The organism is Pseudomonas sp. VEM90 (assembly GCF_054611535.1).
Genome location: NZ_JBTRAR010000015.1, coordinates 113568 through 164408, shown reverse-complemented (window position 1 = coordinate 164408; position 50841 = coordinate 113568). Strand labels below are relative to the sequence as shown.

The window sequence follows — 50841 nt, the reverse complement described above, 5'->3', positions numbered from 1 at the left end:
ACCGAAGGCGGCGAGATCACCTACACCATCACGCTGACCAACCAAGATGGTCTGCCAATCAACAACCACAGTGCCTTGACCTTCACGCTGAGCGACGGCAAGACCGTTATCACCGTGCCGGCCAATGGCACCGTGGGCACTGCGACCGTGGCCGCTCCGGACAACGTCTACGTCGGTAGCAATGACCCTGTCGTGATGTCGATCGCTACCGTTGAAGGCGCGGACGTTGGCAAGTTCGAACAGCTGACGCTGGATAAAACCTCGGTCAGCACGACTGTCACCGACGAGCCAGGCACCCCAGGTAATCCGGGCGGCAACAACGAAGGCGACCTGGTCAAGGTCACCATCACGGCCGACCAGACCTCGGTAGCCGAGAACGTCAAACCGACGTTCACCGTGCACATCAATACCGCCCTGGCCCACGACCTGGTCGTGACCCTGAGCAACAACGCTCAGGTCACCATCAAGGCTGGCGACACCAGCGCGCCTTACGAGCACACGGCACAAGGCGATGACGTCTACAACGACGCTGGCCAGATCAGCCTGGGCATCACGTCTGCTGCGGATGTAGACGGTCGCACCTTCGAAAACCTGGAGTTGGGCGGTGCCGCGAAGGTGGATGTCACCGACACCACCGACGAAGTGGTGGCCAAGCTGACCGCGACCCCTTCGGTCACCGAAGGCGGCGAGATCACCTACACCATCACGCTGACCAACCAAGATGGTCTGCCAATCAACAACCACAGTGCCTTGACCTTCACGCTGAGCGACGGCAAGACCGTCATCACCGTGCCGGCCAATGGCACCGTGGGTACTGCCACTGTCACTGCCCCGGATAACGTCTACGTCGGTAGCAACGACCCTGTCGTGATGTCGATCGCTACCGTTGAAGGCGCGGACGTTGGCAAGTTCGAACAGCTGACACTCGACAAGACTTCGGTCAGCACCGCCGTGACCGACGAACCAGGTTCGGGTACTCCGGGCACCGGCAATCAGGGCGACGCCACCACGGTCGGTATTACCGGCACGACTTCGCTGACCGAGGGCGAGACCGGCCAGTACACGCTAGCCCTCAGTAACGCGTCCAAGTCCGAAGTCACTATCACCCTAAGCTACAGCGGTACCGCCAACAACGGTGAGGACTTCACCGGTGTCGCGACCGTGAAGATCCCGGCCAACAGCACAGGCACGACGTTCAACATCGCTACCATCAACGACAAACTGGTCGAAGGTACCGAGAACTTCGTTGTGAAGATCGAAACCGCCACGGGTGGTAGCTTCGAGAACCTGCAGATCGATAGCAGCAAATCGAGCGTGACGACCACCATCCTCGACAACGACCATCTGCCCGTTTCGCCTGGCAGCGCGGTATTTGGCGTGGAGGACACCGATTACGTGTTTGCCTGGGGTGATTTCAAAGTCACTGATGCCGATGGCAACACTAACCTGTCCGTGACCATCACCTCGCTCCCGGCCGCCGGCAACTTGCAGTTCTTCAACGGTACTGCATGGGTGAATGTGGTCGCTGGCCAGGTGGTCAGCCAGGCAGATATCACCGCCAAGAACCTGAAGTTCGTTCCGGCCCTGAACCAGTCGGGTGCGGACAACTACGGTGGTAATGGTGTGGGTAACCAGAAGGCTGACTACGCCCAGTTCAAGTTCAAGCCGAACGATGGCACCAACCTGGGCAGTGAAGTGACCATGAAGGTCGATATCAGCCCGATTGCCGACAAACCGACCCTGAGTTTCGGCAGCGCCGATATCGAGTCCAAAGGGCTGACGAAGGAGGTCTGGACCAGCCTCCAAGGCCTGGGTACAGGCGGTAACGGCATTACCGGCGAGGATCTGAAGACGGTCTTCGCCAACTCCGGCAGTTCCAATTTCAGCAGCACCACTACCAACGTACAATCCGATGGTAGCGTCACCGCTGGCACCGGTTCGAAAACGTCGGGCCTGATCTACCTGGAAGCCGGCAAGGTCTATACCTTCAGCGGTTCGGCCGACGACAGCTTCGTGGTCACCATCGGTGGCAAGACTGTAGTCACGGCCACCTGGGGAGCCGGTGGCGGGGTGTCGGGGACCTTTACCCCGAATACCAGCGGCTACTACCCGATCGAGGTCTACCATGCCAACCAGTCCGGCCCAGGCAGCTATGACCTGAACATCCAGGTAGGCTCCGGTGCCGTTACCGACCTGAGCAGCTCGAACGTCAAGATGTACCAGAACGTTACCGAGATGGCCAACGCCGGCCTGGGCGTGTCCGATCTGCACACTGTGAACGGTCAAAGCTACTACGACGGCTACAAGCTCAACGAAGGGCCTGAGGGTGGCTCGGTGAAGCTGGTGGGCATTTCCACCGCCCTGACCGACACCGACGGCTCCGAAAGCCTGAACGTGACACTCAGCGGTATCCCGAAAGGTACCGTGTTGAGCGATGGTGCAGGCCACACGGTTACGGTTGGTACTGCCCCGGTCGACGTGACAGGCTGGAAACTCAGTAGCCTGACGCTGACCCCGCCGGCCTATTACAAAGGCTCGTTCGACATCACGGTTACCTCGACTTCCACCGAAAGCCTTGGCGGCTCGGCCATCACCACCGGCAATATCCCGGTGACGGTGTACGCCGCGACCTACAAGGCCAGTGTGGGCACCTCGGGCAATGACACGATGACCGGTAGTGAAGGCAACGACATCATCGTCGCTGACGTATCCGGGCTGAACGTGGTTCAGGGCAAGAACTACAACATCGCCTTCATGGTCGACAGTTCGGGCAGTATGAGCGACAAGTCGATTGCTGACGCCAAGACGCAGTTGGCTTCGGTGTTCAATTCGCTCAAGGCCAGCTTGGGCTCGGACACCTCGGGTACCGTGAACATCTTCCTGGTCGACTTCGATACCCAGGTAAACAAGAACGTAGCAGTGAACCTTGCCGACCCGGACGCTTTGAGCAAGTTGCAAGCGGTATTGAACTCGATGGTAGGCGGCTACTACGGTGGCGGTACCAACTATGAAGACGCGTTCAAGACCACGTCCAACTTCTTCAACAGCACCATGGCCACCAGCAACCAAGGTGCGGAGAACCTGACTTACTTCATTACCGACGGTAAGCCAACCTATTATCAGAGCGGTGAGTCCACCAACCCTAGCCTGTGGAAGAATGGCAAGAGCCTGGACGATGTAGTCAACGTCAACAATTACAAGATGGGTGACACGTTCAGCGCGTGGGCCGACGCGACTCACAAGGTCGAGATCAGCAGCAATGGTGTGGTCAAAGTGCTGACCTATACCGAGAACCGCCGAGGTGAGTTGGTGCTTGACTCCACCAAGACGGTCGGCACCCTTCATGCACAAGGTGATGGTACCTATGAACTCTCCAGCCTGGGCGGTACCGGCTACGCGGATTACTGGAACTACGTCTACTCGGCCGCAGGTTCTACTGAAAGTTTCGCAGTCTTGGGCGGCACCAATGGCTTGAGCAAAGTCCAGGCTATCGGCCTGAACAGCGATGTCACGCTGAACGATCTGAAACCTTATGACAGTGCCGGCAAGCCACAGACCAATATCGACCCGTCCGATTTGGCCAAGGCGATTCTCGGTCACTCCGAAGCAACGGTGCCAGGTGCCGATACCATCGATGGCGGTAACGGCAACGACATCATCTTCGGTGACCTGATCACCCTCAACGGTGTGGTCAGCGAGGGCTACCAGGCCCTGCAGACGTACGTTGCACAGAAGAGTGGTGTTGAAGTCAGCGCTGTCACTACCAGCAATGTTCACCAGTACATCACCGAGCACTACACCGAGTTCGATATCTCCGGTGCCAAAGACGGCATCGACATCCTGTCGGGCGGCAATGGCAATGACATCCTCTTCGGCCAAGGTGGTAACGACACGCTAAGTGGTGGCAAAGGTAACGACATCCTGCTGGGCGGTACTGGCAATGACACCCTGATCGGTGGCCAGGGCGACGATATCCTGATCGGTGGCAGCGGTGCCGACACCTTCGTGTGGAAGGCTGGCGACATCGGTAACGACGTGATCAAGGACTTCAACAAGGCCGAGGGTGACCGTATCGACCTGAAGGATCTGCTCCAGGGCGAGAAGGGCAGCACCATCGATAACTACCTCAAGCTCACCACGGTGGAGGGTACGACCACGTTGCAAGTCAGCAGCGAAGGCAAGCTCAACGCCGAAGGTGGTATCGCCAACGCCGACGTGACCATCAAGCTGGAAGGGGTTAACTGGTCCAACCAGACGATCAACTCGTTGATCAGCGGTGCCGACCCGACCATCATCATCCACAACAAGGACAGCTGATAGACCACCGGGGCCGCATAGCGGCCCCGGCTCTTTCCTGTCACCCGCCAACAGCGCATACTCTGGCGCCGGGCCTGCGCGCCCGGCGATCTTTGCCTATGCTGCTGTCTACCAACAAGGAACCAACGTGACGAGGGACATCGCCATGTTCTACGTGCAACGCAACGCCGCCGGCCAGTTGCTGCGGGTGGAAGCAGCCGCGTTTGATCAGTTCACCGAAATACTCCCTTCAGACCATGCCGATATCCAGGAATGGTTTGCCGATGATGTTGTGGAAAACAGCCTCAACCAGCTCAAGCAAAGCGACCTTGACATGATCCGCGTGCTCGAGGACCTGATCGACGTGCTGACCGCCAAGGGCGTGTTCAAGATCACCGACCTGCCCGCCGGCGCGCAGGCCAAGCTGCTCAACCGTTCCACGGCGCGCAAGGCGCTCAGCAGTCTCAATAACCTGATTGACGAAGAAGAGCAGGGCGGGCTGATCTAACAGCGAGCTGGTTCACGCGACAGTCGCCGCCGGGTTGGTGTTCGGAGCCAGCGAAGAGGCCGGTACAGGCTACAAATTCTGGTACTGAGCCGCCGCATTGCTCAGAATTTTGCCAATCTCTTCCCGCAAGCCGGCAGGCTGCTCTACCACCACCCCGTCCCCATGGCTCAACAGCCACCAGCGTAATGGCCAGCCGTCACTTACCGTGCCGCGTAACCGATGCCCATGCTCCAGTGCCGTCAGCTGCATGTCGCTGCTCAACGGCGCATCCCGCAACTGCCGCGCCAGTGCATCGCTGATTCGCGCAACCAGCTCCACGCCCTCACCCTGCGATGGCTGCAAGGCATCCCCGCGCAGATGCGTCAGCAAGTCGAAATTACCGCGCAATTCGCCCACGGCACTGGCCGACCAGTGCCAACCGAACGGAATGCTCTTGTCATTGCGCTCCAGTGGGAATATCAGAGAAAGCTCGTTGAGGTCACGCTCGACAGTGCGTTTGCTGACCGTGAAGCCCACGTCGCGCAGGCGCCAGACCAGCTCGGCGCTGGTGATGCCTGGGGAACGGCTGGGCAACTGGCGCAGCAGCGCCCACTGTCGGCTGAGGGTGGCGCGAGTGGTGGCGAACGGCAAAAGATAACGTCCTTGTCTAGGCTTGCCGCAATAGGATGGCGGCATGCGAGGGGCATGGCAATTGGCCACAGCCTGCTCAGATCAAGGAAGTCGCATTTGGTTGCCTCGTGCCGAATCGTTCGCGACAGGTTTTGACGTGACGTCGCGCAGAATCACGCCTCATCACAGCCGAAGGTTGGGGTTGTGCGTCGTTCAATGAGGATGAACATGTCTGTTGCCAGCAATATCCATTCGCTACTTGCACGCCTTCTGCCCGAGCGGGTCATCGCCCCACCTGCCCCTGCAGGAAGGCGACAGCGGCTGTTTTCCGGTGTGGGCTTGCCCAGCCAGCGATCGCTGCTGGTCAACCGCCTGGATGAGGCCAACGACTTGCAGGCGGTGTATGTCGACCTGCGCCGCCAGGCATTGCAAGGCAGCGTGTCCGCATTGAACGACCTCGGCTGGATCTGGCTCAACGGCAAGTACTGGCGGGCCGACACCGTGCTGGCCGGGCACCTGTTGCGCATGGCGGCCCTGCAGGGCAATGCTGCTGCCTGGTTCAACCTTGGGCAGCAGCACTACTTCGGCAAAGGCATTGACCCTTCATATGTGCAGGCGGCGGAGTGTTACCGGCAGGCCTTCGACCGGGGCATGCTGCATGCTGCCGCCGCATTGGGTGACCTGTATGAGGAGGAGGTGTGCGACGGTGACCTGAAGTGGCAGGTTGACCTGGTGCAGGCCTATCAGTGGTTCTTGCGTGGAGCCGAACAGGGCGAGGCGCGTTGTCGTTTTGAAGTGGGTTACCGGTTGATGCATGGGCTGCACGTAGAGGCCAACCTCAAGGCAGCGCTGTACTGGCTTGAGCTGGCGGCAGCGGCGGGGGTGGTGCAAGCGGCGGAGGAACTGGCGGTGCATTTCAGCAGCCGTGACGCGCTACGGTATCAGGAGTGGCGGGACCGGGCGGTGCAGATGGGCAGCACATTGGCGCTGACCATGAAGCTGGAAGACCAGATCCAACCCTGAGTATTTCTCTCCAGTGCTGGCTGAAAATGAACAACATTCAACCCAGGCTATTCGTCGCCCCCTGTTGACGACAGGGGGATGTCGGGGCGTATATTGATAGTTAGCAAACTATGAATATATTTGGTTCTCTTCATGTCCCTTGATCTCCTGCGGCTGCAAGTCAGCAGTGGCCTGGTAGTCGCTGCCCGTCACTGGCGGCGCATCTGTCATACCGCCTTGACCGGCTACGGCATTTCCGAGGCCTGCGCTGCGCCGCTGCTGATGATCGTGCGCCTGGGCGACGGCGTGCACCAAGTGGCTGTGGCCCAGGCCGCCGGCCTGGAAAGCCCGTCGCTGGTACGCCTGCTTGACCAACTGTGCAAAGCTGGCCTGGTGTGCCGTAGCGAGGACCCACTGGATCGCCGCGCCAAGGCACTGAGCCTGACTGCCGAAGGCCGTGCCTTGGCCGAAGCCATCGAAGCCGAACTGGTGCGCTTGCGCCGCGATGTGCTCGGCGGTATCGACCAGGCCGACCTGGGCGCTGCCTTGCGTGTGCTTCGTGCCTTCGAGGCTGCCGGCCTGGGCAGCGCAGGCGGGCTGGCATGAACGGCTTCTTCAGCTCCGTTCCTCCGGCCCGTGACTGGTTCTACGGTGTGCGTACCTTCGGCGCCTCCATGATTGCCCTGTACATTGCCCTGCTCATGCAGTTGCCGCGTCCCTACTGGGCCATGGCTACGGTGTACATCGTCTCCAGCCCGTTCGTCGGCCCGACCAGCTCCAAGGCGTTGTACCGTGCCGTGGGCACGTTGCTCGGCGCTGGCGGGGCAATCTTCCTGGTGCCGCCGCTGGTGCAGTCACCGTTGCTGTTGAGCATCGCCATTGCCCTGTGGACCGGCACCTTGCTGTTCCTTTCGCTGAACCTGCGCACGGCCAACAACTATGTGCTGATGCTGGCCGGGTATACCCTGCCGATGATTGCCCTGGCCGTGGTCGACAATCCGCTGGCAGTGTTCGACGTGGCCTCTTCTCGCGCGCAGGAAATCTGTTTGGGGATTGTCTGCGCGGCGGTAGTCGGGGCTATCTTCTGGCCACGCCGACTGGCGCCGGTGGTAGTCGGTGCCACCGGAAACTGGTTCACTGAGGCCATTCGCTACAGCGACACCTACCTGGCCCGAGATGCCAGTGCCGACAAGGTCGGCGGGATGCGCGGTGCGATGGTGACCACCTTCAACTCGTTGGAGCTGATGATTGGTCAACTCGGCCACGAAGGCGCCGGCCCGCATACCCTGAAGAACGCTCGCGAACTGCGCGGGCGGATGATCCATCTGCTGCCGGTGATCGACGCCCTCGACGATGCACTGGTAGCCTTGGAAAGCCGCGCCCCGGCCCAGTTCGCCCAGCTTCAACCCGTGCTTGAAGCCGCTCGTGAATGGCTCAAAGGCACTGCCGAAAGCGCTTCAGTAGCGCACTGGGCCATGTTGCACGAGCAGATCGGCCGCCTGCAGCCCGCCACAGCCGCCCTCGACCAGCGCGCCGAGCTGCTGTTGTCCAACGCCCTGTATCGCCTGACCGAATGGGCCGACCTGTGGCAGGACTGCTGCACCCTGCAGCACGCCCTGCGTACCGATGATGCCAAGCCTTGGCGTGCGGTGTATCGCCATTGGCGCCTGGGCCGCCTGACAGCGTTTTTCGACCGTGGCCTGATGCTCTACTCGGTAGCCTCCACGGTCCTGGCGATCGTGGTCGCCTGCGGCCTATGGATCGGCCTGGGCTGGAACGACGGCGCCAGTGCGGTAATCCTCGCGGCAGTAGCGTGCAGCTTCTTCGCTGCCATGGATGACCCAGCACCGCAGATCTACCGGTTTTTCTTCTGGACGCTGATGTCGGTCATCTTCTCCAGTCTGTACCTGTTCTTGGTACTGCCCAACCTGCACGACTTCCCGATGCTGGTGCTGGCCTTTGCCGTGCCGTTCATCTGCATAGGCACGCTGACCGTGCAGCCGCGCTTCTACCTGGGCACCTTGCTGACCATCGTCAACACGTCGACCTTCATCAGCATCCAGGGTGCCTACGACGCCGATTTCTTCACCTTCCTCAACTCCAACCTGGCCGGTCCCGTGGGCCTTCTGTTCGCCTTTATCTGGACCCTGGTGATGCGCCCGTTCGGCGTGGAGCTGGCGGCCAAGCGCATGACCCGCTTCGCCTGGCGTGACATCGTTGAAATGACCGAGCCTGCGACCTTGGCCGTACACCGTCAGGTTGGCGTACAGATGCTCGACCGCCTGATGCAGCACCTGCCACGTCTGTCGCAAACCGGCCAGGACAGTGGTGTGGCGCTGCGCGACCTGCGCGTGGGGTTGAACCTGCTCGACCTGCTGGCGTACATGCCGCGCGCCGGCCAGCAGGCTCGCGAGCGCCTGAACACTGTGGTCGAGGAAGTCGGCGCGCACTACGCGGCCTGCCTGCGTGCCGGCGAACGCCTGCATGCCCCGGTCGCACTGCTGCGCAACATGGAGCGCGCGCGCCTGGCGCTGAACCTGGACGAGCTGTACGAGCGTGGCGATGCCCGCACCCACTTGCTGCACGCCCTGAGCGGCTTGCGCCTGGCGCTACTGCCGGGGGTGGAGGTGATGCTCGAACCTGCCGAACAACCACAACTGCCCCCTGGGCTCGACGGAGCGCCCTTGTGATTGGTGAACTGGATATCAGCGGGGTGTTTCTGCCCACGCTGCTGGTGATGATGCTTGGCACCTACCTGCTGTTCCTGGGGGTGCACGCGGTGCTGGTGCGCCTGCATTTCTACCGCCTGGTCTGGCACCGGGCGTTATTCAACGTTGCCCTGTATGCCGTGCTGCTCGGCGGGGTGGACCACTTTTGTCGAAACCTGATGCTGCCATGAAAAAACCTATACTGACCCTGGGCCGTGTGGTCCTGACCTTGCTGGTAGTGACCTTCGCCGCCGTGCTCGTGTGGCAGATGGTGGTCTACTACATGTTTGCCCCTTGGACCCGTGACGGCCATATCCGCGCTGACGTGATCCAGATCGCCCCCGATGTGTCGGGATTGATCCAGAAGGTCGAGGTGCGCGACAACCAGACCGTCAAACGCGGCGACGTACTGTTCACCATCGACCAGGACCGCTTCACCCTGGCGCTGCGTCAAGCCAAGGCAACCCTCGGCGAGCGCCAGGAGACCCTGGCCCAGGCTTCCCGCGAAGCGCAGCGCAACCGCAAGCTGGGCAACCTGGTGGCCGCCGAGCAACTGGAAGAAAGCCAGTCCCGCGAGTCCCGTGCCCGTTCGGCCGTCAGCGAGGCGCAAGTGGCTGTCGATACCGCCCAGCTCAACCTTGACCGCTCGGTGGTGCGCAGCCCGGTAGACGGCTACCTCAACGACCGCGCGCCGCGTAACCACGAGTTCGTCACCGCTGGCCGCCCGGTGCTTTCGGTGGTCGACAGTGCCTCCTACCACGTCGACGGCTACTTCGAGGAAACCAAGCTGGGGGGTATCCATATTGGTGACGCCGTGGATATCCGCGTGATGGGCGACAACACCCGCCTGCGTGGCCATGTGCAGAGCTTCGCCGCTGGTATCGAAGACCGCGACCGCAGCAGTGGCGCCAACTTGCTGCCCAACGTCAACCCGGCGTTCAGCTGGGTACGCCTGGCCCAGCGCATTCCGGTGCGCATCGCCTTTGACGAAGTGCCGCAAGACTTCCGCATGATCGCCGGGCGTACTGCCACGGTGTCGATCATCGAGGGCCAGCGCCCATGAAACAGCTGATCCTGGCTGGCCTGTGCCTGTCGCTGGGGGCCTGCATGATGGTGGGCCCCGACTATGAGGTGCCTGGGGATGCGGCCGTGCAACGCAATGACCTGAACGGCCCGCTGCGCCAGGATGCCGACAGCGTCGTGTCGGCGCCGGTCCCCGAGGACTGGTGGCAGCTGTATCAGGATCAGCGGCTGAACGAGCTGGTGCGTCAGGCGCTGAGTGCCAACACCGAACTGCGCGTGGCGGCGGCCAACATCGCCAAAGCTCGCGCCCAGGTGGAGGTGGCTGAATCGCAAGGCGGCTTCAACGGTGGCGTCAAACTCGGCGCTCAGCGGTTGCAGGAGTCGGGCGAAGCCTTCCTGCAGCCTGAGAAGGTGCCGGTAGCCAACATCGGGGAGGCCATCATCAGTGCCTCGTACCAGTTCGACCTGTGGGGCACCTTCAAGCGTGGTACCGAGGCTGCCAAGGCAAATGCCGACGCGATGCAGGCCGCTGCCGACACTGCCCGCATCACCCTTGTGGCGGACGTGGTCAAGGCTTATACCCAGGTGTGCTCGGCTAACGAGGAATACCATATTGCCCGTGAGTCGCTCGATTTGCAGGAGCAAAGCGTGAAACTCAACCAGCGCCTGCGCGATGCTGGGCGTGGCGATGAAACCCAGGTCACCCGCTCGCAGACCCAGTTCAAATCCCTGCGTGCCGAACTGCCACGTTTCAAGGCCGAGCGCGAGACGGGTATGTACACCCTGGCTGCGCTGCTGGCCAAACCGGTCGACCAACTGCCTGCCGGAACCGCCGATTGTGCCGAGTTGCCGCACCTGAACCAGCTGGTTCCTGTGGGCGATGGTGCGGCCCTGCTCAAGCGCCGCCCCGACGTGCGACAGGCCGAACGCCAACTGGCTGCCGCCACCGCCTATATTGGCGTGGCTACCGGCGCGTTGTACCCGGACATCAGCATTGGCGCGCAGGTTGGCACCATCGGTATCCTGGAGAACCTTGGCGAGCCTTCGACCAACCGCTGGGGCTTTGGCCCGCAGATCAGCTGGACCATCCCCACCAATGGCACCCGTGCCCGCATTCGCATGGCCGAGGCCTCGACCCAGGCGGCACTGGCGCACTTCGATGGCGTGGTGCTGAACGCCATTCGCGAGACCCAGACCCGGCTGGCACAGTACAGCGCCTTGCTCGATCGGCGCGATGCGCTGGCCGAGGCGGAGAAGTCGGCCAAGGAAGCGGCGGACCAGACGCACCGGTATTACCAGGCGGGGCGTGAGTCGTTCCTGGCGGATTTGCAGGCGACGCGGACGTATACCGATATGCGTGCGCAGTTGGCTGCGGCCAATAGCCAAGTGGCGCAGGGGCAAATTGCCTTGTTCCTGGCGTTGGGTGGTGGTTGGAAGGGGATCGCCAAGCCCTGACGCGATCCTTGAGGTCTGGTCCTCTATGCCACCCACTTGATCTGATTTGTAGCAAGATTTTTCATGAAATCTGTCCAGCACCCTTGAGTGAAGCAAAGTGGAAGTGAACAATGTTCTCTTTCGCATTCACCTTCGAGACTGGCCATGAATACCCGTTCCCGTCTGCTTGCCTGGCTGCCGGCTTTGCTGCTTGGCCCGGTGCTGGTGCTGTGCAGCACCTTGGCGCTGGCCGAGTCCCCCGCCGAGGCTGCCAAAGCCCAGCACCTGCTGGATTACATTGGCGCCGACTACCCGCCGACCGTACAAGACGGCAAGGTGATCGACGAGGGCGAATACCGCGAGCAACAGGAGTTCAGCGCGGTATTGGCTGACCTGGTCAAAGGCCTGCCCGCAAATACTGAACAAGCGGCTTTGGAGCAGGGCGTCCAGGCGCTGCGCCAGGCCATCGACCAGCGTCAGGAAGGTACCGCGGTCGCCAAGCAGGCCCGGCAGCTGGGTGCGCGACTGGCGGTGGCCTACGAGGTCAGCCAGGCCCCGGTGATTACCCCGGACCCAGCCCGCGGCGCTGCGCTGTACGCACAAAACTGCTCGGTCTGCCACGGCGACACCGGCGCCGGCGATGGCCCGGCTGGCGTGGGCCTGGAGCCTGCACCCGCCAACCTGCGCGATGTCTCGCGCCTGGACCAGTTAAGCCTGTTCGACCTCTATAACACCCTGGCCCTGGGTATCGACGGCACCGAAATGCCGTCGTTTGCCGACCAGCTGGACGACCGCCAACGCTGGGATGTGGCCGCGTATATCGCCAGCTTCACCGCCAAGCCGGAAGCGGGCAAAGGTGACAAGACCTGGAACCTCGCCGACCTGGCTCGCCAGACGCCGGCCGAAGTCGCCGCCAACGAAGGCACTGCGGCCGTCGAGGCATTCCGTGCCCAGCGTGCCCAACCGCCGCAAGTAAAGCGCGGCCCGGCGCAATTGCTCGAATACACGGCCAGCACACTGGACAAGAGCCTGGCGGCCTACCGCGCAGGCGACCACGATCAGGCTTATGACCTGTCGGTGGCGGCCTACCTGGAGGGTTTCGAGCTGGTGGAAAGCTCGCTGGACAACATTGACACCCAGGCGCGCAAGAACACCGAAAAATCGCTGATGGCCTACCGTCAATCCCTGCAGGACGGTCTACCCGTGGCCCAGGTCGAACAGCGTCTGGCCGAAGCCAGAACCAAGCTCGAGCAGGCGGCCAAGTTGCTGGGAAGCGATGGTCTGAGCTGGTCGCTGAGTTATATCTCCGGTTTGCTGATCCTGCTGCGCGAAGGCCTTGAGGCGATTCTGGTGCTGGCGGCGATCCTGGCCTTCCTGCGCAATACCGGGCAGCAGTCGGCAGTACGCAGCGTCAACATCGGCTGGGGCCTGGCGCTGGTTGCCGGCTTCGCCACCTGGGCGCTGGCGGCCTATGTGATCGATGTGGGGGGGGCCCAGCGCGAGCTGCTGGAAGGCTGCACAGCACTGTTCGCTGCAGTGATGGTGCTATGGCTGGGTGTGTGGATGCATGACCGCCGCCACGCAGCCGCCTGGAAGGACTACATCAAGAGCAGCCTGGTCAGCGGCGGCGGGCGCTTCGGCTTTGCTGTGCTGGCATTCTTCTCGGTATACCGCGAATTGTTCGAGGTGATCCTGTTCTACGAGACCCTCTGGCTGCAGGCAGGCCCTGCCGGGCATCAGGCGGTGCTGGCGGGTGGCGCGACGGCACTGGTGCTGCTGGTGGGCCTGGCCTGGGTGATTCTGCGGGGTTCGGCCAAGTTGCCGCTAACGCTGTTCTTCAGCATCAACGCCGCGCTGCTGTGCGCGCTGTCGGTAGTGTTCGCCGGGCATGGCGTGAAGGCGCTGCAAGAGGCCGGTGTGCTGGGCACACGGCCGGTGGCGTTCTTTGAGTTCGACTGGCTGGGGATTCATGCCGATGCCTACTCGCTGTCGGCGCAGGCGGTGGCCTTGCTGGCCATCGTGTTCCTTTACGGCCGCTCGTGGCTGGCGGAAAGGCGCAGTGCTGCGGCCAACTGACTGGAACCTGCGCGGTCCCACAGGGGCCGCGCTAGGTCTCAGATCTTGCGCAAGCCTGATGCTCAGGCCGGCTGTGGCGCCTTGAGAATGTTCTGCAGCAGTTGGACACTTTCAACGGCGTCATGACCCAGACTGGTCAGGTAGCCGCCATCCGGTTGATCGGTCAGCCCCTTCTCATGCAGGCGTTGTGCAGCCGCGATCAGGGCGGGGGATGCGGTGCTGGTTATCTTGATGCCTTCCTGGCTGCTGTCGTGTTTGAACAGCGCGAGTACTTCCAGTTCGTCGATCAGATCGGGGGTAAAAGGCATGGCAGCTCCTGACTTCCAGACAAGGATGGCGGCACCGTCAGCGGTGCCTGATCTTCGAGTGTAGCCGGGTTATTCGTCGTCGCCTTGATCCATCTCAGGCGGCAGCTCCGGCAGTGCCCGCAGAGCGTTCTCATACCACTCGCCGTTGAACGCACGGTCCTCTACCAGCATGTTGTCAATTTCGAAGGCCAGCACATGCGCCATCAGGTTGAGAATGTCTTCACGCTCATAGCCGACCAGCGTCAGCTTGTTGAAAGTGGCCTTGGCCGCAGGCGGCTCGCCGCTCTCGATCTGGTTTTCGATGGCTTGGGTCAGCGTGGCCTCGGCGAAGGCTTCGTCGTCGTCATTGCCGATGTCGGTGGGCTCGCTCATGGCGGTACTCCTAGGATGGGATGCAACAGTGTGCCATGCCTATGGCGGCAATGCCCGAGCATTGACGCGGTGCATGACGCTGGTCAGCGGCAGGCGTTCAGTCTATAAAAGCCAGGCCAACCCCTTACGGCCTGGAGGCTGTTACCTCATGCTCAAGCTTCATGGATTCTCGGTCAGCAACTACTACAACATGGTCAAGTTGGCCCTACTGGAAAAAGGTCTGTCCTTCGAGGAAGTCACCTTCTATGGCGGCCAGGCGCCACAGGCGCTGGAAGTGAGCCCGCGGGGCAAGGTTCCGGTGCTGCAGACCGAGCAGGGCTTCCTCAGCGAAACCAGTGTGATCCTCGACTACATCGAACAAACCCAAAGCGGCAAGGCACTGCTGCCGGCCGATCCGTTCGAGCAGGCCAAGGTGCGTGAGCTGCTCAAGGAAATCGAGCTGTACATCGAACTGCCGGCGCGTACCTGCTATGCCGAGTCGTTCTTTGGCATGTCGGTCGAACCACTGATCAAGGAGAAAGCGCGTGCGGACCTGCTGGCCGGTTTTGCCACGCTCAAGCGCAACGGGCGTTTTGCACCCTATGTTGCGGGCGAGCAGATGACGCTGGCAGACCTGATGTTCTGCTTCTCGGTCGACCTGGCCAACGCGGTGGGCAAGAAGGTGCTGAACATCGACTTCCTGGCGGACTTCCCGCAGGCCAAGGCGTTGCTGCAGCTGATGGGCGAGAACCCGCACATGGCGCGGATCTTGGCGGACAAGGAAGCGTCGATGCCGGCCTTCATGGAGATGATTCGCAGCGGTAAACGCTAAGAGTCTTGTTGGGTCATTCGCGGGTAAACCCGCTCCTACAGGTACAGCACAACCGTTGTAGGAGCGGGTTTACCCGCGAACGAGGGCGAAGCCCTCGCCCCGGGAGTTAGCGAGACGCCAACAGGGCTTTGCCGCGCACTACGGCAGCGCGCACCTGCGCCGGCGCCGTACCACCAATGTGGTCACGTGCGTTCACCGAGCCTTCCAGAGTCAGCACGGCAAACACGTCCTGCTCGATCTGGTCGCTGAACTGGCGCAGTTCGTCCAGGCTCATCTCGGCCAGGTCCTTGCCAGTGTCCACACCATACTTCACCGCGTGGCCAACGATTTCGTGGCAGTCACGGAACGGCAGGCCACGGCGAACCAGGTAGTCGGCCAGGTCGGTAGCGGTGGAGAAACCGCGCAGGGCCGCTTCACGCATGATGGCGTGCTTGGGCTTGATCGCCGGGATCATGTCAGCGAAGGCCCGCAGCGAGTCGCGCAGGGTGTCGGCGGCGTCGAACAGCGGTTCCTTGTCCTCCTGGTTGTCCTTGTTGTAGGCCAGCGGTTGGCCTTTCATCAGGGTCAGCAGGCCGGTCAGGGCGCCGAACACGCGGCCGCTCTTGCCGCGTACCAGCTCTGGCACGTCCGGGTTCTTTTTCTGCGGCATGATCGAGCTGCCGGTGCAGAAGCGGTCCGGAAGGTCGATGAACTGGAACTGTGCGCTGGTCCACAGCACCAGCTCTTCGGAGAAGCGCGAAAGGTGCATCATCGCCACGCTGGCCGCAGCGCAGAATTCGATGGCGAAGTCACGGTCCGACACGCCGTCCAGCGAGTTGCCGGCCACGGCTTCAAAGCCCAGCAGCTTGCAGGTCAGTTCGCGATCGATCGGGTAAGTGGTGCCGGCCAGTGCGGCGCTGCCCAGAGGCATGCGGTTGGTGCGCTTGCGGCAGTCGACCAGGCGCTCATAGTCGCGGCTGAGCATTTCGAACCAGGCTAGCAGGTGGTGGCCAAAGGTGACTGGCTGCGCCGTCTGCAGGTGGGTGAAACCAGGCATGATGGTTTCGGCTTCACGCTCTGCCTGCTCCAGCAGGCCCTGCTGCAGGCGAGTGATTTCAGCCAGGATCAGGTCGATCTCGTCGCGCAGCCAAAGGCGGATGTCGGTGGCCACCTGGTCGTTGCGGCTACGGCCGGTGTGCAGCTTCTTGCCGGTGATGCCGATGCGGTCGGTCAGGCGTGCTTCGATGTTCATGTGCACGTCTTCGAGGTCGACACGCCAGTCGAAGTTGCCGGCTTCAATCTCGCCCTGGATGGTTTTCAGACCATCGATGATGGTGTCGCGCTCGGCATCACTGAGCACGCCGACCTGCGCCAGCATGGTGGCATGGGCGATCGAACCCATGATGTCGTGACGGTACAGGCGCTTGTCGAAATCTACCGAGGCGGTGAAACGGGCGACGAAGGCGTCGACGGGCTCACTGAAGCGGCCGCCCCAGGACTGATTGGTCTTGTCGGTGCTCATGGATTCACTCATTGCAGGCGTGAACGAAAAAGTGGCGTCGATGATAGCAGGGTTGGGCTGGCTGCCGCAGGGCGCCGGTCGAGAGAAATACCCGGAAGATCGCAGAGAAGGATTTCAAGGAATGAACGGCAGTGTTCCACGGACCGTCTACAGTTGGACAAAGGACTGGCAGTGAATCTGCCGGGCCGAGTGAATCTTTGGCCATCGCACCGGTCTAGAGCGTGACCGCAGTGTCGCTCGAACCACACCTGTCTACGCTATACCTGTGCGAGACTCATTCAGGAATCCAGCGCAATTATGAATGTCCTGATCGTTGATGACGAACCTCAAGGCCGTGAACGCCTCAGCCGGCTGCTCGGCGAACTGGAGGGTTACACTGTGCTGGAGCCCAGCGCCACCAACGGCGATGAGGCCTTGGCGCTGATTGAAAGCCTCAAGCCCGATGTGGTCCTGCTGGACATCGGCATGCCAGGCCTGGATGGCCTGCAGGTGGCCGCTCGCCTGTGCGAGCGCGAGACGCCGCCAGCGGTGGTGTTCTGCTCCGGGGATGATGAATACGGTGCAGAGGCATTCAAGGACAGTACCCTCAGCCATGTCACCAAGCCCTTCCAGGCCCAGGCCTTGCGCGATGCCTTGCGCAAGGCCGAAAAACCCAACCGCGCCCAACTGGCGGCACTTACCCGGCCGGCCAATGAAGGCGGTGGCCCACGCAGCCATATAAGCGCCCGCACGCGTAAAGGTATTGAACTGATCCCGTTACCCCAGGTGATCTATTTCATTGCCGACCACAAGTATGTGACTTTGCGTCACGAAGCCGGGGAGGTGCTGCTTGACGAGCCACTCAAAGCCCTGGAAGACGAATTTGGCGAACGCTTCGTGCGCATCCACCGCAATGCATTGGTCGCCCGCGAGCGCATCGAACGCTTGCAGCGCACCCCGCTGGGGCACTTTCAGCTGTATCTGAAAGGCCTGGACGGCGATGCCTTGACCGTCAGCCGTCGGCATGTGGCTGGTGTGCGCAAGATGATGCAGACCCTCTGAGGCCCTCGGATCCGGGCCGCTCCTGCACCTGGCTGCGTATGACCTGTTGATCCGTATCTGCAAGCGATACCGGCGATGCTGTTATCATCGGCGGTATTTCTCTGGATCGGGGCGTTTCATGTCCACTCGCGAAATCCGCATTGCCACCCGTAAAAGTGCTTTGGCCCTGTGGCAGGCCGAATACGTCAAGGCCCGCCTCGAGCAGGCCCACGCCGGTCTGCAGGTGACCCTGGTACCCATGGTCAGCCGTGGTGACAAGTTGCTCGACGCGCCGCTGGCAAAAATCGGCGGGAAGGGGCTGTTCGTCAAGGAACTGGAAACCGCGCTGTTGGACAACGAAGCCGACATCGCCGTGCATTCGATGAAAGACGTGCCCATGGACTTCCCTGAGGGCTTGGGCCTGTACTGCATCTGCGAGCGTGAAGACCCGCGTGATGCCTTCGTTTCCAATACCTTTGACAGCCTCGAAGCGCTGCCTGCCGGCAGCATCGTCGGCACCTCAAGCCTGCGCCGTCAAGCCCAGTTACTGGCGCGCCGCCCGGACCTGCAAATCCGTTTTCTGCGCGGCAACGTCAACACCCGCCTGGCGAAGCTGGATGCCGGCGAGTACGACGCCATCATCCTCGCCGCCGCGGGCCTGATCCGTCTGGGCTTCGAAGATCGCATCACCTCCACCATCAGCGTCGATGACAGCCTGCCGGCAGGTGGTCAGGGCGCGGTGGGCATCGAGTGCCGCAGTGCCGACGTTGAGATCCATGCACTGCTGGCGCCACTGCACCATGTTGACACCGCTGACAGGGTAATGGCCGAGCGCGCGCTGAACAAACGCCTGAATGGTGGCTGCCAAGTGCCGATTGCCTGTTACGCGGTACTTGAAGGTGACCAGTTGTGGCTGCGTGGCCTGGTCGGCCAGCCTAGTGGCGGGACCTTGCTGGTGGCCGATGCCCGTGCCCCCCGTACTGCTGCCGAGCCCTTGGGCGTACAGGTGGCCGAAGAGCTGCTGGCTCAGGGCGCCGAGGCCATTCTCAAGGAAGTCTACGGCGAGGCCGGCCACCCGTGAGCCAATGGCGCCTGTTGCTGACCCGGCCTGCCGAGGACTGCGCGGCGCTGGCGCAAAGCCTGGCGGCAGCGGGAGTGGGCAGCAGTTGCCTGCCACTGCTGGCGATTGAACCCATTATCGTGCAAGCCCCGCAGCGACGGTCGCTGGAAGGCTTGCATGACTTCCAGGCGATCATTGTGGTCAGCAAGCCGGCCGCCCGGCTGTTGCTTGAACATCTGGCCGAGAGCAGTATCCAGCCTCCACAGCGAGGCTGGTTCACCGTGGGCGAGGCAACGGCTGGGGTGCTGCAGGGTGCTGGGCTGGAGGTAAGCTCTCCGCCGCGTGGCGATGACAGCGAAGCCTTGCTGGCGCTGCCGGCCCTGCGCCAGGCCGTTTCCGTGCCGGCACCGCGTGTCTTGATCGTTCGCGGCGTCGGAGGTCGCGAACTGCTGGCAGAGCGTCTTGCAGAGCAAGGTGCTAGTGTCGAATATCTGGAACTGTATCGTCGCTGCCTGCCGGCCTACCCGGCGGGTACGCTGATGCGCTGCATTGAAGCGGAACGCCTCAATGGCCTGGTGGTCAGCAGTGGGCAGGGTTTTGAACATTTGCAGCAGATGGCCGGTGCCGATTGGCTGCGGTTGGCCCAGTTGCCGCTGTTCGTGCCCAGCCCGCGGGTCGCCGAGCAGGCCAAGGCCGCCGGGGCCCAACAGGTTGTGGATTGCCGTGGCGCCAGTGCCACGGCCTTGCTGGCAGCCGTGCAGCGTAGCGCTGCACCTGCCTCTTAAGGCGCTAAGCTGAATGCGGTGCGCCCCCATGCAAAGGATGGATACGTGAGCGAGACTGTCTTGTCCAATAACGATCAACCGTCGGCACAGGCGCCTACGGAACCCGTTACCACCCCACCTGCCAAACGCTCCGGCAGTGGCCTGGCAGCGCTGGCCTTGCTGCTTGGTGCGGCCGGGGTGGCGGTAGGTGGGTGGGGTGTCTGGCAGGTGCGTCAACTGCAGGGCAGTGAGTTCAACCAGGGCCAGCACATCGAGGCGCTGAATCAGCGCGCCGAGGCGCTGCAGCAACGTGAGCAGCAGATCAGTGCGCAACTGGCCAGTCTGCCAGCCGCCAGCGAGCTGGAAGACCGCCGGCGTCTGGTAGCCCAGCTACAGGGCGACCAGCAGCGTCTCAGTCAGCGCCTGGAAACCGTGCTGGGAGAAAGCCGCAAAGAGTGGCGCCTGGCCGAAGCCGAGCACCTGCTGCGCCTGGCTACCCTGCGCCTTTCAGCGTTGCAGGACATCACCAGTGCCAAAGCCCTGGTCGAAGGCGCCGACGAGATCCTGCGCGAGCAGAGCGACCCGGGTGCCTTCGCCGCCCGCGAGCAACTGGCACGCAGCCTGGCCATGCTCAACAGCACTGAGCAACCCGACCGAACCGGCCTGTTCTTGAAACTGGCTGCCCAGCGTGAGCTGGTACAGCAGCTGAGCGCCCAGTCACCCGAGTTCGACAGCAACGCCGATGCGCTTGGTGCCCTGACCGCCGACGGTGATGGAGCCAGCAGGCTGTCGCAATGGTGGGCAGAAATATCCAAGTACTTCCAGATCGACTTCAACGCCGATGAAAACGTGCGTCCGTTGCTGGCCGGGCAGCAGTTGAACCAGCTGCGCCTGGCCCTGAGCCTGACTATCGAGCAGGCCCAGTGGGCGGCGCTCAATGGCGATGCCAAGGTTTACACGCAGGCGCTGGACGACGCCCGCAGCGTACTGCTGGCCAACTTCAACGCAGACAACCCGCAAAGCAAGGCCATGCTCGACAGCCTCAATGCCTTGGCTGATCAGCCGGTGTCGGTGGTTACCCCTGACCTGAGTGAAAGCCTGGCGGCAGTGCAGGCCTATATTCAGCGTCGTCACCTGCCGACCGAGGCTGAAGGGGGCAAGCCATGAAGCGTGTCTACCTGTTGGCCGTGCTTGCGATCGTGGTTGCAGCGGCACTGGGCATCGCGGTCGCCAAGCACAGCGGCTATGTACTGATTTCCTATGGTGGCTTCCGCTACCAGTCGGGGCTATGGGCAGCCTTGGCCGGTGTTTTGGCGGTCGTCCTGTTGCTGTGGTTGCTGCGCTATCTGGTCGGCCTGGTGCTGACTTCCAGTGGTGTGGTCAACCCGTGGTCACGGCGTAACCGCAGCCGGCGTATCCGCCTGGCGATCGAACAGGGCCAGCTTGATCTCGCCGAAGGCCGCTGGGCCAGTGCCCAACGGCACTTGCACCGTGCCGCCGAGGCTGAGCGCCAACCGTTGTTGTACTACCTTGGTGCCGCGCGCGCGGCCAACGAGCAAGGCCGCACCGAAGACAGCGACAACCTGCTGGAGCGTGCCCTGGAGCGCCAGCCACAAGCGGAGCTGGCCATTGCCCTGACCCATGCCCAACTGCAGATGGACCGAGGCGAAAGCGATGGAGCCCTGGAAACCCTGCTGGCCATGCAGGAACGCCACCCGCACAACGGCCAGGTGCTGCGCTTGCTGCAAAGCCTGTACCTGGAGCGCGGCGACTGGTCTGCACTGATTCGTCTGCTGCCAGACCTGCGCAAGGGCAAGGTGCTGCCGGCCGCCGAGCTGGCTGCTCTGGAACAACGTGCCTGGGGCCAGAACCTGAGCCTGGCTACCACCCGTGGCGAAGACGCGCAAAGTGCACGTCAATCCTTGGAGCGCGCCTGGCAGCAGCTGACCGCAGCCCAGCGCCAGGAGCCACAACTGGTGCTGGCGTACGCCGAGCAGTTGCGCCAGGTAGGTGCCCAGAACGAGGCCGAACAAGTGCTGCGTACTGCCCTCAAGCGCGACTACGAAAGCCACCTGGCCCGCCTTTACGGCCTGGTGCGTGGTGATGACCCGGCGCGTCAGCTGCAAACCGCTGAAGGTTGGCTCAAGGCTCACCCGCAAGACGCCAGCCTGCTGCTGACCCTGGGCCGTCTGAGCCTGCAGAACCGCCTGTGGGGCAAGGCGCGTGACTACCTGGAAAGCAGCCTGCGCATGGAGCGCAACCCCGAGGCCTGTGCTGAGCTGGCCCGCCTGCTCGCTGGGCTGGGCGAGACCGAGCGCAGCAACCAGCTATTCCAGGAGGGCCTTGGCCTGCTGGACGAACGCCTGCTGGCGCTGCCTTTGCCAGAAGGCGTACGCGCCTGACCCACCCTAAGGCCCGCGCCAAGGTGCGGGCTTTGGGGGCAGGTAATTTATCTTTTGCTGTCAGTTAGATCTGAAGTCCATTTCTTCCGTCGCCTCCTACCGCATATCTAGAAATTTCCTACGCGATTCAGCGACTTGTCGTTGCTGTCGTGCCTTGAAACAAAGCGTGTCTTTCCTCTACCGTTTCAAGCCCCTACTTTTTCCCCGGGACCTTCACTGCCCATGCTGCCGGCCCGTTTGCGCACCTTTTTTCTTCCTGCCTGCCTGCTCGCACTGGCGGTACTGGTTGCGTCTTTCCGTCTGGAAAACACAGTGGGGCTGAAGCCGTGCCCATTGTGCCTCAGCCAACGGTTGCTGCTTGGCGTGTACGCGCTGCTGTGCTTCGCAGCCGTGCTGCAGGCGCCGGGCACGCAGGGCATCCTTCGTTACGCTCGGCTGGCGCTGGGCTGCTCGATGGCCGGCGCATTGCTGGCCGCTCGGCATGTCTGGTTGCAGGGTGCTGAGGGAGGAAATGAAGTATGCCCGGTGCCGATCGGGCGCGTGTTCGCGCACTCCTGGGGTGAGGCGGCACGGCAACTGTTGCTGGGTGGCCCGGATTGCCGTTCGCTTGCCTGGAGCTTTCTTGATCTGACACTGCCGGAATGGAGCCTGTTGGCCTTCCTGCTGCTGGCGGTTCTGCCCTTGAGTTGCCTGCTGGCGTATCGTTTCCGCACCCTGGCAAGAACATGACCTGGCGCAAGGTTGCGCCATTAGCGCGACCAATGGTGATGTAACAGGGTATTAAACGCTTGTATGAACTTTGTGTGCTGCGTACCTTGAAGGGCAGCACGCGCGGGAATAATCTCCCAGCACGCATACCGGAAAAACAACTGCTCGATGCCGTCCTGCTGATGTCACCTTTGTGCTGCGCGGTCGTAGTACGAGGTGCAGCGGCATCTACCCAGAAGGGAAGAGATCGCCATGCTCGATAGTTGTCAGAACGCCCAGGAACGCTGGGGTGGGGTTCACAAGCTGATCGACCGTTGGCTGGAGGAGCGCCAGGAACTGGTGCAAGCTTTTCGCGCCCTGCGCGATGTGAAGCCAGCCTTCGCCGACAAGGACACCAACGGGGACTTTTGCTCACTTCTGGTCGACTACGTTTCGGCGTGGCACTTCGAAGTCTGCGAGCAACTGGTCAGCGAGGCCAAGGCGTTCGGAGACGAGAAGGCGCTGAAGCTGGCCGAAGAGATCAACCCACGGATCAACGACAGCACTCAGATCGCACTGGCCTTCAATGACCATTGCGCCAAGGGGGAGTGCAAGGACACCGAACGCTTTGCCGAGAAGCTGGCCAAGTTGGGCGGGCTGTTGCATGAGCGCTTCGAGCTCGAAGACTGCCTGATCGAAGTGCTGCACAACGCGCACAAGGAAGAGGGTGCAGTGCAAGCCTGAAGGTTGGCGTCAGTCGCCAACCGCCAGCAGTTCGATCTCGAATACCAAGGGGGTGTAGGGTGCAATCAGGTCTCCCGCCCCCTCGGCGCCATAGGCTTGCGCAGAAGGAATCACCAGGCGCCATTTGGCGCCAGCGTGCATTTTCGGCAAGGCGACCTGCCAGCCTTCGATAACCGAATCCAGGTTGAACCATTGGGGGGTCTGGTTCTGGTCGAATATCGAGCCATCCGGCAATCTGCCCACGTAGCGCACCTGCACTTTGCTGCCTGCTTTCGGCTGAGCACCCGTGCCTGCCTGCAGTTCGCTGTACAGCACACCTTCCGTTAGTTCGTGCACCCCATAACGCCCACGTTCATTAGCCATGAAACGCGTTTCGGCGGCCTGCAGCTGTTGCACAGCGGCGTTACCTTCCTGGGTTTCATGCTGCTGGAGCACCGCCTGCATGTGTGCCTTGTCGAGCTTGAGGGGTTGCCCCTGATAGGACTGTTTCAGGCCTTCGACCAGTGCATCCAGTTGCAAGCCCGGCATCTCCTGGCGCAGGCGTTCACCCAGGCTGGCACCCAGGCTGTAGGCCAAATCGTGGTCGTCGTTGTCGGCCAAGGCGAGGGAGGCCATCAGGCATAAACCTAAAACAAGATATCGAGGCAACGCCTGACTCCCAAATGCCAGCAATGATTAATTCAGCAACTACACTTTCACGCAGCTGCAAGATAACAACTTTGCCCAGGCATGCAACGCGGCGTAAATGTTACGGTCAACATGCCCTAGCGGCGGTAGCAGCAGAAGCATAGTATGAGCCGCAATCTCGTCAGCCAGGAGGTAAACCATGTCGGCCAAAAAGAAGCCAGTAAGTACGCCGTTACACCTGCTCCAGCAACTTTCGGGCAGCTTGCTCGAGCACTTGGAAGAGGCCTGCTCGCAAGCGCTGGCTGATGCGGAAAAACTGCTGGCGAAGTTGGAAAAGCAGCGTGGCAAGGCGCAGGAAAAACTGCACAACGGTCGCCTGAAACTGCAAGACGCGGCCAAGGCAGGTAAAGCCAAGGCGCAAACCAAGGCGCAAAAAGCCATCGGTGAACTTGAGGAACTGCTCGATTCTCTCAAGGAACGTCAAACCCAGACTCGCTCTTACATTCAGCAACTCAAACGCGATGCACAGGACAGTCTCAAGCTGGCCCAGGGTGTAGGCAAGGTACGCGAAGCTGCAGCCAAGGCCCTTGATCAGCGTGCAGCCAAACCGGCTGCCAGGGCGACCGCTGCAGCCAAGTCTACGGCCAAACCAGCTGCCAGGGCGACCGCTGCCGCCAAGCCTGCGGCCAAACCAGCTGCCAAGTCGACCGCTGCCGCCAAGCCTGCGGCCAAGCCGGCTGCCAGGGCGACCGCTGCCGCCAAGCCTGCGGCCAAACCAGCTGCCAAGTCGACCGCTGCCACCAAGCCTGCGGCCAAACCGGCTGCCAGGGCGACCGCTGCCGCCAAACCTGCGGCCAAACCAGCTGCCAAGTCGACCGCAGCAGCCAAACCTGCGGCCAAGCCAGCTGCCAGGGCGACCGCTGCCGCCAAGCCTGCGGCCAAACCGGCTGCCAAGTCGACCGCTGCAGCCAAACCTGTGGCCAAGCCAGCTGCCAGGGCGACCGCTGCCGCCAAGCCAGCGGCCAAACCAGCTGCCAAGTCGACCGTCGCAGCCAAACCTGCGGCCAAGCCAGCCGCAAAACCAGCTGCCGCCAAGGCACCTGCACGCACGGCCGTCAAACCTGCCGACGCCAAAGCTGCTACGCCAGCCGCCGCCACCAACTCGGAGAGTCCGGCCCCGGCAGCACCGTCTGCACCTTTGAGCAGTCCGGCTCAGGCACCTTCGGCGTCCTGAAGCGCAGCGGCCGCGACGCGCAACTGGACTAGCGCGTCATGATGTAGAGCCTGGTCCGGTGCCAGCCGGGCCAGCCAGTCATCCGCGGGCTCATGGGAGCCCGCGGGCCACTGTCGCGAGCGCTCCTGCAAGCGCTCCAGCAGAGTTTTTTCTGCCCGCAATTCCAACCCTTTCACCTGTTCACGCAACGCCGCCAGTTGTGCATCATCCGATGCTTTCGCTCGCCATTGCTGGCGCAGGCTGCGTAGTGGGGCGACCACTTCACGTTGCCAGGGCTCGGCAAGTTCTTGCAGTGCTTGCGCGCGTTCGCCCAGTACGGCCACGCCACGTGCTTGCAGCCAAGTTGCGCACAGCAGCAGGCAGACATCACCGCCCAGTGCCTGCAGTTCAAGGCAGGCGGCTTGCACGCCGGGCCTGGCATACAGGGTCAGGGCGTAATTCCACAGGTCGGTGTGCATGGTTCCACTCGCGCTATGGGCCGAGGAAGCTGGTAGACTCCGCGACCATCATGATCAGACTATCCAACCTCACTTTACAGCGTGGTCCGCAGCGCTTGCTAGAAGGCGCCGAGATGACCCTGCACGCCGGTCACAAGGCCGGCCTGATCGGCGCCAACGGCGCCGGAAAATCCAGCCTGTTCGCCTTGCTGCGCGGTGAGCTGTCGCCCGATGCCGGTGACTGCCAACTGCCCGGCGACTGGCGCATCGCCCATATGCGCCAAGAGGTCGACACCCTCGATCGCCTGGCTGTGGACTATGTGCTTGATGGCGATGTGCGCCTGCGCAAGGTCCAGGCCGAATTGGCCGCGGCCGAGCAGGCCCACGACGGCACCGCCCTGGCGCGCCTGCACAGTGAGCTGGAAAGCGCCGACGGCTATACCGCCGACGCCCGTGCGCGCAAGTTGCTGGCTGGGCTGGGCTTCACCAACGAGCAGATGGACCGCCGTGTCGGCGATTTCTCTGGTGGCTGGCGGATGCGCCTGAACCTGGCCCAGGCACTGATGTGCCCGTCCGACCTGTTGCTGCTCGACGAGCCCACCAACCACCTCGACCTCGACGCGATCCTGTGGCTGGAAGACTGGCTCAAGGGCTACCCCGGCACGTTGCTGCTGATCTCCCACGACCGTGACTTCCTCGATGCCGTGGTCGACCATGTGCTGCACGTCGAGCAGCGCAAGCTCAACTTGTACAAAGGCGGCTATACCGCCTTCGAGCGCACCCGTGCCGAGCGCCTGGCGCAGCAGCAGCAGGCCTACGAGAAGCAGCAGGCGCAGCGCGCGCACATGGAAAAGTACATTGCCCGCTTCAAGGCCCAGGCCACCAAGGCCCGTCAGGCGCAAAGCCGGATCAAAGCCCTGGAGCGCATGGAAGAGCTGTCGGCGGCGCACGTCGATTCGCCGTTCGACTTTGTCTTCCGTGAATCGCAGAAAATTTCCAGCCCGTTGCTGAGCCTTTCCGAAGGTTGCCTGGGTTATGGCGACAAGGCCATCCTCGACAAGGTCAAGCTGCAGCTCACCCCAGGTGCTCGTATTGGTCTGCTCGGGCCCAACGGCGCCGGCAAGTCGACCCTGATCAAGAACCTTGCAGGTGAGCTGGAGCCGTTGTCGGGCCGGCTGGTTCGCGGCGAGAACCTGGCTGTAGGCTACTTTGCCCAGCATCAGCTGGACTCGCTGGACGACAAGGCCAGCCCGCTGCTGCACCTGCAGCGCATCGCCCCTACCGAGCGTGAGCAGACGCTGCGCGACTTTCTCGGCGGCTTCGATTTCCATGGTGCCCGCTGTGACGAGCCGGTGGTGAACTTCTCCGGTGGCGAAAAGGCTCGCCTGGCACTTGCGCTGATTGCCTGGGAGCGGCCAAACCTGCTGCTGCTTGACGAACCGACCAACCACCTGGACCTGGAAATGCGTCTGGCACTGACCATGGCCTTGCAGGAGTTTGCCGGTGCAGTGGTGGTGGTATCCCACGACCGTCATTTGCTCAAGAGCACCACGGATGACTTCCTGCTGGTGGCCGACGGCAAGGTCGACACCTTCGACGGTGACCTGGAAGACTACAGCCGCTGGCTGGTCGAGTACCGCCAGCGCAGTGCGCCGGCCAGTAGTGCACCGGCCAACCCGGACAAGACCGACAAGAAAGCCCAGCGCCAGGCTGCCGCAGCCTTGCGCCAGCAGTTGGCACCGCACAAGAAGGCTGCCGACAAGCTGGAAAGCGAGCTCAACCAGGTGCACGCGCAATTGGCCGAGATCGAGACCGCGCTGGGTGATGGTGGCCTTTACGACGCGGCGCGCAAGGACGAGTTGCGCGACCTGCTGGCGCGCCAGACCAAGCTCAAGCAACGCGAAGGCGAGCTGGAAGAGGCCTGGATGGAAGCGCTGGAAACCCTTGAAAGCATGCAGGCCGAACTCGAGGCGTTGTCCTGATGGAGGAACTGCGTTCGCTGCTGCCAGGGCAATGGATGGATACTTTTTGGCTGGGCTTGCAGATACTCTTGATCCTGGTAGCGGCGTTCATCCTGCAGCGTATCGTCGCCCGTGGGCTTGGCCGACTCGGCCAGCGTTACCCGTTGCCACCGGAGTTGCTGGTGCCCGTTCGTGGTGGCCTGCGCTGGCTGATCATGGGCAGCGCGCTGCTGTTCGTGCTGGAGCGCCTGGGTGTTTCGGCGACTGTGTTGTGGACAGCACTTTCCGGCTTCGTAGCGGTAGCGGCGGTGGCCTTCTTCGCCATGTGGAGCGTGCTGTCCAACCTGTTGTGCGCGGTGTTGATCTTCACGGTTGGGCCGTTTCGCATCGGCGATGTGGTCGAGCTGGTCGACACCCTCGACAAGCCCGGCGTGAAAGGCCGGGTGATCGCCATCAACCTGCTGTTCACCACGCTGCTGGAAATGCCCGAAGCGGGTGGGGCGCTTGTGCAGGTGCCCAATAGCCAGTTCTTCCAGAAGTCGGTACGACGCTGGCGCGGGGCCGAAGTACAGGCCCTGCACAAAGAAACAGCTGCCGAAGCTGACTGAACCTGTACTGGCCCCTTCGCGGGCGCGCCCGCTCCCACAGGTATCCCACCGTCTGAAGATGCACTGGGCGTGGGAGCGGGCGTGCCCGCGAAGAAGTCAGGTCAGACACCACAAATCCATCAGAAATCACTGGTTATTTTTTCGCCAAAACCTTAGCTTAACGTTTTGCAACAAATGTTCGAGCGAGGTGTGTGATGTCGATGGAAGTATGGTTGGGCTTCTTTGCTGCCTGCTGGGTGATCAGCCTTTCACCTGGTGCCGGGGCGATTGCCTCGATGTCCAGCGGCCTGCAATACGGCTTCTGGCGTGGTTACTGGAACGCCTTGGGCCTGCAGCTGGGCCTGATCATGCAGATCGCCATCATCGCCGCCGGCGTCGGTGCCATCCTGGCCGCCTCGGCCACGGCGTTCCAGGTCATCAAGTGGTTTGGTGTCGCCTACCTGGTGTACCTGGCCTACAAGCAGTGGCGTGCCTTGCCGATGGACATGAGCGATGAATCAGGCGTGCGCCCGATCGGCAAGCCGCTGAGCCTGGTGTTCCGTGGTTTCCTGGTCAACGTCAGCAACCCCAAGGCGCTGGTGTTCATGCTGGCGGTGCTGCCGCAGTTCCTTGACCCGCATGCGCCGCTGCTGCCGCAATATGTGGCGATCACCGTGACCATGGTCACTGTCGACCTGCTGGTGATGGCGGGGTACACCGGGTTGGCTTCGCATGTGTTGCGCATGTTGCGCACACCCAAACAGCAGAAGCGTTTGAACCGCACTTTTGCCGGGTTGTTCATTGGTGCGGCCACCTTCCTCGCTACCTTGCGCCGTGCGCCGGTCTGACAGACCTTATACAGGCCAATCGCGGAGCCCGCGATTGGCCCATCACTATTTCTCCTTGCCAACCAACCCTTTCAGCAAATCTATCGGCAGCGGGAAGACGATGGTCGAGCTCTTGTCACCGGCAATCGTCCCCAGCGTCTGCATATAGCGCAACTGCATCGCCCCCGGCTCCTTGCTCAGCATTTGCGCGGCCTGCATCAGTTTTTCCGACGCCTGCAGTTCACCCTCGGCATGAATCACCTTGGCCCGACGTTCGCGCTCGGCCTCGGCCTGGCGGGCGATGGCGCGCACCATCGACTCGTTCAGGTCAACGTGCTTGATCTCGACGTTGGCCACCTTGATGCCCCAGGCATCCGTCTGTGCATCCAGCACATGGCGGATGTCCAGATTCAGTTGCTCGCGTTCGGCCAACAGCTCATCCAGTTCGTGCTTGCCCAGCACCGCTCGCAGGGTCGTCTGGGCCAACTGGCTGGTCGCCACCAGAAAATCCTCGACCTGAATGATCGCTTTCTGCGGGTCGAGCACGCGAAAGTACAGCACTGCATTGACCTTGACCGAAACGTTGTCGCGGGTGATCACATCCTGCGGCGGCACATCCAGTACCACTGTACGCAGGTCGACCCGTACCATTTGCTGAATCACCGGGATCACCAGGATAAGCCCCGGCCCTTTGACCTGCCAGAAGCGCCCCAGCTGGAACACCACGCCGCGCTCGTATTCGCGCAGGATGCGAAACGCCGACAGTACCAGCATGGCCAGCACGATCAGCACAGCGCCGAAACCGAATTGCATGAACATGGTCATTCTCCTTGCGTCGCAGGGGCGGCGGCGCTCACTTCCAGCATCACGCCATGGCGCGCGGTCACCCGTACGTTCTGGCCAGTTTGCAGCGGTGTTTCGCACCGCGCTTGCCATGGCTCGCCCTGAGCCAGCACGACGCCACAGAATGGGTCACTTGCCATCACCTGGGTGACGGTGACCAGGCTGCCGACCAGGCCGGCGTCGCCACTGACCAGTGCCCGTTGGCGGGCCTTGAGAGCCATGCCCAGCACGCCACCGATCAGTAATGCCGAGAGCAGCGCCAGGGTGCCGATCAAGGCCAGAGGGATGCCGAAACCGGGAGCGTCGGTGTCGATCAGGATCAACGCGCCGACCACAAAGGCAACGATGCCGCCGAAGCCGACCACGCCGAAACTGGGCAAGAAGGCTTCGGCGATCATGAAGGTAATGCCAAGCAGGATCAGCGCCACCCCGGCGAAACTCACCGGCAATAGCTGCAGCGCATACAGCGCCAGCAGCAGGCAGATACCTCCGACCACACCACCCACCGCAGAACCGGGGTTCATGAATTCGAACAACAGGCCGTAAACGCCGATCATGATCAGGATCAGTGCCACGCTGGGGTTGGTGATCACTGCCAGAACCCGTGTGCGCCAGTCCGGCAGATGCTCGATCACGCTGGCGCCTGCGGTCTGCAACTGGCGTGGCTGGCCGGCCACCTGGAGCGTTTTGCCGTCGAGCTTGCGCAGCAGGTCAGGCAGGTCATCGGCTACCTGATCGATCACGTTCAGCCGCAAGGCCTCGCTGGCGGACAGGCTGACCGCCTCGCGCACGGCCTTCTCCGCCCAGTCGGCGTTGCGGCCGCGCATTTGCGCCAGGCCACGGATGTAAGCGGCGGCGTCGTTGACCTGTTTGCGTGCGAGGGCTTCATCGTCGCCGCCTTTGGCCTTGTCCTCATCGGGCGTGCCAGGCGGGCCGCCGATCCGCACCGGTGTGGCAGCACCCAGATTGGTCCCGGGCGCCATCGCCGCAATATGGCTGGCGTAGAGAATATAGGTGCCGGCGCTGGCGGCGCGGGCTCCGCTGGGGGCAACGTAGCTGGCGACCGGTACAGGGCTGGCGAGAATTGCCTTGATCATCTGGCGCATGGCGCTGTCCAGCCCGCCCGGGGTATCCATGCGGATAACCACCAGTTGCGCGCCTTGTGCCTGGGCCTGGCCGAGGCTGCGTACCAGGTAGTCGGCGCTGGCCGGGCCGATGGCGTCGTCGATGCCCAGCACCCACACCGCGCCGGGCGCGGCCTGGCCACTTGGCGTGATGCCAAGCAACAACAGCAGCAACAGCCAGCGCCAGCAGTGGGCGATCACCTGTCGTCACCTCATTTGCGCGTATTTACACAAGTTTAGCCCCGACCACTCGTACCCGGCCTAAAATTGAAAATTGGGGGGCGAAACCGGAGGTGCATCATGCGTATGGCAAAGACCCTGCAGGCCAGCCTGGACAAGGCCAACTGCGACTACGACATCATTCCCCACCCACATTCGGCCACCAGCCTGGAGTCAGCCCGTATGGCCGGCGTGCCCGCAGAGCGGGTCGCCAAGGCGGTGATGGTCGATGATCGTCACGGCAACTACATCATGGCCGTGCTACCGGCCAACCGGCATCTGGACATGGACAAGGTGCGTATGTCCGGGGCCTGGCATCTGACCCGTGAAAGCGGTCTGCCGAGCCTGTTCAATGACTGCGAGCGCGGTGCCGTGCCGGCCCTTGGCGATGCTTACCAGATAAAAATGCTGCTCGACCCGAGTCTCACCCGCCAAGGCGATGTCTACCTGGAGGCGGGTGACCACGATCACCTGATTCACATGAGCATGGAGCAGTACATGAAACTGGTGCCGCACGCCGAAGTGCGCGAGCTGTGCTGATGTTTTCAACCCAATGCCAGGCGGGCGTCGTGGACGGCTTGCCTGGCGCTCAGGAGGAACCATGGAAGCGCCGATCCATCCCTTTGCCGAGCTGTTCAAGCAGCTGGGCTTGCCCGACGATCCCAAGAGTATCGATCAGTTCATCACCAGCCATTCCCCGCTGAAGAACGAGATCAAGCTGGTGGATGCGCCGTTCTGGAACGACTCTCAGCGTGCATTTCTCAAGGACAGCATCATTGAAGATTCCGATTGGGCTGTGCCCTTCGATCAACTCAACGAAGCATTGCGCCGCCCCCGAAAATAAAGCGCCGAGTGGCACCTGACGAGTGATCGGCCGTTGCTATGCTCAGGAAAACAATAAGGGGATAGCGCGATGAAAGATCCCTACGCACCAGGTTTCTGGTGTTCCGTGACGATCCTGGGCACTCTGACGGCCAGTTACTTCTATGGCATCAGGCAGACGCAACAGATGACCCAGGCGGTGCATTTCCTGTATGCCGCTGCCGCGGTCACTGTGGCGGTTGCACTGGTGGCGCTGACATGGATCGCCTGGCAGCAGCTGCGCCTGAACAAGCGCGAAGTGGTGCAGGGGCGAACGTTGCTGACCATCTGGAACACCAAGGTTGCACTACGCCGCGTCGAGACGGTTTTCGACCGCTATTTCTGGGGCAGCTACTGGCATTCGGGGCGTACTTTCGAAGAGGTCATGGGCGAGCTCAGGGGTACACCGCTGGAGCAGAGCCTGGATGCGCTTAAGCGCCAGTGCCGGGTGCTCGACCGCGAAATCCATGACCGCCAACACCACTGGCTGGCCAATGCTCGCGACCTGTCCAGCGTGGCCCAGGCTATGGCCCGTGAACGCTACCAGCTGGACCTCGGTGAGCCGACGCACAGCGGCCACGGCAATACGGCAGTGCTCAACCGTGACCTGGAAGTGCTGGTGTACACCTGGTCGGCGCGCTTGCGTAGCTTCGACCATCAGCTGGACGAGCTGGAGCGCGCCTACCATTGAGGCGCTTCATTCGCCGCGGATGTACTGCTCCATTTGCTTGATCAGGCTGGCCTGTTCGGCGATGGTTTCCTTGACCAGGTCACCGATCGACAGCAGGCCGAGCAATCTGCCGTTTTCGACCACCGGCAGGTGACGCAGGTGGCGGTCGGTCATCAGGTTCATGCAGAAATCGAGCTTTTGCTTGGGGGCCACGGTGACCACCGGTTCACTCATTATTTCGCGCACCGGCGTGGCCGCGGAAGAGCGGCCCTTGAGGACCAGTTTGCGCGCATAGTCCCGTTCGCTGACGATACCCACTACCTGGCCACCCTCGACGACAGGCAGCGCACCGACGTTTTTCTCCGCCAGCATTTTCAGGGCGTCGAGCACCGAGTCATCCGGGCCGATGGTGTAGACGGTCTGGTGCTGGGACTTGGTCTTGAGGATTTGTTCGACGGTCTTCATACGGGCCTCTGCGGGTGAAAAAAGCACTGTCTCGGAGTAACTAAAGCATCCGGTACGGCGCTCTGCACGGCAATGCAGGAAACGGCATGGAGGCGATTGAAAAACGTCATTGCTGTTCGCTTGTAGCGGCCTTTTCGCGGCTAAAGCCGCGAAGAGGCCGTACTGCCCATCAAAGCTTCGGCATCTGCCCGATCCGCGCCACCATCTCGCTCACTATCTGCAGGTCCAGCATGAACTGTTCCACGGTCTTGAACTCGTTGTCGTTGTGCCCGGTGTACTTCACGTCCGGCATCGCCAGGCCAAATTGCACACCGTTGGGAAGATCGTGCACCGAAGTCGCGCCGGCCGAGGTACCGAACTCATGCTTCATACCCAGGTTCTCGGTGGCCACGGCGAGCAGGGCCTGGACCCATTCGCCTTCAGGGTTACGGTACATCGGTTCGTCCAGGCTGTAATCGAACGCCACCGAGGTGTTGCTTTGCCGGGTCCATTTGCCCAGTTTGTCGGCCAGTTCGTCTTTGATCGTGGCGATCGGCTTCCCCTTGGGAATGCGCAGGTTTACCGCCAGCTTCAAGCCTTTGTCATCCACCCCGACAAAGGTCAGCGAAGTGGTCAGCGGGCCCATGAACGGGTCCTTGAAGGCCACGCCGAGCTTGTTGCCCAGGTAGTCCAGGCCCCAGTTGTCGGCGGCATAGCGGGCAGCGTCGGTAAAGTGGTTGTGCTTGAGCGACACCTGCTGGCCGAGGCCATTGATGAAGTCGAGCATACGCGCCACCGGGTTGATGCCGGATTCCGGCTCCGAAGAGTGTGCGGAAACACCGGTCACGGTGAGCAAGACTTGCTTGCCGTCGGCCTTGGCGTCGATGCTGAAGTCGCCTCCATGCTGCTTCACATATCTGGCGCCGGCTTGCTGCAGGTGCTTGGCCAGCTGTGCCGGGTTGTCAGAAATCAGGGTCGCTACCGAAGTTGTCGGGATCTGGTTGGTCGCCAGGCCACCGGTCAGGTTGACGATCTCGGCACCCTTGCCGCTGGCCGGGCGCTTGTTGAAGCTGGCCATGACCGTGCCGTAGCCTTTCTCGGCAATCACTACCGGGTAGCCGCCGTCGAGGGCCAGGTTGTAATCGGGCGTAGGGTTGCGCTCGAAGTAGTAGGGAATGGCATCACCGCTGGTTTCTTCGGTGGTGTCGATCAGCAGCTTGAACTGCCGGGCGAGCGGCAGGTTTTCGTCCTTGGCCACTTTCAGCGCGTACATCGCCACCACGATGCCGTTCTTGTCGTCCTCAGTGCCGCGGCCGTACATGCGGTCACCCACCAGGGTGACCTTGAACGGGTCCAGGCGCGTACCATCGGCCAGCTTCCAGTTGTCCGGGTTGACCGGCACTACGTCAGCGTGGGCATGGATGCCGATCACTTCCTTCCCGCTGCCCAGCGAGATCTCGTACACCCGGTTGTCGATGTTACGGAAGGCCAGGCCGAAGCTGTCGGCCAAGGCCTTGATCCTGTCGGCGATCTTGAGGAATTCAGGGTTTTCGTACTGCGGAGTACCCTCGACGTTGAAGGTGGGGATGGCTACCAGTTCACGCAGGGTTTCGGTAGCGGCCTTGCCATACTTGATGCGGGTATACAGGCCGAGCAGGCGGTTGATCTCGTCTTGTTGCCCGGCGGCCAATGGCTTGTTGGCCAGGTAGGCGTCGACGGTTGCCTCGAGGTTGTCGGTCTTGCCCAGGTCGCTGCCTTTGAGCTTGCCGAGGAATTGCTTGAAGTCGCTTGGGTCGCTGCCGTCGAAGGCTTTGACGATAGCTGCGGACTGCTGTTGGGTGAGGTTGGCCTGGGCAGGCTGGGTGAACAGGCCGATGCTGGCCAGCAACAGGGTGGTGGCGGTGAGTTTTCTCAGGTGCATGGTTGTGCGCATTCCTTCGCCAATCATTGTTATGGGTTACCCGTTCGGAGAACGGGAAGACGCCCACGCTAACATCAATGACCCGTGGCACGGGAGTACCAGAAAGGTGACATGGCGCACAAACGAAAAAGCCCCGGGCTCAGGCCCAGGGCTTTCTTGATATGGCGCACTCGGCGGGATTCGAACCCACGACCCCTGCCTTCGGAGGGCAGTACTCTATCCAGCTGAGCTACGAGTGCAACGCGCACGCATGATACCCATCTGTATCGTTGACGTCCATCGCCTTGATCTGTAGCTGTTTTTACCGTGTTGGCTGTGCAGATCCCCGGGGGCGGATACACGACAATACTGATCAAACTGTCGGCCAGGGTGGAACCGGCCGTAACTGGACCCGCGTCAATGCCGTCGACTACGCTGCCGATGGCGACAGCATCATCGTTTCAGCCCGCCATCAAGGTGTGTTGAAGATTGGCCGTGACAGGCAGTGAAACGAACTTTGGCTTCGCCCCGCGTCCAGCCGCAGCATCGTCTACCCTTTAGCGGCCATTCTGCGGGCGATTTCAGATGGGCTGTTCAACCATTCGTTCTTTTTTTCGAACAGCCTATTGTCCAACACCCCAGCAGCCGCTTAGCATTCGTTTGAGATTTCAAACGCTCGATGCCCTGCCTTGGGCGCTTTTCAACAATCAACAATTCGGGAAGCCGACATGCAGCTCAAAGACGCTCAGTTGTTCCGCCAGCAAGCCTATATCAATGGTGAGTGGCTGGATGCGGACAACGGCCAGACCATCAAGGTGACCAACCCGGCCACCGGCGAAGTCATCGGTACCGTGCCGAAGATGGGCACCGCGGAAACTCGCCGTGCCATCGAAGCCGCCGACAAAGCCCTGCCGGCCTGGCGCGCCCTGACTGCGAAAGAGCGCTCGGCCAAGCTGCGTCGCTGGTTCGAACTGATGATCGAGAACCAGGACGACCTGGCTCGCCTGATGACCACCGAACAGGGCAAGCCGCTGGCCGAAGCCAAGGGCGAAATCGCCTACGCCGCCTCGTTCATCGAGTGGTTCGCCGAAGAAGCCAAGCGCATCTACGGTGACACCATCCCGGGCCACCAGCCAGACAAGCGCCTGATTGTCATCAAGCAGCCAATCGGCGTTACCGCGGCCATCACTCCGTGGAACTTCCCGGCCGCCATGATCACCCGTAAAGCCGGCCCGGCCCTGGCCGCTGGCTGCACCATGGTGCTCAAGCCGGCTTCGCAAACCCCTTACTCCGCTCTGGCCCTGGTCGAGCTGGCCCACCGTGCCGGCATCCCGGCTGGCGTGCTGAGTGTGGTTACCGGCAGCGCCGGCGAAGTGGGCGGCGAGCTGACTGGCAACTCCCTGGTACGCAAGCTGTCCTTCACCGGCTCGACCGAAATCGGTCGCCAGCTGATGGAAGAATGCGCCAAGGACATCAAGAAAGTTTCCCTGGAGCTGGGTGGCAACGCCCCGTTCATCGTGTTTGACGACGCCGACCTGGACAAGGCGGTCGAGGGCGCGATCATCTCCAAGTACCGTAACAACGGCCAGACTTGCGTTTGCGCCAACCGTATCTACGTGCAGGACGGCGTCTACGACGCGTTCGCCGAGAAGCTGGCCGCTGCAGTTGCCAAGCTGAAGATCGGTAACGGCCTGGAAGACGGCACCACCACTGGCCCGCTGATCGACGGCAAGGCTGTCGCCAAGGTCCAGGAGCACATCGAGGACGCTGTCAGCAAAGGTGCCAAGGTGCTGTCCGGTGGCAAGCTGATCGAAGGCAACTTCTTCGAGCCGACCATCCTGGTTGACGTACCGAAGACCGCTGCTGTCGCCAAGGAAGAGACGTTCGGCCCACTGGCACCGCTGTTCCGCTTCAAAGATGAAGCCGAAGTCATCGCCATGTCCAACGACACCGAGTTCGGCCTGGCCTCGTACTTCTACGCCCGTGACATGAGCCGTGTGTTCCGTGTCGCCGAAGCCCTGGAATACGGCATGGTGGGTATCAACACCGGCCTGATCTCCAACGAAGTGGCGCCGTTCGGTGGTATCAAGGCTTCGGGCCTGGGCCGCGAAGGTTCCAAGTACGGTATCGAGGACTACCTCGAAATCAAATACCTGTGCATCAGCGTCTGATCGCACGGTAAAGGCTTTACCTCTGCCAGCGGGGCGCGAGAGCGACGTCTCGCTGGCCTTTTTTACATTGCAGTACCTGGTGGCCAGGGCGTTCACGACAGTCGATCAACGAATACTGTTCGCGAGCACTCCCAGCCACCCCCGAATAAAAGCGCCATTCCTGACGGCGCAATGAGGGCATTATGAGCAAAACCAACGAATCCTTGATGCAACGTCGTGTAGCTGCCGTCCCACGTGGCGTCGGCCAGATCCACCCGATCTTCGTCGACACCGCGAAGAACTCGACCGTGATCGACGTTGAAGGCCGCGAACTGATCGACTTCGCCGGCGGCATCGCAGTACTGAACACCGGCCACCTGCACCCGAAAGTGGTTGCAGCCGTGCAAGAGCAGCTGACCAAGGTCAGCCACACCTGCTTCCAGGTGCTGGCTTACGAACCCTACGTAGAGCTGTGCGAAAAGATCAACAAGCTGGTCCCAGGCGACTTCGACAAGAAGACCCTGCTGGTCACCACCGGCTCCGAAGCCGTTGAAAACGCCGTCAAGATCGCTCGTGCTGCCACTGGCCGCGCTGGCGTCATCGCCTTCACCGGCGGTTATCACGGCCGTACCATGATGACCCTGGGCCTGACCGGCAAGGTCGTGCCGTACTCCGCTGGCATGGGCCTGATGCCAGGCGGCATCTTCCGCGCCCTGTTCCCGAGCGAACTGCACGGTATCAGCGTTGACGACGCCATTGCCTCGGTCGAGCGCATCTTCAAGAACGATGCCGAGCCGCGCGACATCGCCGCGATCATCCTCGAGCCAGTACAAGGCGAAGGTGGCTTCCTGCCTGCGCCGAAAGAGCTGATGAAACGCCTGCGCGCCCTGTGCGACCAGCACGGTATCCTGCTGATTGCCGACGAAGTACAAACTGGCGCTGGCCGTACCGGCACCTTCTTCGCCATGGAACAGATGGGCGTTGCGCCTGATCTGACCACCTTCGCCAAATCCATTGCTGGCGGCTTCCCGCTGGCCGGTGTGTGCGGCAAGGCCGAGTACATGGACGCCATCGCTCCAGGCGGCCTGGGCGGCACCTACGCCGGCTCGCCGATCGCTTGCGCCGCGGCCCTGGCCGTGATCGAAGTGTTCGAAGAGGAAAAACTGCTGGACCGCAGCAAGGCTGTGGGTGAGCGCCTGACCGCTGGCCTGCGCGAAATCCAGAAGAAGCACCCGATCATCGGCGACGTCCGTGGTCTGGGCTCGATGATTGCCGTCGAAGTCTTCGAGAAAGGCACTCACACCCCGAATGCTGCTGCTGTTGGCCAGGTTGTCGCCAAGGCTCGCGAAAAGGGTCTGATCCTGCTGTCTTGCGGCACCTACGGCAACGTCCTGCGTATCCTGGTTCCACTGACCGCCGAAGACGCGCTGCTGGACAAAGGCCTGGCCATCATCGAAGAGTGCTTCGCTGAAATCGCCTGATGTGACGTGCTTCAGAAAAAACCCGCCCAGGCGGGTTTTTTTTATGCCCAGCAAAGCCATGTGGCGCTATGGTTATCGAAGGACTGGCTTTGGAAGCTGCGACGGACTGTGTGTCAGGGTATTCAGGAGTAGTTGGCGATGAGCGCTGCAGCCCCCGCCCCACCAAACGTACTGATTGTCGAAGGCGATCCTTGGGTACGGGACATGCTCAGCGAGATGCTGCTCAGCGTGCGCTGTGACGCCCGCCTGCAGGTTTGCGCTGACGGCTCGCAGGCGTTCAGTGCCTTGTCCAGCAAGCCTGACCTGATCATCGCCGCCCGCGAGCTGGCCGGTGTCGATGGCCTCGACCTGCTGCGCGAGGTACGCGCCAAAGGGCCAGGGGTGCCGTTCATTCTCATGAGTAACCGCAATGACAGCGCCAGTGTGCGCGAAGCGCTGCCCTTGCACCCCACTGCTTACCTGAGCAAACCGTTGAACCTGGATAACCTGCGTAAGCGCCTGGAAGAGTTACTGCTGGGCGTTGGCGAGGAGGTTGCCTGCCCGGTACCGGCGTTGCAGGCGGGGGCCAGCCTGCCAGCCTACCTTGAGCAGCGCCGCGCCAGCGCCGATGGCGGGCCGCTGCTGGCCGATGTGCAGGTAGCGATCAATCGAGCGCTCAACCCCCAGGGCCTGAACCTCAGGGTGCTCGAAGAGGAGGTGTCTAACGACCCGCAAGTCACGGCGGTGCTGATCGCTGCCGCCAATAGTGCGGCATTGCACCGTGAAGCCCCGGTGCAGACGTTGCTGCAGGCCCTGAACAAGCTTGGCAGTACCCAAAGCATGAACCTGATCCTGGGTATGACTCTCAAGCGCAGCGCACGCCTCAGTGACCCGCTGTTGGCGGAGCACGCGACCCGTTACTGGGACCTGTCACTGCACACTGCCGAATATGGCCGCACCTTGGCGCGCATGCTCGAGCTGGACGAGGGGCGTTGTTATTGCGCGGGCTTGCTGCATTGCCTGGGCGACCTGGCGGTGTTGCGCTGCCTGCAAGAGTGGCGGTTGGCCGGGGGAGATCTGGACGAGCGCAATGTGCAGCAATCGCTGGAGGAGTTTGGTGCGGCGTTCGGCTCGGCGCTGCGCACTCGCTGGCGTTTGCCGCTGGCACTGCGCGAGTTGATCGCTGCGATCTACCAGTTGGGTGGTGGAGTTTACTCGCTGGAGATCCTGGCCATGAACCTGGCTGGGCAGTTGTCGCGGCTGCCGGCCGGGCAGGGGCTGGAGAAGGTGGCCAGCGGCAAGACGGCGCGCCTGCTCAAGCTTGGCCTGCCGGAGCTGAGCCGGCTGCGCAAGGTGGAGAGCCCGGAAGTAAAGCCGCAGGAAGAACCGCCAGCGGCTGAGGCCGAGGTTTCCAGCTGAGATTCCGGGGCCGCATTGCGGCCCTTCGCGGGCTTGCCCGCTCCCACGGGTGTGGCGCCGGGCCGCGGAATGTGCGGTTTCTGTGGGAGCGGGCGAGCCCGCGAATACCGGCCAAAGCCGGTGCCCTACTCCGTGCCGCCTGATCAGCCGCGGACTATCTGGTTCTTGCCCTGGCGCTTGGCCCTGTACATTGCCGCATCGGCCCGCGCATACAGGCTGTCCAGTGTCACATCCTCATCGGTCAGCCCGGTCAGCCCCTGGCTCACAGTCACCCCGTACGTCTGCTGCCCATGGCTGAAGCTCAAGTGCTGAATCTGTCGCTGCAAGCGCTCGGCGATCTGCTCCGCGACCCGGGCGTTGCAGCCCGGAAAAACCGCCGCAAATTCTTCGCCGCCAATGCGCCCGAACAGGTCGCCCCGGCGTAGTACGGCCTTGCCGCTGTCGGCGATGTGTTGCAGCACCTGGTCGCCTTCCTGGTGGCCATAGCTGTCATTGATGCGTTTGAAGTCGTCGATATCCAGCAGCAGGAAAGCCAGCGGTGTACCGTCCTCGCGAGCACTGTCGAAGGCTTGCTGAGCACATTCGAAGAAGTGCCTGCGGTTACTGCTTTGGGTCAGCACGTCGGTGGTGGCCAGGCGCTGCAGTTCGCCTTCAAGCTGCTTCTTCTCGGTGATGTCTTCGGCGATACCGACAATGATTACCCGGTCGCTATCGTGCTGCTGGTTGACGTAGCACTTGTCGCTCAGCCAGCGTATTTGCCCGTCGGCATTGAGGATGCGGTACTCGCGGTCTTCCACCGCACCCTTGAGCAGGACCTGGGCCAGGCTACGTTCGGCGAACTCAAGGTCGTCGGGGTAGATGCTGTCACGCCATTCGTTGTAGTCAGCCAGCACCAGGCTGACCGGGCGGCCGAAGATGCGCTCGTAGGCTGGGCTCACGTACAGCACCTGACGGGTTTCCCAGTCGAAGGCCCAGAGCACTGCATTGACGCTGTCGAGCAACGAGCTGAACAGCTGATCGCGCTCGCTCAGGCGGGCAACCTCGCCTTGGGCGTGGAATAAGGCCAGCAAGGTCTGGGCGGCTTCGGGAGGAGGGGTACCGGGAAATATCGTTGGAATGTTCTTGGCCATGTGCACGGAGCAGGTCTCAACGTGAAGGCGTGCGGCCAGCGTCCGGCCCGCCACGCAGGCGATATTCCAGATTCGAGTGGAGAGGTGGGGGCTAAGTTCCGAACGGCACGCCCCGCTGAGAGGCGTGCCGATCAACGGCGGTCAGGCGCCGGTCGGGCGCAGCGAGTAAGTCTTGAGTTGTGCTGCGAAGTCACGCAGTGCCTGGATGCCGCTGGTTTCGGCCTCGTGTACCCAGTCTTTCATGGCCGCCAGCATGTCGTGGCCGTTGGCGCTGGTGCGCGCCCAGATCTGCTGCAGGGCCAGGCGCTTTTCGTAGATGGTTTTCAGTGCCTGGCTGTGCGCGAGCATGGACTCGATGCGCACGTGGTGGCGATCTTCCAGCAGGCTGGTTTCGCGCGAGAGCAGCCGTTTGGCACGGCGGAAGCGGTGACGCACCGAGGCGTCGACGCGGGCCAGTTCCTGTTTCACCAGCGGACCGATCACCAGCTTGCGGTACTGGGCCATGATCTGGAAGCGGTTGTTGAGGATGGCCATGGCGGTGTCCATGTCCAGGCTGGCCTTGCCGGCCACCCGGTGGGCGATGGGCGCCACGCGCTGCACCTTGGCCAGACGCAGCAGGCAGAACAGGCGGATCCACGCCCAGCCCATGTCGAACTCCCAGCGTTTGACCGAGAGCTTGGCCGAGTTGGGGTAGGTGTGGTGGTTGTTGTGCAGTTCTTCTCCGCCGATGACGATGCCCCATGGCACCAGGTTGGTGGCAGCGTCGCGGCATTCGAAGTTGCGATAGCCCAGGGCATGGCCCAGGCCGTTGACCACACCGGCGGCCCAGAACGGAATCCACATCATCTGCACCGCCCATATGGTGATGCCTATGGTGCCGAACAGCAGCAGGTCGATCACCGCCATCAGTGCGATACCGCCCAGTTTGTAACGCGAGTACAAGTTGCGCTCGATCCAGTCATCCGGGCAGTTCTTGCCATAAATGCGCAGGGTTTCGCGGTTGCGCGCCTCTTCACGGTACAGCTCGGCACCTTTGCGCAGCACTGTGCCCAGGCCCTTGTACACCGGGCTGTGAGGGTCGTCGGGGGTTTCGCACTTGGCGTGGTGCTTGCGGTGGACGGCGGTCCACTCGCGGGTGTTCTGCGCCGTGGTCAGCCACAGCCAGAAGCGGAAGAAGTGCTTGAGCGCGCCGTTGAGCTCCAGGGCCCGGTGCGCGGAGTAGCGATGCAGGTAGACCGTGACGCTGACAATGGTCACGTGGGTCATCAACAGAGTGATGCCGACCAGTTGCCAAGCCGACAGGTCGAGCAGGCCGTTATACCACATAGGTGCAAATACCCTCGAAATGCAGGGGGAAGGGCTGATTATCCCTTGGCGGGGAAATAAAACCAGTCAACCGTTGAGATAGGAGGTCACGACATGTTTCAGCCTTTATAATGCCCACTCCTTTTTGATGGCCTTTCCCACCCGACATGTCTGTTTCCGTTCGCGACGCCTTGCGCATGGCTGCGCTGTATGTGGTGCTCTCGATCCTCTGGCTTGCGCTGGCGGAGGTGATGCTGCACAGCATGACTGACGACCCCTTGGCACTGACCGTGGGGCGGCAGATCAACGTGGTGGTCTGGGTGCTGCTCAGTGCCGTGCTGATCTACGTGTCGCGCGTGCGGCTGCTCAATTTCATCGGCCATGGCGCGCGTTTGCGTTGTGAAGACCGTGAACGGCTGCGCATGGCTGCCGCAGTGTTCGACAGTACCCTCGAAGGTGTGCTGGTGACCGACCGCCAGGGCCTGATCGTGCACGTCAATCGTGCCTTCATGCGCATCACCGGCTACCAGCAGGATGAGGTCATCGGCCAGCGCCCGAGCAAGTTCAAGTCCGGCCACCATGGCCTGGCCTTCTACCAGCAGGTTTTCGCCACCCTGGCCGAGAAGGGCGAGTGGAGCGGTGAAATCTGGAACCGGCGCAAAAGCGGTGAAATCTACCCGCAGTGGCAGACTATTTGCGCCATTCGCGATGACGAAGGTGAGCTCAGTCATTACGTGGCGGTGTTCAGTGACATCAGCGCCATCAAGCATTCGGAACAGGAACTTGCCTACCTGGCCCACCACGACCCGCTGACCGGCCTGCCCAACCGCTTGCTGTTTACCGACCGGGTAGAGCAGGCATTGGCGGCGGCGCAGGCCAACAAGCGCGGTTGCGCCTTGTTGCTGCTGGACCTGGATCATTTCCAGAGCATAAACGACGGCCTGGGCCATACCATTGGCGACCAGTTGTTGAAGCTGGTGGGCGAGCGTCTGGGCGAGGTGTTGGGTAACGGCATGACCCTGGCGCGCCTGGGCGGCGACGAGTTCGGCGTGCTGGCCGAGAACTGCCAACAGGTCGGCCAGGCGGGCAAGCTGGCGCAGTGCATCATCGAGCGCATGCGTGAGCCGTTTCAGTTCGAGGGCAATCGCCTGTTCATCAGCGCCAGCGTCGGAATCAGCCTGTACCCCAGCGATGCCTTGGGTGCCGAGCAGTTACTGCGCAATGCCGACTCGGCGTTGTACAAGGCCAAAAGCAACGGGCGGGCCTGCTATGCCCTGTACACCGAAGAGCTGACCGCCCATGCACAGCATCGGGTCGAGACCGCCGCTGAATTGCGTCGGGCCCTGGAGCAGGATGAACTGCGGGTGTACTTCCAGCCGGTACACGACCTGGCATCAGGCCGACAGGTCGGGGTCGAGACGCTGGTGCGCTGGCAGCACCCCAGGCGTGGCCTGGTACCGCCGGGTGAGTTCATCCCGATTGCCGAACGCACCGGCCTGATTGCCGAGATCGATACCTGGGTGCTGCGCCAGGCCTGCCGGCAAATGGTGCAGTGGCAGGCTGAAGGCCGGCAGCTGGCATTTGTGGGGGTGAACATCTCCAGCCGCCTGTTTGGCCAGCACGAACTGTATCAACAGGTAGCCGAAGTGCTGCACGACACCGGCCTGGCCCCGGCCTTGCTGGAGCTGGAAGTGACCGAGAGCGCGGTAATGGAAGACGCTGAAGTGGCACTGGAGCAACTGCACCGCTTGCGCGAGCTGGGGGTGACCCTGGCCATCGACGACTTTGGTACCGGGTATTCGTCACTGCTGCGGCTCAAGCGTTTGCCGGTGCAGAAGTTGAAAATCGACCAAGGGTTTGTAGCTGGGTTGCCACTGGATGAGGATGACATCGCAATTGTGCGGGTGATCATTGCCTTGGCCCGTAGCATGGGTATGCAGGTGCATGCCGAGGGCATCGAGCAGGCGGAACAGGCCACCTTCCTGTTGCAGGAGGCGTGCCAGTTGGGTCAAGGGTACTGGTTCGGGCGGCCAGTGCCGGCTGAGGATCTTCGCTGGGATTGAGAGCGGGCTGCAAAGCAGCCCCAGACCTCAACGCTTGTTCAAACCCTTCGCCAGGCGGTCCCCGCCCAACTGGATCAACGCCACTAACGCTACCAGCATGGCGATCACGGTCAGCATGATCTGGCTATCGAAACGCTGGTAGCCATACCGATAGGCGATATCCCCCAGCCCGCCTGCACCAATCGCCCCGGCCATCGCCGACGAGTTGATCAAGGTCACCAAGGTAATGGTGAAGCCCCCGACGATCCCCGGCAGCGCCTCGGGCAACAGTACATGCCAGACGATGTGCCTGCGCCGGCAGCCCATGGCCTGTGCGGCTTCCACCAGACCATGATCGACTTCACGCAGGCTCACCTCGGCAATCCGCGCAAAGAACGGTGTGGCGGCAATGGTCAGCGGCACCACGGCCGCCCACACGCCATAAGTGGTCCCCACGACCAAGCGGGTGAAAGGAATCAGCGCAACCATCAGGATCAGAAACGGAATCGAGCGGAACAGGTTGACGAAGGCGCCCAGCACCCGGTTCAGCAGCGGCGCCTCGAAGATCCCGCCCTTGTCGCTGGTGACCAGCAGCACCGCCATGGGTACACCCGCCAGCAGGGCGATCAGTGACGAAACCCCAACCATCAGCAGCGTATCGAGCAAGCCTTCCAGCAGGCGATCAAACCACATGGCCCAGTACCTCCACGTCTTCGGCCCAACGGCGGGCACGTTCCTGCAATTGATGGGGGGCGTGCGGCGAATGTTGCACCGAGAGGATGAGTTGCCCCAAAGCCTGTTCGCCGATGGTTTCCACGCTGCCCTGCAGCAGACGCACACGCCCGCCGAGGTCGGTGAACAGGGCAGACAGCTCTGGTTCACCGAGCACAGTCAGTTTCAGCACTACGGCGCTGTTGCGGCTCGCCGCGCTGGCCTGGAGGCTGGCTTGCAGTGCGGCGGGTAGCTTGGCCTGCAAAGGGGCGAGCAGGGTGCGGGTGACCTCATGACGGGGTGAACCAAACACCCGCCAGACCTCGCCCTGCTCGACCACTGCGCCGCGTTCCAGCACCACTACCCGGTGGCAGATGTCGCGAATCACCGCCATTTCGTGGGTGATCAGCACGATGGTCAGGCCCAGGCGCTGGTTGATATCGCGCAGCAGCTCCAGGATCGAGGCGGTGGTTTCCGGGTCCAGCGCCGAGGTGGCCTCGTCGCACAGCAGGATCTCGGGGGTGTGCACCAGTGCCCGGGCAATGCCCACGCGCTGTTTCTGTCCGCCGGACAGTTGCGCCGGGTACACGTGATGTTTTTCCTGCAGGCCGACCAGTTCCAGCAACTCGCGCACCTTGCGCCGGCGCTCGGGCTTGGCCACGCCGGCCACCTTCAAAGGCAGTTCGACGTTCTGCCACACAGTCTTGGCCGACATCAGGTTGAAATGCTGGAAGATCATGCCGATGCGCCGGCGCAGGGCCACAAGGTGGTCCTTATCGAAAGGCGCGATATCCACCTGGTCGATCAGCACGCGGCCCTGGCTGGGTTGCTCCAGGCGGTTGATGGTGCGCAGCAGCGATGATTTGCCGGCGCCGCTGCGGCCGATGATGCCGAAAATCTCGCCATGGCGGATGTTCAGGTCGATGCCTTGCAAGGCCGGTTGCGCCTGGCCCGGGTAGGTCTTGCCCAGGCCTATGAAACGCACATGGGCTTCATTGACCTCGGGGCGCAGGGCCTGCTCCGTGGCCGTTGGCGGCAGTGCTTGTGGTGTAGGCGCGCCGAGCGCGCTGGCCTGGCTCATGTCAGCCTTCCCAGCCGGCTTGGTAGAGCTTGCCGTGAGCGTTGTCCAGCGCAGCGCGTACCGCTGGTGAATGCTGGTAGATGTCGACGAACTTGGCCAGGCGTGGATCGTCCTTGCTTTGCGGGCGAATGACGAACTGGATCACGTACTCCTTGTTTTCCAGCCCGTCGAACAGCAACGCCGAGGTGGCATCGAAGGTATTGGCCAGGCGGATGTAGGCCGGGTAACCCTGCACCAGGTCGGCGTCGTCGTAGGCACGTACCAGTTGCACCGCCTCGACCTGAAGGATCTTCAGCTTTTTAGGGTTGGCGACGATGTCATCCTCGGTGGCCTTGTAGCCCACGCCTGGCTTCAGGGTGATCAACCCGGCCTTGGCCAGCAGCAGCAGGCCACGGCCGCTGTTGATCGGGTCGTTGGCGATGGCCACGCTGGCGCCTTCGGGCAGCTCGGCAAAGCTTTTGTACTTTTTCGAGTACAGGCCAACGTTGTTGATGATGCCCGGGGCGTAAGGCACGAGGTCGAAGCCTGCAGCAGCCTTGGCGTTTTCCAGGAACGGGATGTGCTGGAAGTAGTTCACGTCGATGTCGCCGCTGTTGAGGCTGACATTGGGCGCAATCCAGTCGCTGAACTCGATCAGCTTCACTTCCAGGCCTCGCATGTGGGCTTCCTCCACTGCGGCTTCCAGCGGAATGGCAAAGGCCGAGGTGGTACCGATCTTCAACGGTTCGGCAGCAAGGGCTCCGGCGCACAGGCCGAGGGTGGTGGCCATGGCCGCGACGGGCCGGAACAGTTTCTCAAGCATGGTGCAGGGCTCCAGTCGGGGCAGGGGTAAAGCGGTAAGCCGAGCCAGGGTGGTCGGCGGGCAAATGCGGGTGGTCGGCCTGGAACAGCTTTTCGCGCAGGGTGCCTTCGGTGTAGGCCGTCTTGTAGCGGCCACGCTGCTGAAGTTGCGGGATGACCAGCTCGATGAAGTCCTCGAAGCTCTCCGGGGTGACGGTGCGGGTCAGGTTGAAACCGTCCAGGCCGGTTTCATCGATCCACGCGATCAACTGCTTGGCCACCTGTTCAGGTGCGCCGACCAGGGTTACGTAGCGGCCGCCCAAGGCGTGCTGCTGCAGCAGGCGCCGGCGGGTCCAGGCGCTGTCTTGCAACTGGCGCGTGGCTGACTGGATGGCGTTGCCCTGACTGAAGGCAATGGGTTGGTCCAATTCATAGGCGGCGAAGTCGATGCCCGTGGACGCGGCGAAGTGCGCGACGCCTGCTTCGGCGCTGGCGTGACGCAGGTATTCGGTGTGTTTGGCCTGGGCCTGCTGCTCGGTGGCCGCAACAATCACCGTGATGCCCATGAACACCTTGACCGCCTTCGGGTTGCGGCCAGCGGCCTGGGCGGCCGCGCGAACCTTGTCGACCTGGGCGCGGGTGGCCGCCTTGTCTTGGCCACTGATAAACACGCATTCGGCATGGTTGCCGGCGAAGGCCAAGCCACGCTGCGAGCTGCCGGCCTGGAACAGCACCGGGGTGCGCTGCGGGGAGGGCTCGCACAGGTGGTAGCCTTCGACCTTGTAGAACTCGCCCAGGTGCTGAACCTTGCGCACCTTGTCGGGCGTGGCATAGACGCGATGCTGGCGGTCGGCGACCACTGCGTCATCGGCCCAGCTGCCTTCCAGCAGCTTGTACAACACCTGCAGGTATTCATCGGCCTGGTCGTAGCGGCGATCATGCGCCGGTTGCTGCGCCAGGCCCATGGCCCGGGCGGCGCTGTCGAGGTAGCCGGTGACGATGTTCCAGCCCACTCGGCCATTGCTCAGGTGGTCGAGTGTGGAAAGTCGCCGGGCGAACAGGTACGGCGCCTCGTAGGTGAGGTTGGCGGTAAGGCCGAAACCCAGGTGGCGAGTGACTGCAGCCATGGCGGAGACCAGCAGCAGCGGGTCGTTGACTGGCAGCTGGATCGACTCCTTGAGGGTGACGTCCAGTGACTGGCCGTAGATGTCGTAGGTACCGACGATGTCGGCAATGAAAAGCCCGTCGAACAGACCGCGCTCCAGCAGGCGTGCCAGGTTGGTCCAGTAGTCCAGGGTCTTGTACTGGGTCGAAGTGTCCCGTGGGTGGGTCCACAGGCCGTGGTTGATGTGCCCGACGCAGTTCATGTTGAAGGCATTGAGCAGAATCTGCTTGGTCATCAGATGGTCCCCCGGCGTGGCGGGTTGGCATCGTTGAGGTAGTAGTTGCCGATGGCGTGGTACTTCCAGCGCACCGGGTCGTGCAGGGTGTGCACGCGAGCGTTGCGCCAGTGGCGGTCGAGGTTGTGTTCGGCCAATGTTGCCTGGCTGCCGCCCAGTTCGAACAGGGTGGTACCGGCGGTGAGGGAAATTTCGGTGCTGATGGCGCGTGCTTCGGCCACGGCAATGGAGGCGGCGGCCACGTTGTCGGCAGTGCTGTCGTCGCGGGCGCGGTCGAGGTAGTCGCCTGCGCGCTCCAGCAGGGCTTCGGCCGCGTGCAAGCGGATCGCCAGATGGCCGAAGCTTTTCAGCGTCAGCGGGTCATCCCTGGCCTTGTCCAGGCCGGAGTCGACCCACGGACGGCTGCGGGTGCGCACGAAGTGCAGGGCGTCTTCATAGGCGGCGCGGGCAATGCCGGTGTCGATGGCGGCATGGAGGATCTGCGCCAGCGGGCCGACCGGGGTGGGGCGCTCGAAGGCGCTCTGGAACGGCACCACGTCGGCTGCGCTGACGTACACGTTATCGAACACCACCGAACCGCTGCCGGTGGTGCGCTGGCCGAAGCCGCTCCAGTCGTCGATCACCTGCAGCCCCTGGCTGTTGGCCGGGACAAAGGCCAACTGCTGTATGCCTTGCTCATCCACGACTGAGGTTGGAATGCGCTGGGCATAGATGGCGCCTGTGGAATAGAACTTGCGCCCGTTGATGCGGAAACCGTCGCCGTCTCGGTTCAGACGGGTGGTTCGCTCGTGGGCGGTCTTGGTGCCCAGCTCGGCCAGGGCATTGCCGAAACGGCGGCCGGCCAGTACCTCGGCGTACAGGCGCCGTTGCTGTTCGGGGCGGCCGTTTACCCGCAGCACTTCCAGACCGTAGAAATGATTCTGCGGAATCTGCCCGAGCGAACCGTCGGCCTGCGCGATACGGGCGATGACCTTGGCCAGGGTGACGTTGGACACGCCGGCACCGCCGAAGGCTTTGGGCACGCTGATGGCCCACAGGCCGGAACGGGTGAACAGCTCGAGTTCGGCGAGCGGCAGGCGGCGCTCGCGGTCGCGCAAGGCGCTGTCGCGGCGCAGTTGCTGGGCGATGTCTTCGGCGACGGCCAGGGCTTGGGCGTCGCTGGTGATGATAGCGATTGTCATGGAGTTCTCCGGGGGCCGCTTCGCGGTCCTTCGCCGGCTTGCCCGCTCCCACAGGTAAAGTGATGCCAGTTCAGGCGGTGGCAATCCTGTGGCAGCGGGCAAGCCCGCGAAGGGCTGCGCAGCAACCCCAAAGGCAGCAAATCAGATCCAGGAATGCCGTGCAGGCAGGGTGCCGTTAAGGTGGTAAGCGCCCACCGCGTGGTACTTCCAGCGCACCGGGTCGTGCAGGGTGTGCACCCGGGCATTGCGCCAGTGGCGGTCGAGGTTGAACTCGGCAAGGGTGGCGCGGCTGCCGGCCAGCTCGAACAGCTTTTCGCTGGCCTGCAGGGCAATCTCGGTGGTCAGCACCTTGGCCTCCGCCACCGCAATCGAGGCACGTGCCGCGCTGGCTGCGTCGATAGGCGCAGCATTGACCTCGTCGAGTACCCGAGCAGCTTTGCGCAGCAGCGCTTCGGCGGCGTGCTGCTCGAGTTTCAGGCGGCCGATGTCGGCAATTACATAAGGGTCGTCACTGGCACGGTCGACGTTGGCGTCAATCCACGGCCGGGACTTTTCGCGCACGAACGTGATCGCATCATCGATAGCTGCTTCGGCGATGCCGGCGTCGATCGCTGCCTGGATCAGCTGCGAAGCGGCGCCCTGAATGTTGGGGATATCGCGCTGGCGCCAGTTGTCGATCACCAGTTCCGCGTCTACCGGCACCTGGTCCAGCAGCACGGTACCGCTGGCGGTGGTGCGCTGGCCGAACCCGGACCAGTCATCGACAATGCGCAACCCCGGGCTCCTTCGGCGCACGAATGCCAGGCGCTGGCGGCCTTCGTCGTCGAGGGCTTTTACCGTCACCCAATGGGCGAACAAGGCACCGGTGGAGTAGAACTTCTCGCCACTTATGCGGTAGCTGTTTCCGGCGCGCGTGATTCGGGCCTTGAGGGTGAGGGTGTCCTTGGTGTCACGCTCAGGCCCGGCATTGCCGATGCGCCAGCCGTCGAGCACGCTGCGGAAGATCAGCGCTTGCTGCGCCTCGCTGGCCGTCAGGCGCAGCAGCTGCAGCATGCCGAACTGGTTCTGCGGGATCTGCCCCAAGGCGGGGTCGGCGGCGCTGATCAGGCGGAACACTTCGGCG

48 protein-coding genes and 1 tRNA gene (1 of these 49 cut by a window edge) are annotated in these 50841 nt (G+C 62.4%); 30 read left to right on the top strand and 19 right to left on the bottom strand.

The genetic code is table 11. The features are described from left to right. The coding region (locus tag ACYCCG_RS16190; protein WP_459671122.1) for an immunoglobulin-like domain-containing protein at positions 1-4317 on the top strand (4317 nt) is incomplete at its 5' end. A gap of 145 nt (positions 4318-4462) precedes the next feature. After that, positions 4463-4804: a hypothetical protein gene (locus tag ACYCCG_RS16185; RefSeq protein WP_021782542.1), complete on the top strand. Its 342-nt coding sequence runs from the start codon at positions 4463-4465 to the stop codon at positions 4802-4804. Positions 4805-4873: 69 nt separating this feature from the next. Here ACYCCG_RS16185 and ACYCCG_RS16180 read toward each other — a convergent pair whose 3' ends face one another. Beyond that, positions 4874-5434, bottom strand: a complete 561-nt coding sequence (locus tag ACYCCG_RS16180) for a WYL domain-containing protein (protein WP_070096106.1) — start codon at positions 5432-5434, stop codon at positions 4874-4876. Between the two features lie 207 nt (positions 5435-5641). Here ACYCCG_RS16180 and ACYCCG_RS16175 point away from each other — a divergent pair, with 207 nt between their 5' ends. The 7 genes from ACYCCG_RS16175 to ACYCCG_RS16145 all read left to right on the top strand — a co-directional run bounded on the left by ACYCCG_RS16175 (position 5642) and on the right by ACYCCG_RS16145 (position 13656). Then, a complete protein-coding gene (locus tag ACYCCG_RS16175) occupies positions 5642-6436 on the top strand; it encodes a tetratricopeptide repeat protein (protein ID WP_209968845.1) in 795 nt (264 codons plus the stop codon). Between the two features lie 132 nt (positions 6437-6568). After that, positions 6569-7021, top strand: a complete 453-nt coding sequence (locus tag ACYCCG_RS16170; protein WP_209968843.1) for a MarR family winged helix-turn-helix transcriptional regulator — start codon at positions 6569-6571, stop codon at positions 7019-7021. Further along, on the top strand, positions 7018-9105 hold the full coding sequence (locus ACYCCG_RS16165) for an FUSC family protein (RefSeq protein ID WP_176685294.1): 2088 nt from the start codon (positions 7018-7020) through the stop codon (positions 9103-9105). The genes ACYCCG_RS16170 and ACYCCG_RS16165 overlap by 4 nt, the downstream gene beginning before the upstream one ends. After that, on the top strand, positions 9102-9314 hold the full coding sequence (locus tag ACYCCG_RS16160; RefSeq protein ID WP_176685293.1) for a DUF1656 domain-containing protein: 213 nt from the start codon (positions 9102-9104) through the stop codon (positions 9312-9314). The genes ACYCCG_RS16165 and ACYCCG_RS16160 overlap by 4 nt, the downstream gene beginning before the upstream one ends. Continuing rightward, the gene (locus tag ACYCCG_RS16155; RefSeq protein ID WP_176685292.1) at positions 9311-10186 is read left to right on the top strand and encodes an efflux RND transporter periplasmic adaptor subunit; all 876 of its coding nucleotides are present in this window, start codon (positions 9311-9313) and stop codon (positions 10184-10186) included. Before ACYCCG_RS16160 ends, ACYCCG_RS16155 begins: the two co-directional genes overlap by 4 nt. Beyond that, entirely contained in the window at positions 10183-11601 is a 1419-nt protein-coding gene (locus ACYCCG_RS16150) for an efflux transporter outer membrane subunit (RefSeq protein WP_209968832.1), read from the top strand. Before ACYCCG_RS16155 ends, ACYCCG_RS16150 begins: the two co-directional genes overlap by 4 nt. Before the next feature lie 144 nt (positions 11602-11745). Further along, positions 11746-13656 (top strand): cytochrome c/FTR1 family iron permease, encoded by a 1911-nt coding sequence (locus ACYCCG_RS16145; RefSeq protein WP_209968830.1) that lies wholly within the window; start codon positions 11746-11748, stop codon positions 13654-13656. A gap of 62 nt (positions 13657-13718) precedes the next feature. Here ACYCCG_RS16145 and ACYCCG_RS16140 read toward each other — a convergent pair whose 3' ends face one another. Both ACYCCG_RS16140 and ACYCCG_RS16135 read right to left on the bottom strand, forming a co-directional pair. After that, entirely contained in the window at positions 13719-13964 is a 246-nt protein-coding gene (locus ACYCCG_RS16140) for a TIGR02647 family protein (protein WP_021782549.1), read from the bottom strand. Between the two features lie 69 nt (positions 13965-14033). Beyond that, complete coding sequence (locus ACYCCG_RS16135) at positions 14034-14336, bottom strand: hypothetical protein (protein WP_021782550.1); 303 nt, start codon at positions 14334-14336, stop codon at positions 14034-14036. Between the two features lie 148 nt (positions 14337-14484). On the opposite strand from ACYCCG_RS16135, the gene ACYCCG_RS16130 reads away from it, so the two are divergent. Beyond that, positions 14485-15147 (top strand): glutathione S-transferase, encoded by a 663-nt coding sequence (locus ACYCCG_RS16130; RefSeq protein WP_339443418.1) that lies wholly within the window; start codon positions 14485-14487, stop codon positions 15145-15147. A 106-nt stretch (positions 15148-15253) separates the two neighbouring features. Here ACYCCG_RS16130 and argH read toward each other — a convergent pair whose 3' ends face one another. After that, entirely contained in the window at positions 15254-16648 is a 1395-nt protein-coding gene (argH, locus tag ACYCCG_RS16125) for an argininosuccinate lyase (RefSeq protein ID WP_014861057.1), read from the bottom strand. On the opposite strand from argH, the gene ACYCCG_RS16120 reads away from it, so the two are divergent. The 8 genes from ACYCCG_RS16120 to ACYCCG_RS16085 all read left to right on the top strand — a co-directional run bounded on the left by ACYCCG_RS16120 (position 16647) and on the right by ACYCCG_RS16085 (position 23325). Continuing rightward, positions 16647-16823, top strand: a complete 177-nt coding sequence (locus ACYCCG_RS16120) for a hypothetical protein (RefSeq protein ID WP_176685288.1) — start codon at positions 16647-16649, stop codon at positions 16821-16823. The two genes, argH and ACYCCG_RS16120, sit on opposite strands and share 2 nt — an antisense overlap. 122 nt (positions 16824-16945) lie before the next feature. Further along, positions 16946-17689, top strand: a complete 744-nt coding sequence (locus tag ACYCCG_RS16115) for a LytR/AlgR family response regulator transcription factor (RefSeq protein WP_176685287.1) — start codon at positions 16946-16948, stop codon at positions 17687-17689. A gap of 118 nt (positions 17690-17807) precedes the next feature. Then, positions 17808-18749 (top strand): hydroxymethylbilane synthase, encoded by a 942-nt coding sequence (gene hemC / locus ACYCCG_RS16110; protein WP_176685286.1) that lies wholly within the window; start codon positions 17808-17810, stop codon positions 18747-18749. Then, complete coding sequence (locus ACYCCG_RS16105) at positions 18746-19513, top strand: uroporphyrinogen-III synthase (RefSeq protein ID WP_339534258.1); 768 nt, start codon at positions 18746-18748, stop codon at positions 19511-19513. Before hemC ends, ACYCCG_RS16105 begins: the two co-directional genes overlap by 4 nt. A gap of 45 nt (positions 19514-19558) precedes the next feature. Beyond that, entirely contained in the window at positions 19559-20659 is a 1101-nt protein-coding gene (locus tag ACYCCG_RS16100; RefSeq protein ID WP_210023734.1) for a uroporphyrinogen-III C-methyltransferase, read from the top strand. Further along, a complete protein-coding gene (locus ACYCCG_RS16095) occupies positions 20656-21894 on the top strand; it encodes a heme biosynthesis protein HemY (RefSeq protein WP_176685285.1) in 1239 nt (412 codons plus the stop codon). The genes ACYCCG_RS16100 and ACYCCG_RS16095 overlap by 4 nt, the downstream gene beginning before the upstream one ends. A gap of 222 nt (positions 21895-22116) precedes the next feature. Then, the gene (locus ACYCCG_RS16090) at positions 22117-22623 is read left to right on the top strand and encodes a disulfide bond formation protein B (protein WP_459671131.1); all 507 of its coding nucleotides are present in this window, start codon (positions 22117-22119) and stop codon (positions 22621-22623) included. A 231-nt stretch (positions 22624-22854) separates the two neighbouring features. Then, on the top strand, positions 22855-23325 hold the full coding sequence (locus ACYCCG_RS16085) for an Rsd/AlgQ family anti-sigma factor (RefSeq protein WP_021782559.1): 471 nt from the start codon (positions 22855-22857) through the stop codon (positions 23323-23325). Positions 23326-23334: 9 nt separating this feature from the next. On the opposite strand, the gene ACYCCG_RS16080 is transcribed toward ACYCCG_RS16085, so the two are convergent. Beyond that, positions 23335-23973, bottom strand: a complete 639-nt coding sequence (locus ACYCCG_RS16080) for an FKBP-type peptidyl-prolyl cis-trans isomerase (protein WP_176685283.1) — start codon at positions 23971-23973, stop codon at positions 23335-23337. A 178-nt stretch (positions 23974-24151) separates the two neighbouring features. On the opposite strand from ACYCCG_RS16080, the gene ACYCCG_RS16075 reads away from it, so the two are divergent. Next, entirely contained in the window at positions 24152-25186 is a 1035-nt protein-coding gene (locus ACYCCG_RS16075) for an AlgP family protein (protein ID WP_459671114.1), read from the top strand. Here the strand turns inward: ACYCCG_RS16075 and ACYCCG_RS16070 are convergent. Beyond that, positions 25165-25644 (bottom strand): TIGR02444 family protein, encoded by a 480-nt coding sequence (locus ACYCCG_RS16070; RefSeq protein WP_176685281.1) that lies wholly within the window; start codon positions 25642-25644, stop codon positions 25165-25167. The two genes, ACYCCG_RS16075 and ACYCCG_RS16070, sit on opposite strands and share 22 nt — an antisense overlap. 50 nt (positions 25645-25694) lie before the next feature. Here ACYCCG_RS16070 and ACYCCG_RS16065 point away from each other — a divergent pair, with 50 nt between their 5' ends. The 3 genes from ACYCCG_RS16065 to ACYCCG_RS16055 all read left to right on the top strand — a co-directional run bounded on the left by ACYCCG_RS16065 (position 25695) and on the right by ACYCCG_RS16055 (position 29019). Next, entirely contained in the window at positions 25695-27605 is a 1911-nt protein-coding gene (locus ACYCCG_RS16065; RefSeq protein WP_103443289.1) for an ATP-binding cassette domain-containing protein, read from the top strand. Continuing rightward, a complete protein-coding gene (locus ACYCCG_RS16060; protein WP_103443290.1) occupies positions 27605-28192 on the top strand; it encodes a mechanosensitive ion channel family protein in 588 nt (195 codons plus the stop codon). The genes ACYCCG_RS16065 and ACYCCG_RS16060 overlap by 1 nt, the downstream gene beginning before the upstream one ends. A 194-nt stretch (positions 28193-28386) precedes the next feature. After that, complete coding sequence (locus ACYCCG_RS16055) at positions 28387-29019, top strand: LysE family transporter (RefSeq protein ID WP_209968816.1); 633 nt, start codon at positions 28387-28389, stop codon at positions 29017-29019. Positions 29020-29064: 45 nt separating this feature from the next. Here ACYCCG_RS16055 and ACYCCG_RS16050 read toward each other — a convergent pair whose 3' ends face one another. Both ACYCCG_RS16050 and ACYCCG_RS16045 read right to left on the bottom strand, forming a co-directional pair. Then, on the bottom strand, positions 29065-29817 hold the full coding sequence (locus ACYCCG_RS16050) for a slipin family protein (protein ID WP_459671109.1): 753 nt from the start codon (positions 29815-29817) through the stop codon (positions 29065-29067). A gap of 2 nt (positions 29818-29819) precedes the next feature. Continuing rightward, on the bottom strand, positions 29820-31166 hold the full coding sequence (locus ACYCCG_RS16045; protein WP_209968813.1) for an NfeD family protein: 1347 nt from the start codon (positions 31164-31166) through the stop codon (positions 29820-29822). Positions 31167-31265: 99 nt separating this feature from the next. On the opposite strand from ACYCCG_RS16045, the gene ACYCCG_RS16040 reads away from it, so the two are divergent. From ACYCCG_RS16040 to ACYCCG_RS16030, 3 genes are all read left to right on the top strand, one after another. Continuing rightward, positions 31266-31724: an aminoacyl-tRNA deacylase gene (locus ACYCCG_RS16040; RefSeq protein WP_049588045.1), complete on the top strand. Its 459-nt coding sequence runs from the start codon at positions 31266-31268 to the stop codon at positions 31722-31724. A 61-nt stretch (positions 31725-31785) separates the two neighbouring features. Further along, positions 31786-32028 carry a DUF2789 domain-containing protein gene (locus ACYCCG_RS16035; protein ID WP_103470272.1) on the top strand — a complete coding sequence of 81 codons (243 nt, stop codon included), beginning with the start codon at positions 31786-31788 and terminating at the stop codon, positions 32026-32028. Between the two features lie 69 nt (positions 32029-32097). Then, a complete protein-coding gene (locus tag ACYCCG_RS16030; RefSeq protein ID WP_176685277.1) occupies positions 32098-32736 on the top strand; it encodes an NADH:ubiquinone oxidoreductase subunit N in 639 nt (212 codons plus the stop codon). A 6-nt stretch (positions 32737-32742) separates the two neighbouring features. Here ACYCCG_RS16030 and ACYCCG_RS16025 read toward each other — a convergent pair whose 3' ends face one another. From ACYCCG_RS16025 to ACYCCG_RS16015, 3 genes are all read right to left on the bottom strand, one after another. Continuing rightward, complete coding sequence (locus ACYCCG_RS16025; RefSeq protein WP_176685276.1) at positions 32743-33180, bottom strand: CBS domain-containing protein; 438 nt, start codon at positions 33178-33180, stop codon at positions 32743-32745. A 169-nt stretch (positions 33181-33349) separates the two neighbouring features. Further along, a complete protein-coding gene (locus ACYCCG_RS16020) occupies positions 33350-35080 on the bottom strand; it encodes a dipeptidase (protein ID WP_209968806.1) in 1731 nt (576 codons plus the stop codon). Positions 35081-35242: 162 nt separating this feature from the next. Next, positions 35243-35319 (bottom strand) — tRNA-Arg (locus tag ACYCCG_RS16015). A gap of 30 nt (positions 35320-35349) precedes the next feature. Between ACYCCG_RS16015 and ACYCCG_RS16010 the strand changes: the two genes are divergently transcribed. The 4 genes from ACYCCG_RS16010 to ACYCCG_RS15995 all read left to right on the top strand — a co-directional run bounded on the left by ACYCCG_RS16010 (position 35350) and on the right by ACYCCG_RS15995 (position 40088). Next, positions 35350-35568, top strand: coding sequence for an aryl-sulfate sulfotransferase (locus ACYCCG_RS16010; protein WP_401101924.1), 219 nt, complete (start codon positions 35350-35352; stop codon positions 35566-35568). A gap of 219 nt (positions 35569-35787) precedes the next feature. Next, the gene (gabD, locus tag ACYCCG_RS16005) at positions 35788-37230 is read left to right on the top strand and encodes an NADP-dependent succinate-semialdehyde dehydrogenase (protein WP_176685274.1); all 1443 of its coding nucleotides are present in this window, start codon (positions 35788-35790) and stop codon (positions 37228-37230) included. A 182-nt stretch (positions 37231-37412) separates the two neighbouring features. After that, positions 37413-38690 (top strand): 4-aminobutyrate--2-oxoglutarate transaminase, encoded by a 1278-nt coding sequence (gene gabT / locus ACYCCG_RS16000; protein WP_110744842.1) that lies wholly within the window; start codon positions 37413-37415, stop codon positions 38688-38690. 138 nt (positions 38691-38828) lie between these two features. Continuing rightward, on the top strand, positions 38829-40088 hold the full coding sequence (locus ACYCCG_RS15995; RefSeq protein WP_392460620.1) for an HDOD domain-containing protein: 1260 nt from the start codon (positions 38829-38831) through the stop codon (positions 40086-40088). Positions 40089-40231: 143 nt separating this feature from the next. On the opposite strand, the gene ACYCCG_RS15990 is transcribed toward ACYCCG_RS15995, so the two are convergent. After that, positions 40232-41218: a GGDEF domain-containing protein gene (locus ACYCCG_RS15990; RefSeq protein ID WP_459671102.1), complete on the bottom strand. Its 987-nt coding sequence runs from the start codon at positions 41216-41218 to the stop codon at positions 40232-40234. A 141-nt stretch (positions 41219-41359) separates the two neighbouring features. Then, positions 41360-42544 carry a delta-9 fatty acid desaturase DesA gene (gene desA, locus ACYCCG_RS15985; RefSeq protein ID WP_339443433.1) on the bottom strand — a complete coding sequence of 395 codons (1185 nt, stop codon included), beginning with the start codon at positions 42542-42544 and terminating at the stop codon, positions 41360-41362. A 146-nt stretch (positions 42545-42690) separates the two neighbouring features. On the opposite strand from desA, the gene dibA reads away from it, so the two are divergent. Continuing rightward, positions 42691-44586: a phosphodiesterase DibA gene (gene dibA, locus ACYCCG_RS15980; RefSeq protein WP_339443434.1), complete on the top strand. Its 1896-nt coding sequence runs from the start codon at positions 42691-42693 to the stop codon at positions 44584-44586. A 27-nt stretch (positions 44587-44613) separates the two neighbouring features. On the opposite strand, the gene ACYCCG_RS15975 is transcribed toward dibA, so the two are convergent. From ACYCCG_RS15975 to ACYCCG_RS15950, 6 genes are all read right to left on the bottom strand, one after another. Then, entirely contained in the window at positions 44614-45258 is a 645-nt protein-coding gene (locus ACYCCG_RS15975; RefSeq protein WP_252461681.1) for a methionine ABC transporter permease, read from the bottom strand. Then, positions 45248-46357 carry a methionine ABC transporter ATP-binding protein gene (locus ACYCCG_RS15970; protein WP_459671099.1) on the bottom strand — a complete coding sequence of 370 codons (1110 nt, stop codon included), beginning with the start codon at positions 46355-46357 and terminating at the stop codon, positions 45248-45250. The genes ACYCCG_RS15975 and ACYCCG_RS15970 overlap by 11 nt, the downstream gene beginning before the upstream one ends. Position 46358: 1 nt before the next feature. Further along, positions 46359-47159, bottom strand: coding sequence for a MetQ/NlpA family ABC transporter substrate-binding protein (locus ACYCCG_RS15965; protein WP_459671097.1), 801 nt, complete (start codon positions 47157-47159; stop codon positions 46359-46361). Beyond that, positions 47152-48537, bottom strand: coding sequence for an LLM class flavin-dependent oxidoreductase (locus ACYCCG_RS15960; RefSeq protein WP_339443437.1), 1386 nt, complete (start codon positions 48535-48537; stop codon positions 47152-47154). Before ACYCCG_RS15960 ends, ACYCCG_RS15965 begins: the two co-directional genes overlap by 8 nt. Next, the gene (locus ACYCCG_RS15955; RefSeq protein WP_459671095.1) at positions 48537-49718 is read right to left on the bottom strand and encodes an SfnB family sulfur acquisition oxidoreductase; all 1182 of its coding nucleotides are present in this window, start codon (positions 49716-49718) and stop codon (positions 48537-48539) included. The genes ACYCCG_RS15960 and ACYCCG_RS15955 overlap by 1 nt, the downstream gene beginning before the upstream one ends. Before the next feature lie 141 nt (positions 49719-49859). Continuing rightward, on the bottom strand, positions 49860-50841 hold the 3' portion of the coding sequence (locus ACYCCG_RS15950; RefSeq protein WP_339443439.1) for an SfnB family sulfur acquisition oxidoreductase. Its footprint extends 260 nt past the window's final position; the window shows 982 of its 1242 coding nt (coding positions 261-1242); its start codon lies beyond the right edge, outside the window; it ends in the stop codon at positions 49860-49862.

What these genes read in the sequence shown, in the direction of transcription:
- ACYCCG_RS16185 (WP_021782542.1), top strand. Translation starts at nt 4,463, where the DNA reads ATGTTCTACGTGCAACGCAACGCCGCCGGCCAGTTGCTGCGGGTGGAA.
- ACYCCG_RS16175 (WP_209968845.1), top strand. Translation starts at nt 5,642, where the DNA reads ATGTCTGTTGCCAGCAATATCCATTCGCTACTTGCACGCCTTCTGCCC.
- ACYCCG_RS16170 (WP_209968843.1), top strand. Translation starts at nt 6,569, where the DNA reads ATGTCCCTTGATCTCCTGCGGCTGCAAGTCAGCAGTGGCCTGGTAGTC.
- ACYCCG_RS16165 (WP_176685294.1), top strand. Translation starts at nt 7,018, where the DNA reads ATGAACGGCTTCTTCAGCTCCGTTCCTCCGGCCCGTGACTGGTTCTAC.
- ACYCCG_RS16155 (WP_176685292.1), top strand. Translation starts at nt 9,311, where the DNA reads ATGAAAAAACCTATACTGACCCTGGGCCGTGTGGTCCTGACCTTGCTG.
- ACYCCG_RS16150 (WP_209968832.1), top strand. Translation starts at nt 10,183, where the DNA reads ATGAAACAGCTGATCCTGGCTGGCCTGTGCCTGTCGCTGGGGGCCTGC.
- ACYCCG_RS16145 (WP_209968830.1), top strand. Translation starts at nt 11,746, where the DNA reads ATGAATACCCGTTCCCGTCTGCTTGCCTGGCTGCCGGCTTTGCTGCTT.
- ACYCCG_RS16140 (WP_021782549.1), bottom strand. Translation starts at nt 13,964, where the DNA reads ATGCCTTTTACCCCCGATCTGATCGACGAACTGGAAGTACTCGCGCTG.
- ACYCCG_RS16135 (WP_021782550.1), bottom strand. Translation starts at nt 14,336, where the DNA reads ATGAGCGAGCCCACCGACATCGGCAATGACGACGACGAAGCCTTCGCC.
- ACYCCG_RS16130 (WP_339443418.1), top strand. Translation starts at nt 14,485, where the DNA reads ATGCTCAAGCTTCATGGATTCTCGGTCAGCAACTACTACAACATGGTC.
- ACYCCG_RS16120 (WP_176685288.1), top strand. Translation starts at nt 16,647, where the DNA reads ATGGATTCACTCATTGCAGGCGTGAACGAAAAAGTGGCGTCGATGATA.
- argH (WP_014861057.1), bottom strand. Translation starts at nt 16,648, where the DNA reads ATGAGCACCGACAAGACCAATCAGTCCTGGGGCGGCCGCTTCAGTGAG.
- ACYCCG_RS16115 (WP_176685287.1), top strand. Translation starts at nt 16,946, where the DNA reads ATGAATGTCCTGATCGTTGATGACGAACCTCAAGGCCGTGAACGCCTC.
- hemC (WP_176685286.1), top strand. Translation starts at nt 17,808, where the DNA reads ATGTCCACTCGCGAAATCCGCATTGCCACCCGTAAAAGTGCTTTGGCC.
- ACYCCG_RS16095 (WP_176685285.1), top strand. Translation starts at nt 20,656, where the DNA reads ATGAAGCGTGTCTACCTGTTGGCCGTGCTTGCGATCGTGGTTGCAGCG.
- ACYCCG_RS16090 (WP_459671131.1), top strand. Translation starts at nt 22,117, where the DNA reads ATGCTGCCGGCCCGTTTGCGCACCTTTTTTCTTCCTGCCTGCCTGCTC.
- ACYCCG_RS16085 (WP_021782559.1), top strand. Translation starts at nt 22,855, where the DNA reads ATGCTCGATAGTTGTCAGAACGCCCAGGAACGCTGGGGTGGGGTTCAC.
- ACYCCG_RS16075 (WP_459671114.1), top strand. Translation starts at nt 24,152, where the DNA reads ATGTCGGCCAAAAAGAAGCCAGTAAGTACGCCGTTACACCTGCTCCAG.
- ACYCCG_RS16070 (WP_176685281.1), bottom strand. Translation starts at nt 25,644, where the DNA reads ATGCACACCGACCTGTGGAATTACGCCCTGACCCTGTATGCCAGGCCC.
- ACYCCG_RS16065 (WP_103443289.1), top strand. Translation starts at nt 25,695, where the DNA reads ATGATCAGACTATCCAACCTCACTTTACAGCGTGGTCCGCAGCGCTTG.
- ACYCCG_RS16060 (WP_103443290.1), top strand. Translation starts at nt 27,605, where the DNA reads ATGGAGGAACTGCGTTCGCTGCTGCCAGGGCAATGGATGGATACTTTT.
- ACYCCG_RS16055 (WP_209968816.1), top strand. Translation starts at nt 28,387, where the DNA reads ATGTCGATGGAAGTATGGTTGGGCTTCTTTGCTGCCTGCTGGGTGATC.
- ACYCCG_RS16050 (WP_459671109.1), bottom strand. Translation starts at nt 29,817, where the DNA reads ATGTTCATGCAATTCGGTTTCGGCGCTGTGCTGATCGTGCTGGCCATG.
- ACYCCG_RS16040 (WP_049588045.1), top strand. Translation starts at nt 31,266, where the DNA reads ATGCGTATGGCAAAGACCCTGCAGGCCAGCCTGGACAAGGCCAACTGC.
- ACYCCG_RS16035 (WP_103470272.1), top strand. Translation starts at nt 31,786, where the DNA reads ATGGAAGCGCCGATCCATCCCTTTGCCGAGCTGTTCAAGCAGCTGGGC.
- ACYCCG_RS16030 (WP_176685277.1), top strand. Translation starts at nt 32,098, where the DNA reads ATGAAAGATCCCTACGCACCAGGTTTCTGGTGTTCCGTGACGATCCTG.
- ACYCCG_RS16025 (WP_176685276.1), bottom strand. Translation starts at nt 33,180, where the DNA reads ATGAAGACCGTCGAACAAATCCTCAAGACCAAGTCCCAGCACCAGACC.
- ACYCCG_RS16020 (WP_209968806.1), bottom strand. Translation starts at nt 35,080, where the DNA reads ATGCACCTGAGAAAACTCACCGCCACCACCCTGTTGCTGGCCAGCATC.
- gabD (WP_176685274.1), top strand. Translation starts at nt 35,788, where the DNA reads ATGCAGCTCAAAGACGCTCAGTTGTTCCGCCAGCAAGCCTATATCAAT.
- gabT (WP_110744842.1), top strand. Translation starts at nt 37,413, where the DNA reads ATGAGCAAAACCAACGAATCCTTGATGCAACGTCGTGTAGCTGCCGTC.
- ACYCCG_RS15995 (WP_392460620.1), top strand. Translation starts at nt 38,829, where the DNA reads ATGAGCGCTGCAGCCCCCGCCCCACCAAACGTACTGATTGTCGAAGGC.
- ACYCCG_RS15990 (WP_459671102.1), bottom strand. Translation starts at nt 41,218, where the DNA reads ATGGCCAAGAACATTCCAACGATATTTCCCGGTACCCCTCCTCCCGAA.
- desA (WP_339443433.1), bottom strand. Translation starts at nt 42,544, where the DNA reads ATGTGGTATAACGGCCTGCTCGACCTGTCGGCTTGGCAACTGGTCGGC.
- dibA (WP_339443434.1), top strand. Translation starts at nt 42,691, where the DNA reads ATGTCTGTTTCCGTTCGCGACGCCTTGCGCATGGCTGCGCTGTATGTG.
- ACYCCG_RS15975 (WP_252461681.1), bottom strand. Translation starts at nt 45,258, where the DNA reads ATGTGGTTTGATCGCCTGCTGGAAGGCTTGCTCGATACGCTGCTGATG.
- ACYCCG_RS15970 (WP_459671099.1), bottom strand. Translation starts at nt 46,357, where the DNA reads ATGAGCCAGGCCAGCGCGCTCGGCGCGCCTACACCACAAGCACTGCCG.
- ACYCCG_RS15965 (WP_459671097.1), bottom strand. Translation starts at nt 47,159, where the DNA reads ATGCTTGAGAAACTGTTCCGGCCCGTCGCGGCCATGGCCACCACCCTC.
- ACYCCG_RS15960 (WP_339443437.1), bottom strand. Translation starts at nt 48,537, where the DNA reads ATGACCAAGCAGATTCTGCTCAATGCCTTCAACATGAACTGCGTCGGG.
- ACYCCG_RS15955 (WP_459671095.1), bottom strand. Translation starts at nt 49,718, where the DNA reads ATGACAATCGCTATCATCACCAGCGACGCCCAAGCCCTGGCCGTCGCC.